Genomic DNA, 56,834 nt, shown 5'->3' with positions numbered 1-56,834 from the left:
CGGACGCCGGCGACCCGGCCGGTGAATCCGCCGGCGACCTCGGTGGAGAGGTATCGGCCGTCGAAGCGCGCGAGCATCACGGTGTGGCCGTTGCGGATCACTGACAAGGCGATGTCATCTGGGCCGTCGTGGGTGGCGGGCAGTGACTCGATCCGTACCGTCGGCGTCGGCCCGAGGCCGGTCGCGGCCTCGCCGATGGGGGATTCGAGCGGACCGATGCGCAGGACCGCGTGCGCCGAGCCGTCGTTCACGCGCACCTCGCACCAGTGGCGGTCATCGAGTCGGAGCAGGACGCCCGCCGCGCCGTCGGCCGTCCGTAGTGCGACGTCGAAGCGCCAGCGCTCGTCGGTCACACGGGTCATGAGGGCACTGACGTTCCCGCTGGCGGAGGCGGCAGGGATCAGCGAAATGCCGGGTTCGGCGGGTGAGACGAATTCGCCGAGGGGAGCGCCGGGGGAGACCCAGCGAGGATGGAGTGAGGGGTCGGCGAATCGATCCAAGAATGAGCGGTCGGGGATCTCGTACACGAAGTGCCCCTCGTCGAACTGCGGCCACCCGTCGATCCAGTCGATGCCGGCGAGGAATGTCTCGCGGCCGTTGACGTGGAACATCGGGGTCATCCCGCGCGGGCGGACGCCGAGATACACGGCCGCCCACCGTCCGTCGGGGGTTTCGACGAGGTCCGCGTGCCCCGTGTTCTGCACGGGATGCGTGGTGCTGCGATGCGAGAAGACGGGATTGCCGGGGGCGGGCTCAAAGGGGCCGTCGGGGTTTCGGGATCGGGCGATGGTGATGGCGTGGCCACGTTCCGTGCCGCCCTCGGCGATCACCAGGTACCACCACCCGTCGCGGCGGTAGAGATGTGGAGCCTCCGGGAAGGCCAGTCCGGTTCCCTGCCATACGGGCCTCGGCTCCTCCAGCGTCACCCCCTTTTCGAGATCGACGCGGGCTTGGGCGATGCCCTCCAGGCCGGGGCGTGTCGAGCAGTACGTGACGTAGCAGGTGCCATCGTCATCCCAGGCCAGGTCGGGATCGATGCCCGCCAGGCCGTCGATCACCACGGCCGGAGCCCACGGGCCGGCCGGGTCCGTCGTCGACGTCAACAGTTGGCCGCCGCTGGTGGAGACGTTCGTCGTGATCAGCCAGAAGCGGCCCGCGTGGTGGCGGAGTGTCGGAGCGTAGATTCCCTTGCTGGCGCCGGCTTTTCCCGCCTGGAACCCATCGGTGCCGGCCAGGGCGTTGCCGATCTGGGTCCAATGGGTGAGGTCGGTGCTGTGCCAGACCGGGACGCCGGGGGAGTATTCGAAGGAGGAGTTGACCAGGTAGTAGTCGGCGTCGGCGCGGCAGACGCTCGGGTCGGGGTAGAAGCCGCCGATGATGGGATGCACGCCGGCGGCCTCGCGGCGCCTGCCTTTTCGCGTTTCGAAGGTCATTTGATTCCGGTCGCCGCGATTCCTTGGATGAAGTAGCGCTGCAGGGCCACGAAGAGCAGCAGCACGGGGGTGATGACCAGCACGGAGCCGGCCAGCAGGACTCCGTAGTTGGTCGCGTTCTGCCCCACCGAGTACAGGGAGAGCGCAACGGGGAGGGTGTACATGTCCTCGGTCTGCGCGACCACGAGCGGCCACAGGAAGTTGTTCCACGATCCGAGGAAGGTGAGGATGGCGAGCGTCGCCAATGCCGGCCCGCAGAGCGGCAGGATGATGCGCGTGAAGATGCGCACCTCGCCCGCGCCGTCGATGCGGGCGGCTTCGATGAGCGCGTCGGGGATCTCACTGATGAACTGGCGCATGAGGAAGACGCCCATCGGCCCTGTGAGGAACGGAATGATCAGCGCAGGGTAGGTGCTGACCATCCCTAGTTTGCTCACCACGACGAACAGCGGGATGAAAGTGACGACGCCCGGAACCATGAGCGTGACCAGAACGAGCAGGAAGAGGGCCCGCTTGCCGGCGAAGTCGAGTTTCGCGAGCGCGTAGCCGACCATGGAGCAGAACAACAGCGTTCCGAGGACCGTGAAGACGGCCACGATGACGCTGTTGAGAAAGAACGTCTGGAAATTCAGACGGCCGAACCACGTGGCGAAGTTCTCGAACGTGAAAGTCTCGGGCCACCATGTGGGCGGTCGCCTCAGCAGTTCCGACTGCGTCTTCGCCGAACCGAGGTACATCCAGACGAACGGGATGAGCGTGGCCACAACGGCGATGACGAGCACGATGTACACCAGGGCCCGGCCCGGGATGATGGGCTTTCTCATGGCGCTTCCTTGGGGCGGAAGGCTCGGAACTGCACGATGCTGAGCAGCGCGATGGCGATGAAGAGCACGTAGCTCGCCGCCGACGCGGTGCCGTAGTTGCCGAATCCGAACTGGTTGTAGGTGAAATAGCTGATTGAGAGCGTGGAGTCCAGCGGGCCTCCCTTCGTCATGACGAACGGTTCCTCGAAGAACTGCAGATACCCGACCGAGAGGAGCACGGCGCCGAGGAGCAGTGTCGGGCGGAGCATCGGAAGCGTCACCCGGACGAATCGCTGCCAGGCGGTGGCGCCGTCGACGGCGGCCGCTTCCAGCACACTCGCGGGGATGTTCTGCAGCCCGGCAAGAAAGATGATCATGAGGGTGCCCATGTTGCGCCAGATGGCCATGAGGATCATGGCAGGCATCGACCAGAGCGGGTCATTGAGCCAGTCCGGGCCCTGGATGCCGACGGTATCGAGCGCGGTGTTCAGCAGGCCGTCCGGTTGGAGGATGAACCGCCACACCACCGCGACCGCCACGATGCTCGTGATCACGGGGGCGTAGAAACCGACGCGAAATGCCGTGCGGAATCGCGTGATCCCGTTGTTGAGCGCCACGGCGAGGGCGAGAGCCGCGACCATCGTGAGCGGGATGCCCACTGCGACGAAGTACACGGTATTCAGCAGCGACCGCACGAACTGCTGGTTCTCGAACAGCCGGAGGTACTGGTCCATCGCGACGAACTTGACGGCCAGCGGGCTCTCGATGTCGCTGTTCCTGAAGTCGGTGAAGGACATCAGGAACGACGAGACGAGCGGGAACACCATGAAGACGGCGAAGCTCAGGATGAACGGCAGAGCGAAGAGGTAGGCCACCACCGTCATCCGGCGACGACGCGCCCTGGTGGTGCTGTCGCCGCCGGAGCGCGACAACGCTCCGGCGCCGGCGACTCGTGTCACGGCCATGCCTATTCGCCGGTTCCCAGCGAATCGGCGGTGGACTGCAGCTGCTTGACCGCGTCCTGCGGGCTCTTGCCGCCACGGGCCATCCGCTCGATCTCCGTGTCGGCGGCCGCCGACACCTGCGTCCACGTGGTGAGGGCAGGAGCCGTCTTGACACTCTTGAGCTGCTCACCGAACACCGACACTTTCGGGTCGCTCGTCAGCGCGGTGTCCTTCCACGCAGACTGCCGCGAGGGAAGGTCGTTGACCGCCTTGAACCAGTCGACCTGGACCTCGGGCTGCGTGAGCCACTGGATCAGCTTCCATGCCGCGTCCGGGTTCTTGGAGTTCTTGAACACGGTGAGGTTGGCGCCGGCCGCGAACGAGGTGGACGTGCCGCCCGGCGGGGCCGGGATCGGCGCCACCGCGAACTTGTCCTCGAAACCGGCGCCGCCCGCGGTCTTCAGCCCCGGGATGTCCCACGGGCCACTGATGAACATCGGGACGGTACCGTCAACGAAGGCCGAGGCTGTGGACGCCGACTCGGAATCGGGATTCTTGTTGGCGATGCCTTCTTTGAAGAAGCTGTTGACGTATTCGAGGGACTCGACCATCTTCGGGGTGTCGAACGTCCACTTCGTCTGGTCGGAGTTCATGACGTCGGCTCCGTTCGACCAGGCGAACGGCAGACTGCTCAAGAAACCGTTCCAGCCGCCGGACGGAAGCACGACGCCGTATTTCGCCCCGGCCTTGTCCTGGTACGACTTGGCGAGCGCCTTGAATCCCGGCCAGTCTTTGGGGAAGCTGTCGAACCCCGCCTTCTTCATCAAGTCGGTACGATAGAAGATCACTCGCGTTTCGACGTACCACGGCACACCCAGCTGCGCTCCGCCGATGTTCGTCGTCTGCCGCGAAACCGGGAAAATGTCACTCGTGTCGATCTCGGTGGGCGTCGGACGGAGCGCCGAGGCGAACGTCGGCATCCAGTCGGTCCCCAGCATGCCGATATCTGGAGTCGTTCCGCCGGCGATCGCCGTTTGATATTTGTTCTGCGCCGAGTCCCACGGAATCGGGGTCACCTTGACCTCGATGCCGGGGTTCTTCTCTTTGAAGGGCTTGAGGAAGTCGGCGAGCGCTTCACCCTCCGTGCCTTGCGCCCAGATAGTGACGGTGCCTGTGGCCGGACCATTCGTCAGGCGACTTGCTGACACGTCGTTCTGTGGGCGGTCGTTCGAACGCCCACAACCGCTGAGCATGAGTGCAAGCGTCGCGGTGACGGCTGTGGCCGTCGCCATATTCCGTCGGATCATCATCGTTCCCCTTCGTGCATGGGGGGTTGCGGGGTGCGCGAACGGTGCTCCACTGCGAGCACAGGTCGTGCCGGATCGACTCCGTTCCGGCATCTAAGCGCATAACATGGGGTGGCGCAACCATGCTCACTGCTGAACTCTTCGCACGGTGATGCGCGCGCCGCACGCCCGACGCGGATCGCCGTTCTTGATCCGTGCGGCGATAAGTCCTGGTCGAAGGGATGGATCTCAAGATCGACGCGGTCTGCTCGTCATCCCGGGCGCGCGGCTTCCGTATGGCGGCCGCGTTTTCCAGGGGCGGCTCTCCTCGTGCGGGACATGATCGTGATGAGGGTCCCGGCTGACTGTGTCCACCGCGCGGTCGCGTGCCAAGGCTGAGCCTTCCGGTCGCCGGGCGACAATCGAAGGGAGCGCCTTGGAGCGCCGGCGAACCGGTACTGTACGAGTGCTCTTGATGGGTTCCTGACGTGAATTGGGGCGGACGTGACGAGTCGACCGACGGTATACGATGTCGCGCAACTTGCCGGAGTGTCGATCGCAACGGTTTCCTTTGCGTTCACCAAGCCAGAGCGGGTGAAGGCGGACACTTTGCAAGCGGTTCTGCGCGCTGCCGACTCCATCGGCTATGTGCCCAGTGCGAATGCCCGTGGGCTTGCCAAAGGAAAGACCGGAGCGCTGGGCCTGTATGCGTTCGACTATCTGCTCGAGCCGGCTGCGGATTTCCCGGATTCCGCTCCGCTTGATTTGACTCGCGTTCCTGACGGACGGCTTTTCCCGTTGTATTCGGACGAGGTCCAGCGGGGCGTCCAGTTGGAGTGCCGGCGGCACGGTTACGCGCTGATGCTCGGTTCCGGCCATAATCCTGGACATTTGCCGAGCGTGATCGATGTCGCGGGGCGCGTGGACGGCCTCATAGCGTTCGCCGGTGCCGCATCGGGCGCTCTTTTGGAACAGATCTCAGCCCGTATACCCGTCGTCGAACTCGGCGGGGAAATCCGGCGAGAGGGGATGCACACCGTCTTCGTCGACAACCGCGCCGCCATGGCCCGTCTTACCGAGCACTTGCTGATCGATCACGGTTATCGCGAATTCGCGTACCTCGGCGAGTTGGGCACCCCGGAGTTCGTGGCGCGCTATGAGGGCTTCTCCGAAGTCCTGCGGCAGGCGCGCATCGCCCCTCCGCCCCCGGTGAGAAGCCATCCCGGCGACGATCAGTCGACTATCGACGCCGTCCGCGGCCTTCTCGATCGACCTTCCTTCCCGCAGGCTCTCGTGTGCGCGACCGATCAGGAGGCCATCGTCGCCATCGACGCGCTTCGGGGACAGGGCATGGACGTGCCGGCCCAAGTGGCGGTGACCGGCTTCGATGGAATACTGGCGGGACGGCTGATCACACCGCACTTGACGACGGTGCGACAGCCAATGGAGGACGTCGGGCGGGTCGCGGTGCGGATCCTCCTCGAAGCCCTCGAGGGCAACGAAGACGCGAGCCGTCATGAAACTCTCGCGTGTGTGGTGTGGCGTGGCGGAACCTGCGGTTGCTCCAACGACTGACAGAAACCTGCTGCCGGCTGTAGTGGCGCAGCGCGGTGGCGGTCTCGGCCCCAACTCGTGGTGCCAGACATTGTCATCGTGGCGGTGAAGACCGGCTTCGAGGTGATGGATCACACTTCGCCGCCGGTCAAGAGATCGGTCGCGGTGAAGTCGCTACGCCGGTCAGTGTGTCAGCCATGTGCCTCCCTCACTTCGATCTCGAACGGCCGGTACTGTGTGCCTGCCGAAACCTCATCCACGCAGTTCAAGCCGCATTAGGGCACGAGTCCGGCTCGGTCCTGGTCGCCCGGAACCCCGAGCAGGGAGGCACGGTCACCAACTCCTCAGGTAACGGACGCGACGCCACCGTCAGCGGCGGGACCGACTCCCACCATCCGGCAATCCTGGCACCGACGGCGTGCTCGTCGACGTAACCCCGTCGAACACCCTGCGCTTCATCGGTGCCGGCGCGAACGTTGGCCTGAACACCACCCTGCCCATCGGGCGCTGGATCGACTGGTGGTCACCGTGGACCGCAGCAGGGCGGCGGCCAGGGGCTGACCGACGCGGTGGACCGCGCGGCGATCTTCGCCAAGAAGCCCGCTTTGCGTCCTTGGTTCGCAGGCGGGGCCTTTGGCCGTGGCATTGACCCACTGCCGGCGAATCGAGGTCTATCCAGACGGTCTGCTGATGCGTTCCCACTCGCGCATCGCGTCCGGCTCCCACCTCGCATGTTGCCGATGGAAGAGCTTCGCGGCGCGAGCGCCGCTCCACCCCGAAGGCAGCAGTTCCGCAGGCAGTGCGGGATCGATCAGCGCAAGCCGGCGCCAGGCGTGCACGAGTTGTGTGTGCCTGACCAACGGATCATTGGAAGGCGGCCGCCTGAACTCGGCGAGGAACACCTCATACTGCCGCGCGACATCGTCAAGGTCCCACGCTTGGCGGACGAGGGTCGACACTTCACCGCCGGCGAGGTATTCGGACAGGAAGACCTGCGCATCCTCGCGAACCCCGGCTTCGTCCAGTATAAACTCCGCCTCGCCGACCCGGTCGGTGTGCGTGCTGACCCACACCCCCGGCGCGGGGTTCCCGAACCCAGCCCACCGCAGTCGCGTGCGCAGCAGGTGGCGTCCGGCCCGGTTCGTTTCCGCGGCTCGTGCCAGCACCACCAGCCACCGGCCGTCCCACTCCGGCTGAGTCGCGGTGAAGCCGAAGATCCGTTCAGTGCCAAGGTTGAGGAATTGGGCGAACGCCGGGCTGAGGTGCCACCACGTGTATCGCCCTTCACGTTCGGGAAGGAGCCAGCCGTCCGCGGAGGCGCGCGCCAGGGCTTGCCTGCAGGCTTCCTCCTTTACGCCGAAGCGGCCCAGCGCATCGACGAAGGCCGAGGTAGGCGCCGGTCGCCCCGCCGGACGCACATAGTCACCGAGAACCGTGATCAACAGTCCCCGAACACCGCCCGTGCCCGCGGCGTAGCGGCGGGACAGGACGAACCGTTCCTCGGAGGCGTTGTTGAACGGGCCGGCCGACGCCGCTTCGTCTCGAGGCTCAGACATGCCGGCGACCGGCTGTGCAGCTGCGGGCGAGGTCAGAGCGCATGTGCGGATTGTATTGCGGTAGCCGGCCACTCGATCACCAAGTGCCCCATCATCACGGCCAGATGGGAAGACGCGTGTGATGCCGTTCGAACTGTTCGCCGTGGATGGCGCGCCACGCCGACGGCCGACACCGGCGTCCAGATGAAGACGGCAGACCGCAGCCGGGCGTGGCCGAGACAGAGGTGCCGCGCCATCCCAACTTGAAGATCGGGTCAGTACGACCGTGGAACTTTCACGACCGCGGCCCTGCGACAAGGCTGCCACCAGCCGAATCTCCCGGAAATTTGACAAAGGCGTTGACCACCGTCGCAGAAATGTCTTACGGTCCCTTGCGGATGGCAGTCGTCGGTGGAGGCAGCGATGGCTTCGATGAAGGGCGGGCTCGCCGTTACCCCGGCGCCGCTACCCGTCGGGCAACAGCGCCCGGTCGACCATGTCGCCGAATGGCCGCGCTCGCGCTGGGCCACGGCTCGGCGCATCCGTACGCCGGATATCCGAAAGGGGACTTCGTCGCCGCCCCGACGTATCTGAATGCTCCAGGACCGTCGCTGTGGACGTCGACCTGTGATCGTAAGCCCACCACGGAAGTACGCAGTTGAGGGAGAAGCGATGCGCCTATCTTGGTTACGTCTCTTCGTCGCAGCCGTCGTTTCGGTAGCAGCGGCCGCCGCTGTCAGCGGGGTTCTGACGACCGCGCATGCCGCGACCGGTTGCCGGGTCACCTACTCGGTGGCCTCCCAGTGGACGGGAGGTTTCACCGCCAATGTAAGCCTGACGAATCTGGGCGATCCAGGCACCGGCTGGATGCTGACCTGGTCGTTTGGCGCCGGCCAGCAGGTGACTCAGGCATGGGGCGCCACGGTCTCCCAGAACGGTCCGCAGGTGACCGCTCGCAATGCCGCGTGGAACGGCAACCTCGCGACCGGCGGCAATACGAGCTTGGGGTTCAGCGGTTCGTGGAACAACAGCAGTAACCCGGTACCGTCCACCTTCGCGCTCAACGGCGTCACGTGCACGGGCGGTACGGGCGAGCCGACGCCGACGGTCACCCCGACCGGACCTCAGCAAGCGAACTCCATGGGCTTCATCGGCTGCTCGATGGCGGAGAACGTCGCCCAGGGGTATGTGGCGGTCGGAGGCGGACGCATGTGGGGTCCGTACGGGACGGGCGGCTTGGTCGTGCAGTCGTGGACCGACCCCAATTCCAGCGCGTGGCAGAAGTTCGACCAGCAGGTGAGCAGGTTCGGCAGGCCGACGACGGTGTGGGTGCAGATCTGCGTGTTCAACGCCAACGCGACCTATGACGAAGTGAAGCGGCTCATCGCCAACGCGCGCTTGCACGCGGCCTCCGGCGCCAAGATTTTCATCACGGGTCAGCCGCTCTACGATCCCGGCCAGACGTGTTTCCTGGCGGGCCCCAACGGTCCGCAACTGACCGACGGTCTTGCCAGGCAGGCGGCTGCCGACACGACGCAGAACGTGACCTACCCTGGGGCGTTCCGTCTCAGGAGCAACGAGGTCGCCGACGGCTGCCATGCCAATACGGCGGGCCAGCAGTCGCTCGGCAGGCAGGCCCTGGCGTTCTGGGGCTAGCCGGCGGTCCTGGCCGACCGACCAGGTCGCAGGTGCAGGCGAAGGGCGACGTCTTCTCCACACGTCCACGACGTGTGGAGAAGACCGCATTCGGCGTTGCATACCCCAGTTGAACCGGCCGCGACGCCTTCGGGGCCGCAGAGTAGCGGTACTACCGCGAATGACGAGTTCCGTGGCGCGGTCGGCGTCGGAGCGGAAGTCGGCGACAGAGGAGTTGTGCACGATCACCCCTTTGGACATCACGAGGACGCGGGAGGCCAGGGTCAGAGCGAGGCGCAGGTTCTGCTCGACCAGGAGCATGGCCGTCCCTCCGGACACCAGGGAGAGCAGCAGGTCCTGGATGCGATCGACGATGACCGAGGCGAGCCCGTCGGACGGCTCGTCGAGAAGCAGCAGCCGGGGATTTCCGAGGAGGGCTCTGCCGATGGCGAGCATCTGCTGCTCGCCGCCGGACAGTTGCGCGGCCAGGTGATCCCGGCGCTCGGCGAGTCGTGGCATCGTCTCGTAGACGCGTTCCCGCGTCCATTGGCCCCGGCTGCGGTGTCGATCGGCAATCAGGAGGTGTTCCTCGACGGTGAGGGACGGGGACGCGGATCTTCCTGGCCGAGTATTGCCTCGGCGGGTCGGCTCGAGTGGATCCCAGGCAGCGGAGCGGTTTCGACGCCGATACGCCAGATGGCGTACACCCGGACGCGCCGAATGGCGGCGCTTGTCCCAAAAGCAGACCTGACGTCGTATGCAGGCCCGGCGCCGCCCACATCAAGGCGCCCGGCTTGAGCTGTCCGACAGCGGCACGACAACGCGGGAATCCTGCCGCTGTTGTGGTCACAGACGGGGCAGAGGGGCGAAGGTGTGGTGCTGCCAGAGCCGACGGGAGGTCTCCTCCGGGTAGGTGGTGACCGCCGGTTCGGTGTTCAGAACCTGCGTGAGTCGGCGCTTGGGGTCGTAGGCGGCCCAGCCGGGGTCGCCGGTCGCGGCGAAGGCGGTCCATGTCGTCCGGATGTGCCGGGATAGAGCTTGGCCCTCGGGAGAGAGCGGATCGCCCATCAGGCCGGCGCCGAGGCCCGCGTCGAAGACGCCGAAGGTGAGGGGGACGTCCAGGCCGTGGCAGGCGCCCAGGTTCCCGCCCATGCCGGGCGCGGGCCAGGTCAGCTCGTACAGGTGTGCGCGACCCCCACCGCCGGTCTGCGCCTGGGCGAGGTGGAGCGAGGGCATGCGGAACAACCAATCAGACTGGACCAGCTCGAACAGCTCCCCGGCGCCCGCGCCGGGGAAGGCCTCGCGGTAGGCGCGCCCGCCGTCCGGCGCGAACACGCTCAGTGCCGCGGCCGCCTGCTCGTCGGTGACCTGGCCCAGCAGCCCGCCGAAGGCGACGAACAGCCGGTACTCATCCCGGTTGTGCCCCACGATCAGCTCGACCGCCCGGCCGGCGCCATCCGCCAGGGCCTGCCACGGGGTGGTGGGCAGCACCTCACCGTCGACCACCGGTGAGAACAGCGTAGGAGTATGCGCGACCACACCCCATCGGTCCTCGAACTGGCGCATCTTGGCGGTCGCCGCGTCACCGGCGGCGGCCAGCCGCCCGGGGGCGACAGCGGAGAAGTCGTCAACGGTCGCGGACAGGCCAAGCTCGTCGGCGATGACAGCGGCGATGTCACCGGCCAGCTCCACGGAGAAGAACGTGCCGGGAACGCTCTGGGCGATGGCGCGCCGGAACAGTCCCGCCGCCCGTGGCATGGCCATCAGCGCGGCGATCGACCCGGCGCCGGCGGACTCGCCGAAGACGGTGACCCGGTCGGGGTCCCCGCCGAACGCCGTGATGTTCTCGCGCACCCATTCCAGCGCGGCCACCTGGTCGAGCAGGCCACGGTTGGCGGGCGCCCCGTCGATCTGGGCGAACCCCTCCATCCCGACCCGATAATTGAGGGTCACCACGACCACACCCGCGTCCGCCAGCCGGGTCCCGTCGTAGCCGGGATCGCTCGACACGCCGAACACGTAGGCGCCACCATAGATCCACACCATGACCGGCAGCCCGGCGCCGGGACCGGGTTCGGGAGTCCAGACGTTGAGCGTCAGCCAGTCGTCGCCCACGACGTCGTTCACTGAAGGGGGCGCCCCGGTCATCGACGCTTGCGGGGGCGGCGGGCCATACGCGAACGCCTCACGCACGCCGTCCCACCCGCGCACCGGCTGTGGAGCCGCGAAGCGCGCCGGTCCGACAGGCGGCTGCGCGAAAGGGATGCCGCGGAAGACCGCCGGCCCCGCTTCGCGACGACCGCGGACCGTCCCGCTCATGATGTGGATCTCGGGTTCGGCAGACATGGTCATCGAAGGCTCCTTCTCCGGGAGGCAGCCTCAGGTGCCCCGGCAGAAGAGCTCTGATGCACTGACCACCTGCCGGCGACAATACAACAGAATGACGGTTGTAAACCGTATTGTAGAACGCCGTGCCAGGGAGGCGTCGACGTTGGTCGGCCGACCAGGGCGGAGCAGATAGCCGCGTCGGTTCGGACAACCCAGGACTTGCTCGTTCGCAGCGGCCCCGTCTCGGATTCCCGCGGTCCTTGACTTTGCCTGTACGGGCGTTTCCGGCGCCCGGGGAGGTGCAGGCTTGCCCATGTCGTGTCACCGAAACGGCAGGGCCGATCGGCGAAGACCGGGCGCGCTGACCAGCGGGAGCCGCGCTAGCGCCGGATTCCATTCCAAAGCTCTCTGACCCCCGACTCGCCGCCCCCGAGAACGGACCTCGTAGCCGTATCGGCCGACGAGGTCGGGAAGAACGTCAGCCGGTCACCGCTGCCGCGGCTGTACTTTTATGGCTATGGACCACCTGGAAGTGCGAGAACTCCTCTACTTCATCGCCCTGGCGGAGAAGATGCACTTCAGCCGCGCCGCCGAGCAACTGGGCATCGCGCAACCGGCGTTGTCGCGGGCGATCAGCAGGCTGGAGCGCCGGATGGGGGTCCAGTTGTTCGAGCGCACCAGCCGACGGGTCAGCCTGACCGAGGCCGGCGAAGTGTTCCTGCGCGAGAGCCGCAAGGTCCTCGCCGCGGCGGACGGCGCGGTACGTCGTGCCCAGCGGGCCGCGCGCCCGCAGCGGTTGGTGATCGCCGCCCCGCCTGGCACCGGCGCGGCCCTGCTGTCCCTGGTGCTGGACGCGTACCGGAGCGGCCCCGATCCGGTGCCGGTGGAGGTGCTGTTCACCGTCGATCTGGCCGCTGCCCTGCGGGACGGCACCGCCGACCTGGCGCTGATGTGCGGCAGCGACGATCTCGACGGCCTGGACACCGTCGATCTCCTCGATGAGTCCCCGGTCGCGCTCCTCCCGGCCGGGCACCCGCTCGCCGCGCGCGGCAGCCTCACCGCCCGCGACGTGCGGGCCGATACCGAGTTCCGCGAGCAACCCCCGCGGGTCGGACTGGACGAGATCATCGACCGGGTCGCGATCGGAGACCTCGTGGTCGTACTGGGGGCGAGCGCGACCAGCCGGCTCGGGCCGTCCGTCGTGGCCGTCCCGGTGACCGGCGCGCCACGCAGCCGACTCGTTCTGGCCTGGCCACGCGCCACCCCGCTGGCCGTCCGCGACCGGCTGACCGGCGCCGCGGCCGCGGTGGCGCGGAGCCGACCGGACGTCGACCCGGTGTCGGCAGGCCGGGACCACGATCGGCTGTCGGTCAGATCTGGTTGATGCCGCCGTCCACGAGCAGTTCGATGCCGGTGATGTAGCTGCTCTGGTCGGAAGCCAGGAACAGGGCCGCGGCGGCCTGTTCGGCCGGCTCGGCGACGCGCCCGAGCGGCACTTGTCCGGCCAGCATCGCGCGGAACTCGTCCAGGCTGGCCCCTTCCGGGGTGGCGGCCGCGAAGGCCGGTGTCTCCGTACCACCCGGTGCGAGGGCGTTGACCCGGATGCCCCGGTCTTTCAGCTCGTTCGCCCAGGTGCGGGTCAACGACCGGACCCCGGCCTTGGACGCCGCGTAGACGCCGACGCCCGCCGACCCCCTCCCGGCCGTGGTGGATGAGGCGAGGATGACCGACGCGTTGTCGTTGAGCAGTGGCAGAGCCTTCTGCACGGTGAACAGCGCGCTGCGCACGTTGAGGCTCATGCTCCGCTCGTAGTCCTCCTCGGTCACGTCCGCCAGCGGGACGAAGGTCGTACCGCCGGCGTTGGCGAAGAGCACGTCGATGCGGCGTCCATCGGCGTCGATGGACGCGAAGAGCCGGTCGAGGTCGGCCAGGTCCGTGACATCGCCGGGCACCCCGGTGGCGCGCGCCGCGCCGATCTCCGACACCGCCGCGTCGAGCTCCTCCTTGCCACGTCCGGTGAGGTAGACGTACGCGCCTTCCTCGGCGAAACGCAGGGCGGAGGCGAACCCGATCCCCTTGCTGGCGCCCGTCACCACCGTGACCTTGCCGTCGAGCTGACCCATATTAGATCTCCCCTGATTCCTTTGTGGACGCGGGCCCGTGGCGGCCCGCCTCTCCAGCACACCCCATGCCACCTGCGCGAACAATGATCGCTTTGGCATGATCCGATGCCGGGCGGTTATCGATGGGAGCTCGGTCCGGTGATCGCGTTCGGTCGATCGGCATCCCCGCCGACACGCCCGAGGAGATCTACGGAGGTGCCTGGGTGACAGCCCCCTCCACGGCGGCGGAGCACGGTGTGCAGCATGTCACCGATGATCATCGGGGGATCGGTCGCCGCGTTCCCCTTGCTGCGGGGTGTAGCGGGCGCGCATGGCGGGGCCGGCGGCCGGGCCGGCGGTGAAGACGTACGCGCGGCTGTCGTCCAGGCGGCGGCCGGTCTTGGCGTCGATCATGACGGGCTCGACCTCCTCCCCGGTGGCCGTGTCGACCAGGATCATGCTGCGCTCCTCGGGCGCCAGGCGGGCATTGCCCCAGGCGGCCATCGCGACGATGACCGGGCGCAGCGAACGGCCCAGCTCCGTCAGCACGTACTCGTGGCGCACCGGGTTCGTCTGGTACGGGCGGCGCTCCAGGAGGCCGTCGGCGACCAGGGTCTTGAGCCGGCTGGTGAGCATGCTGGAGGAGATGCGCAGGTTTTCCTGGAACTGGTCGAAGCGGGTATAGCCGTCGAAGGCGTCATGCAGCAGCAACAGAGTCCACCACTCGCCGATGTGCTCGATCGTGGCGGACAGCGGGCACTCACGGTCTTCTTGCCTGATCCGGGCCGGCATGGGACAACCCTCCAACAGTCACTGCTATTGTCGAAGTAAGTAGGTTTCATTTTAGCAGTAACTAGGTCGCCTGTGCGACGCCCACCATCGACATGCGAGGGACATGCCATGCCCGACAACCAGGCAATCGCCTTTGACGTGCTGCCCGGCACCATCACCGCCTACCTCACCGCCCACCGCGACCGCGCCATCGCAGCCCAGCTCGGTCTGTTCGCCGCCGACGCCACGGTGGTCGACGAAGGCCACACCCACGTCGGGAGCAGCGCTATCGCCGCGTGGATGAACCGTTCCGCCGGCGCCTATACGTACACGATCACCCCGATCGCCGCCGAGCAGTCCGGCGAGGGCGACTACAGCGTCACCCAGCACCTGGCCGGCGACTTCCCCGGGGGCACCGTGGACCTGCGCTTCCGCTTCACCCTTCGCGACGGCCTCATCCAGCGCCTGGTCATCGAGCCATGAACAGGACCTGGTTCATCACCGGAGGCACGCCCGGCGGGTTCGGCATGGCCTTCGCCGACGCGGCCCTGGAGTCCGGCGACCGCGTCGCCCTGACCGCCCGCAGGCCCGGGGAACTGCGCGACTGGGCCGAACCGCACGGCGACAGGGTGCTGGTGCTTCGGCTCGACGTCACCGACACCAGGCAGGTCCACCAGGCCGTCGCCGCCGCCGAGGCGCACTTCGGCGGCATCGACATCCTGGTCAACAACGCCGGACGCGGCTGGTACGGCTCGGTGGAAGGCATGGATGACGCGGCCGTCAGGCAGCTGTTCGAACTGAACTTCTTCGCCGTGCTGACCGTCACCCGCGCCGTCCTGCCCGGCATGCGCGCCCGGCGCAGCGGCTGGATCATCAACCTCTCGTCCGTCGCCGGGCTGAGAGGGGTGCTCGGCTTCGGTTACTACACCGCGGCCAAGCACGCCATCGAGGGCATGACCGATGTCCTGCGCCAGGAGGTGGCTCCACTGGGCGTCAAGGTGCTGGCCGTGCAGCCGGGGGCCTTCCGCACCCGTGCGTACGCCGGGTTCGCCGACGAGCCGGTGCGGGAGAGCATCGAGGACTACCGGCCGATGCTGGACAACGTCCGCGCGGTCATGATCGAGCAGGACGGCAACCAGCCCGGAGACCCACTCCAGGGCGCGAGGGCCGTCGTGGCCGCGATCGACCGGGACGACCCGCCTCACCGTCTCGTGCTCGGGGGCGCCGGATACGACGCGGTGATCGGCGAGCTGGAGCCCATGCTCACCGAGATCCGCGCCCACGAGAACGTCTCCCGCTCCGTGGATTTCCCCCAGGCCGATGACCCGTCGCCCAGGACGTAGATCGAGTCCTTGGCGTGGGTCTACGAGCCCGAACCGCGGACATGCAGGTGGGGGTCGAGCCGGACCAACCACGGGCTCTGCGACCACGGCCCGGCACGCATGGAGTAACTGCGACGAACCGCGGGACTTCAACCTGCTGCCGAGGATCCTTCTGTCGGCTCGGGTTCCCAGCAGTTCCGGTGCCCGCGCGACGGCTGCGGCGTGACCTAGCTTTCACGGGCTGGTCGGAGCACGCTACCAGCGTCCAACGGCTCTGCCAACAGCCGCGTTTCCAGGATGGCGACTACCGGCGTAGCGAGATGCAGGCGAGTAGCCTTTATCACTCCGTCCGCGGGCACGCCCGACCGTAGCGCCCCGCCCATCCCGGGCAGTGACCCGTCCGCCAAACCCAGAGGTGGCCGGGTCACTGGACGTCATCGGCTACGACGCGGCGCGCAGATTAAGAGATAAGCCTTGGGTTCCCTGAGGCCACTGTGGCCTCAGGGAACCCAAGGCTTATCTCTTACCAGGGCGGCCTGGGCGAGCCGTACGAGGATGTCATTCTTGCCGCGCACCCGGGCGAACTCGGTGCTGATCTCGTTTTCGACCTTCTTCTTCTGTGCCCGCATGCTGATCGTGTGCACGAGCTGGATCAGCAGCCACCCAGGCCGCCGATCATCTCGGTCTTGCGTAACCAGCACTGCGCGGCCAGCAGCCTCGCCCGGACCGGCGGCTGGGCGGCGGCGAAGTCGGAGGGGTACATCTTCATCGCCCGGGCCCGCCAGCCTCCACGACCTTCTCCGACGCCCCCTCCGGCAGCCCGATCGCCTTGACCCGCTCCAGCTTGACGATCTCGCCCAGCGGCGTCTCCAACTGCCGCGGCCCGGGATTCTCCTTCGACTCCTGCAGGAAGCTGCGCATTCCGCCGCCCGATGCGCCCTCGGTATCGGGGTCCTCGATCGTGATCAGCTCCTCCAGCCGCGCTACCGCCCGACAGCGGTCGCGGGCGCAAGGGTCTGGTTGTTTATGGGAATGGGATGGTCTGGAAGTCCTGTCGCACCAGGGATTTACCGTTCGGCAAGGGGTACTCGCAGCGGCCCAGGGCTGCGAACCCTGCATCCGACATCGCTGAGGTCAGCGTCTCGGGGTCGATGTCCGATGACACCGAGGCGAGGGTGTCGAACGACGATGAGTAGTCCGTCGAGCTGACGAAGCCTGCCGCGTCGTTGCGCTGGATCACGCACGACAGCACGCCGATGGAGCGGGCGTTCGCGGCCGCGAAGGCGACGAACTCTTCGACGCCCACATACTCGATGATGAGGTTGGCGATGAGGAGGTCGACGCGCTCGATCCTCACGGAGCGGTCGATGCTCGTCTCGATCAGATGGAGGCGATCGCCGAGGGTGTCGCGATATCGGGTCTCGCAGGCGTCGAGGTAGTCGGGGTTGATGTCGTACCCGTACACGGCGTCCGTGGTCTCCGGGTGGATGAGGTCGAGTCCGTTGCCTCCCGCGATTCCCAGCACCCCGATTGCACGGAATGGGTACGCCGCGAGCTGTTCACCGGTGATATCGCGGAGCCGCTGAAGCTGCCCTACCCCTGGGTCGCCCATGTGTCGCTCGTACACGTCGAGGTGAATTCCACGCCAAGGATGCTCGGGCGTGCCCCGGCGGCGATCGGAGGTGGTCATCGCGCCGGACCAGACGGGTGCTGTCGTGGCTGCATCAGCCGGTTCGCTCCTCAACTGCTCCGCCGATGGAACGGAGGTACTGGCGGAACGTCGTGCCATCCTGCTCGCACGGCGAGGCAGCCGGAGAACCTGGCCTGGTCTCGGAGGCTGTCGCCGAGGTTCATGCGAGCAGCCTGGCGCCGTTCGGTGCCTCTGATCCTACTCGCCGGCTCGGCGATGTCCGCGGCACGGTCGAGCGGGAGGAACAGCACGCCGTCGTCGTCGGCGAGCACGAAGTCATCCCGGGTCACGAGGTGGTCCCCAACTCGCGCGGAGGCGAGCGCGTCCGGTTCCTGCGCGTCGAGTCGTTGCGGGCCCGCGGGGAGCGCTCCCTGGCTGAACACGGGCAGCCGGATGGTGCGCAGCTCGGAGGTGTCTCGGTGCAGACCCCAGATCACGATGCCGGAGAGCCCGGAGTGCCGGACCTCGAGGGTAATGAGGTCACTGACGCAGGCCTCGTCGTCTCGTCCGGCGTTGTCGACCACGAGCACGTCCCCCGGGCTCGGCGTGTTCGAGGGTTTTGAGCAAGACATCGACGCTGCCGTAGTGGCGCGCTGGTTGGACCCGGCCGACGATGTGCGTGCCACCCCATACGGGGTGGACGTTCGCCGGTGCCCGTCGGACGGAGATACCGAGGCGCATGATCGCATCGGCGACATGGGGCGTGGTGAGGCCGAGGTAGGTGCGTTGCAGCTCAAGCGGGTTCATAGGGCGGGTGCTAGGTAGTACTGGTCGACGTGGACCATGCGGGCCCGGGTGAGCGCCGCGTAGTCCGGGTTGATGACCGGGGTCATGCCGATGTTGCAAGCCTCGCTCATGAGCATGGCGACGACCGTGGTGGTGAGGTCCTTCACGCGGGCCCGGCCGTCGCCCAGGTGTACGAAGGCGTCCAGGAACCTGGTCCAGGCGTGCACCTCGAACAGCAGGTCCGGCAGGTCGGTCTTCGGGAGCATCTTCTCGACCCGGCAGGCGGGCGCGCGGGTCGGACCAGCGCTGCGAGGAGAGGCGTAGATGTCGCGGCGCTTGAGCCTGTGAAGAGCTGCCAGTACGCACACCACGTAAGCGTCGCGGTCCACCGCCCTCTCCGGGCAGGTCCGCGTTCGCGTAAGTCGGTCTCCTCGATGAGCTCCGGCTCCTCGATGAACACCTTCGCCGTCCTGGCCACGATCCGCGACGACTTCTTCAGCTGCGGCAGGGTCGAGATCCGCTGACGACGTGTCATGGCATGCGACCGCAGAAGGGTGAAGGCCCTCAGGAGCTTTGATTGGATGCGTAAGCGAGAGAGGCTGAGAATCGAGTCGCAAGATTAGCGGCTCGTCAGCGGAAGTTCGCCCAACCGCGGATGGCGCCCTTGAAGGCGCTCACCATGCGTCGCTTGATCTCGTCGTCGCTGAGCCCCAGGTCGCTGAGATCGAGGATCTCCCGCGCGTCGAACATCAGGTTGTGCAGGAAGAAGGCGGGCTCGAAGGTGTCGTCGGCGAGCCTCTCGCTGCGCAGCACGGCCCGGATGGGGCGTTCCCATGCGTCGCGGCTGGCGGTGATGACGGAGTCGTGAGCGCGCAGCCGGGCCAGTAATCCCGTACGGGGGCGGAGCTGGACCATCGTACGCCCGTATACGTGCACGAGCCGGATCCACTCGTCGATGACGCGCGAGTAGAGCTCCAGTCCCGTGGCGGGGCAGTCATGGCTGAAGTCGCGCAGTTGTACCAGCACGCTGTACAGGTAGTGATTGAGCAACTCGCCGAGAGTGGGGTAGTAGCGGTACGCGGTGGCCGTGGACAGCCCGGCGGCTTTGGCGATCTTCGGCATCGTCGCCTCTTCCGGGGATGTCCTGATGATCTCGCCGGCGGCTTCGAGCAGTCGTTGACGGTTGCGCACGGCATCCTTGCGCGCTCCGCCACCGGCCCAGTCGTTTGCGATCACAGGCCCAAGCGTAGGGGCTGACAGGGACGGCGCACATGACCTCGGTACCTAGAACCGAGAATCAAGTCTCAAATATTCTCCAGTAAAATATGCCAGAATAGTTGCTTGACGGGCATATTGGCTGGCCATCATGCTGAGAATTCGAGAATAGAGTCTTAGATTTACACTTCGGGGAGGGGTTAACTTTGGCCACCACCTGGCAGTTGCGGGCGTGGTTCGCGCACCGCCTCTCCGAGCTGTACGGAACCGAGGTCGCGGCGGACTCGACCTTGCTGGAGGTCTCGAACGAGGTAAACGTCGACGTGCTCGAACGCCGCGGAGGCGACGCCGCGCCGCTCGGCTCCATCGCCAGGGTCACCGCCGAGCGGCACGGAGTCATCAGAGTGGGCAGTCCGCGGGAGCTCACGCCGCGCGTCCTCGACATCGATGAGCTCTACCGGCGGATGGTCGCACGCGGCATCGAGATGATCGATCGGCTCCAAGGGCCGCCGAGGTGGCAGGGGCCCGACATCTCGCTGCGCCAGACCTTGTTCCGCGCTCTCGCGGAACCCCGGCGCTTCCGCGAGAGCGACGGGACGGTGAGCGAGGGGGAGCTGCGGTCCGCAGCGCGAGTGGGACACCCGCGCAGGATCGGTCGAGCTGGCCATCCCCAAGCTCCGCTCCGGCTCCTACTTCCCCGACTGGCTGCTGGAACGACGGCGGCGGGCCGAGCAGGCGCTGATCAGCGTGATCGCCACCAGCTATCTGCTCGGCGTCTCGACCCGGCGGGCGGACTGCAGGACGGAGGGGGCGGACTACGAGAGCACGGCCGATCGTCCTGCCTGCCTCCGAGGATGGGCCGATCAAGGGTGAGGACTACTCCAGTCTGCCGTGAACGAGAGGCTACTCGGGAGCGTCTTTAGGGGGCTCAGAAGATCGCCGTTTCCTCCTCGCGGCTTCAACCCACTCAGCGAACTTCGCCCACTGTCGCTCTGTACGGATGTCTGGCTCTGCTTCCACCCATGGCCCCCGGCTGATGATTCCCAACGCGCCGAGTTCCTCAGCTCGTTCGGCGAGTTCTTCGGCGGCTTGCTTTCTCGCGTGAGGGTCGAGTTCCGTCGCTGCTCGTTCCACGAGAGATTGAATTTCGTCGCGAGCCTGCTGTTCGGCCACTTTTAGGCGAATCTCAAGCCCACCGGGAAGCATGATCTGTTCCAGCCGGTCAATGAGCCGGGCAACGGCATCCTTGTGGCGTCGCATCACAAGCCACACCGCGACGGCAAAAGCCGCAGGCCAAGCGACAGCCCCTACCAAGCCTGCGACCGCTTCGATCAACTTCGCCCAGTCCGCCATGGCCTGAGCATCGCGGCGCTAACAGCCGTACGGAAGGCCAGTGCCCAGACCGTGACCAACCAGGTGCCGCCATTGCGGAGCGGATTCCGATGTCGGCTTGACCAAAGGCTGACCTATTGCGCTGTCCTAACTCGGCTCTTCTGGTCGGTATTTAGATAAGTGACGGGATGAGTTGGCCGCCGGATCGGGGCGTTTGATTGTGACCGTAAAGTCCAGCTACTTCGCCGCCTCTTCATGCTGTGCCTTTCACGCCAGATGGGGCGGCCGCCATGTGATCAGCGCGGGGCCTTTGTGCGTAAGGCTGGCGTTTTCCGGTTGAGGTACGTAACCGGATGCCCGAGCTTGGCCGGAGTGGGGCCGGGGACATGCGACCAGCGGATATCGCTTGACATGGGTGGTGGAGGTGGGCGTCGATACCGACCGCCCCGGGCCAGCCGGTGGCCCGCACGTCCCCGCTGCGGCCCCCATAACGGGCCTGTGCGGGCCGACGGGGCCGCCCTCCGGCCCCGGGGCACGGCAACCCCCCGCTCCGGGCCGCCGGACGGCGACCCCGCGGTGATGGGCCGGGTACGCGATGCCGCCGGCGCCGCCGGTGGCGTCCTGCACGGGCCGTACCGTACCGACGGCGCTCGGCGGGGGCGCGGGGGCGGGGGAGCGGGGGCGGGGGAGCGCCGCAGGGACGCGACGCCGAGCAAGCGGTGACGCGAGGTCAGTGAACAAGGGAAGGTACGACAGCGACGATGAACGGAACCACCTTCAAGACGTGTTCCTGCCGGGATGAGGCGATCGGCAAGAAATTGGGCAAGGCCTGCCCGAAGCTGCGCCGCCCGGGCGGTGGGGAGTGGTGGAGCAGCACCCACGGCCGCTGGGCCTACCAACTCGAGTTGCCCGCGCACGCGGACGGGCGGCGGCGCAACCCGCTGCGACGGCGCGGTTTTGCCACGCTGGAGGAGGTCGAGGCCGAACTGGAGCACGCCCGCGCCCTGCTGGCGCTGGATGAAGACCCGCACATCCAGCGGAAGATCACCGAGCTGATGCTGGCCATGCTCAAGGACACCAAGACCCTTCCCGCGGTGGAAGAGGTCCGGCGCAAGGTCCGCACCCGCCAAGACCTCAACCCCACCGTCACCGTCGCCGAATGGATGCAAGAGTTCCTGCGGCGCAAGCGGAAGATCGACGCCACCACCCGGCGCTCGTATGAGGCGCACATCCGCCTGTACTTCACCCCCTACCTGGGTGACATCCGGCTGGATCGGCTGCGGGTGTCCGATGTGGCGGGGATGTTCGACGCGATCGAGGAGTTTAACGACGTCATCACCTCTGCCCGCGCCGGCGGCGTGCGGTATCGGCGGCCGGTCGGCCCGGCCACCATGCACCGCATCCGCGCCATCCTCCGGCACGCGCTGAACATCGCGATCAAGCAGGACCGGCTGATCGACTTCAACCCCGCCGCGGTGGTCGAACTCCCCGACGCCGACCGCCCCAAAGCACTGGTGTGGACCGATGAGCGGGTCGCCGACTGGAACCGCCACCTGCAAGACCGGCTCGGCGTCGAGCAGCGGCGGCGCGGGGCCCGGCTCAGCCGCGCCAGCATGATCAACGTGTACGCGTCCGTGCCGGAGGCCGTCGCCGGTGATGGTCTGGACGCCCTCCCACACCTACACCTTCCTCGCCCAAGCAGCCACCCACCGGCTGTCGGCTCTCTATCGGCTGATCGCCCTGCGCGGGCTGCGCCGGGGCGAGGCGGTCGGGCTGCGCTGGAAGGACGTCGACCCGACCGCCGGGACCGCCGGGGTGCACTGGCAGATCACCCAGCTGGGCTGGGAACCGGTACAGGGCACGCCGAAGACCGAGGCCAGCGACCGCACCATCGCCCTCGACGAAGACACCGTCACCGGGCTGCGCGGGCATCGCAAGCGGCAGGCTGCTGAGCGGCTGGCTGCGGGCGAGGCCTGGACGAACAGCGGGTTCGTGTTCACCGACGAGATCGGCGGGCCGCTGCATCCGCAGCAGGTCAGCGACCAGTTCTACCAGCTGGCCTTTCAGGTGGGGCTGCCACCGGTGCGGCTGCACGATCTCCGCCATGGGGCCGCCTCGCTGATGCTGGCCGCCGGGGTCGATCTGAAGGTCGTGCAGGAGACCCTCGGCCATGTCTCCTCCACCTTCACCCGCGACACCTACACCAGCGTCTACCCGGAGGTGGCCCGCGCCGCCGCCGAATCCACCGCCGCCATGGTCAACACCGCGGCCGCAGGCGCCCAGACCGCCCGGCTAATCACACTGCCGACCCACATCGGCGACACCACCAGCTGAACCACCAAAACCCAACAGGCCCGCCGATCCTCCGGCGGGCCTGCCTTTGTCTTCAGCAGCTGTCGTGTAGGTGATGTAGCCGATCGATCCTGAGCCTCGCGTGAACCGGCCATGCGTAAGCGCTTCGAGAAGCAGCGGATCTTTTATCTGCTGGTCACGAACGGCCTGGCTGGCGAGACGAGCCCACTTGGATAAGGTTTGACCGGTCATGAAGCCACCACTGACCAGCAACGATGTGCAGACGTTCCCGCTTGATCTTCGGATGGTCATCTCTGGGCTCTGAGCTTACGGTGACGTTCTAGATGATCTACCGCGATACACGGTCCGTACACAAGAGCAACCAGCGAGCAACCAACCATGATCAACAGCGAGCTCAGAGGCCGACGGGAACCGAGAAACCCCAGGTCGAACGCGGTATTGGAGAGTAGGGCGGATGGGACTTGAACCCACGACCCACGGATTATGAGTCCGATGCTCTCTATCGCCCTGCCGATGACTCCTTCTGCGGTCGTGCCGGACTATGACGGTGTGTGCTGGGCCGTACCGCAGGCGACCGACGTCACCAGCTAACTACCCCTCGTGGCCGAGCACGCGCCGCACTCCCGCCGCCCCCCAGATCGTGGCCAGCCCGGCATACACGCCCAGCAGCGCCATGCTCGCCGACCCGAGCACCACCGACGTGACGATCGCCAGGACGAGCACGGCCGTCCAGCCGTACAAGAGCGCCCGCCCGCGAGCCGAGCCCGTGTGCACGGCCTCCTGGACCGCGGTGACCAGAGCCATGACGGCCACGCCCGCGGTGCCGAGCGCGTCCTGGCCGAGCGTCACACCCAGGGCGAGCAGCGCCGCGCCCGCGATCACCAGGCCGCAGCACAGGACGGCCACGCGGGACTCCGCGCCCTCGAAGAGCAGCCGGGTGGCCTTGGCGCGCGCCAGCCGGAGCGTGGTCCAGGCCTCGGCGACCCACGCCGCCCAGTGCAGGACCGCGATGAGGATGAAGACCACGATGAGGGGCGGGACCGCGGGCAGCAGGAACACCAGCCGCCACCCCCCGCGGAACCTGCCCCGCAACCGCGAGAGCTGCCGGTAGAGGGGATTGCGCTGCTTCAGCGCGAGCACGAGCAGATCCCGGGCCTGGTCGAAGCCGGGGTCGAGGCGGAGGACCTCGCGGAAGGCGTCCGCCGCCCGCCGGGGGTCGCCGAAGGCCAGTGCCGCGCGGCCGTACGCCAGGTGCGCGGTAGCGCTCTCCGGGTCCAGCTGTACGGCGTGCGCGGCGGCGGCCGTGGCCTGCTCCGCCTCGCCGAGCCCGGTGAGGGCCACCGCCAGCAGGCTGGCCAGGTCGGACTCCTGCGGATCGACGGCCAGTCCGCGGCGGGCCGCATCGGCCGCCTGCGGCCACTGGCCCTTGAACACGTGGACGCGGGCCAGCAGCTCCCAGGTCGGCGCGTACTCGGGCTCGAGGTCCAGGGAGGCGTGGACGGCGGTCAGAGCCTCATCGGGCCGGCCGGCGCGCAGGTGCACCTGTCCGGCCACGTAGTGCGTGAACCACTGGTCGGGCGCCAGCCGTACCGCCTCATGCGCCTCCGCGATCGCCTCGGCCACGTTGCCCTGCTGGACCAGGGCGAGGGCCAGGAAGGAGTGGGCGGTGGTGTGCTGCGGTTCCTGGGCGAGGGCGCCGCGCAGCTCCCGTTCGGCCTCGGCCGGGCGGCGCATCTGCAGCAGTGTCCGCGCCCGCTGCACCGGGTCGGCGACGGTCACCACTTGCCCTTGACCCAGGGCATCAGCTCGTCCCAGGCGCCGGAGTCGTTGGCGTGCATCACGTAGTTGCGCGCGGTGGCCATCCACTCGCGAACCGCGGTCGGCCGTACGCTCTGCGCCGCGGCCAGCAGGTCGGGCGTCGACAGCGGGATGGGCCGGCCCGCGCTGATCGACTGCTGGAGCTTGACCTCCACCGCCCGGTCCACCACACCCTTCAGGTCCGCTCCGACGAAGTGGTCGGTGACCCGTGCGACCGCGTCGAAGTCCATCTCGGCCAGCGGCTTGTCACGGCACAGGATGCGCAGGATGGCCGCGCGGGCCGCGGGGTCGGGCGGCGGTACGAACACCGGCTGGTCGAAGCGGCCGGGACGACGGAACGCCACGTCCACGTACCAGGGGGCGTTCGTGGCCGCCAGCACCAGGACACCCTCGTTGGCGTTCTGGTCCACGCCGTCGAGCTCGGCCAGGAACTGGTTGACCAGCTGCCGCGTGTGCGCCTGACGCATGTCCGAGCGGCGGGCGGCCAGCGCGTCGACCTCGTCGAAGAACAGCACGCACGGCCGGTTGCGGCGGGCCAGATCGAACGTGGCCCGCAGGTTGCGCTCGCTGGAGCCGATGTACATGTCCAGGATGTCGGCCAGCCCGACGTTGACGAACGACGCGCCGAGCTCACCGGCGGCGGCCCTGGCCAGGTGCGTCTTGCCCGCTCCCGGTGGGCCGTACAGCAGCACCCCGCCACCGGCGCGCTTGCCGTACGCGGCGAACAGCTCCGGCTGCTGGATCGGCAGCAGGAGCTTGACCCTTAGCGACTCCTTGACCGCCTCCATGCCCGCCACCTCCGCGAAGGTGAGCTTGGAACGCTCGACCTCCGCAGTAGCCTGGTCCGCCGGAGCGGGCGCGGGCGGTGCCGGGTAGGGCGCCGCGTGCGGGGCGGGCGCGGGGTAGGGCGAGGCGGGCGCCGGCGGTGCGGCGTACGGCGACACGGGTGGGGCCGACAGCCGCGCGGCGAGGTCAGGATCGCCTACGGACGGATCACGGGAGACCGCCTCGTGGTAGCGGTAGGCAGCCCCGGCCGTGTCCCCCTCCCCGAGCAGTGCCCGAGCCGCCAGCACACCCAGCTTGGGCTGGTAGGCGGACGAGGTCAGCAACGGCTCGAGCGCTGCCAGCGCAGCGCCATAGGCGCTCTGCCGGACGAACGCCTCCGCCAGCCCGGCCGTGATGTCCGCGTCCTTGGGCGCGAGGACGAGCGCGGCGCGGTATTCGGCCTCGGCCTCGCCGAGATACCCCTTGGCCAGGAGCTGCCCGGCGAGATGCTGCCGGAGGGGAAGGTTGTCCGGAGAGAGACGCGCCGCATCGCGGAGCGCCTGGAGACCGGCATCGTCGAGCACGTGCCATCCCTTCTGTCGCAGGTTTCGGTCCGTCTTGAACTACGCAAGATACCGAAACCCACCCACACCGGTTAGCCGGCGGCGGAGTCGCGGGTGCGGCCGTGGGCGTCGTGCGGGAGGTCGGCGTAGTGCCACTGGTGGTCGCGGGCCTGCCGGCACGCGGTCTCCAGGTCGCCGTCCTCCATCGCGGCCAGCAACTCGGCGTGGTCGCGCACGATGTCGTGCAGGTCGACCTCGGTGGCGACCATCGTGACCGACGTGCGCGCCTCGATCTGCAGGCCCTCCCAGGAGAGCTTGAGCAGCTCGTTGTGCGCGGCCTCGACGATGCGCCGGTGGAAGGACACGCTGGCGCGCGCCGACGCCTCGCCGTCACCGCTCTCGGCGGCGGCCCGCATCGCCGCCACATCCGCCCGCAGCGCCTCCACCGGCACGGTCCCGGCCAGCAGGGCGAGCCGGGTGGCCGTCTCCTCCAGCGCCGCCCGCACGACGTAGCTCTCGCGCAGCGTCTCCTGGACGAAGGGACGGACGAAGGTGCCGCGGCGCGGCTGGGTCTCCACCAGCCGCATGACCTCCAGCTCGCGCAGCGCCTCGCGCACGGGCGCCTGGCTGGTGCCGTAGGTCGCCGCGAGCCGCGTCTCCACCAGCCGCTCGCCGGGCCTGAACTGGCCGGACACGATCCTGCTGACCAACGAGTCGCGGATCTGCCGCGCCAGCGTGAGCCGCGGCAGCTTGGAGGGCTCTTCGGTCATGAAACCGATCCTAAAGGCTCCTCTTGACGATGTCCGCACGATAATCAATTATCGATAATTAACGAAAGGGGCCGCACATGGTGATCCAGGCCGTGCACGTGCCGGAATCGGCCGAGGCCGCGGTCACCTACTCGGCACGGGGAGCCTGGATCATGGGCGGCGGCACCGTGGTGATGCCGCTGGTGAACAGCGGGGCCGCGCCCGCGACCGAGCTGGTCAGCCTGTGCCGGGCCGGGCTGGACGGCGTCGAAGTCCGCGCAGGGGTGGCCAGGATCGGCGCGGCGGCCACCCTCACCGCCGTCGGCGAGCATCCCGGGCTCGCCTTCCTGCGCCCGGCGCTGCGGACGATCGCCTCCCCGACCATCCGCAACCAGGCCACCGTGGGCGGCAACCTGTTCGTCGCCCAGCCGTACGGCGACCTGGCCGTCTGCCTGCTCGCCCTCGACGCGACCTGCGAGATCGCCGGGCCGGACGGCCGGCGTGACGCGCCCTTGGCCGAGGTGCTGACCTCCGGGGTCGCCTCAGGGGAGATCGTCGTGGCGGTACGGGCCGCGCCTCCCGAGCCGGGTGCCTGGCGCTACCACAAGGCCATGCGCCGCCGCCTGAACTCGGCGGCGATCGTGACCGTCGCCTCCGTGACCCGCACCGCCGACGGCCTGGTCACCTTCTCCAGGATCGCGCTCGGCGGAGTCGCCCCGCGTCCGGTCCGCGCGCTGTCGGCCGAGCGCCTGCTGCTGGGCCGTCCGCTGACCCACGAGGTCCTCACCGAGGCCGGCGTGGCGGCCCAAAGCGACATCGACCCCTTCGACGACGCCTACGCCAGCGCGTGGTACCGGGCTCGGGTCCTGCCGGTGCATCTGCGCCGCGCGTTCGTCCCCTGAATGAGTTGGCCAGATGAGAGGTGGGCCGTGCCGTCACAGATCGTCTCGCTCGTCGTCAACGGCGAGCGACGGGAGTTCATCGCCGCGCCGGGGGCCACGCTGCTCGCGAGCCTGCGTGAGTCGCTCGGGCTCACCGCGGCCAAGCGCGGCTGCGCGCAGGGCGCCTGCGGCACCTGCACCGTCCTGGTCGACGACCGGCCCGAGGCCGCCTGCCTGGTCGCGGTGGAGACCGTCGCGGGCCGCTCGGTCCGTACGCTGGAGGGGGTCGCCGCCGGCGGTGAGCTGGACGAGGTGCAGAGCGCCTTCGTCGACTGCTTCGCCACCCAATGCGGCTTCTGCACGGCCGGCATGATCATGGTCGCCGAGGCGCTGCTCGACCGGAACCCCGATCCGAGCGAGGCCGACGTCGTCGAGGCGATCTCGGGCAACGTCTGCCGGTGCACCGGCTACCGGCCCATCGTGATCGCCATCATGGAGGCGGCCGGACGCCGTCGCGCGGCGGTGTCGCGATGACCTACCGGCTCGCCCCCATCGACACGAGCACCTTCGCCGCCGAACGCTCCGCCGCGGGCACGGGCGTGGACGGTGGCGACTTCACCGTCATCGGCTCGGTCGTCCAGCGCTCGGACGCGCGCGGGCACGTCACCGGGCGTACCGAGTTCTTCGAGGACGTGCTCCCGCCGCGGCTGGCGCACCTGAAGATGCACCGCTCGGCCCGGCACCACGCCAGGATCGTGGACGTGGACCTGACCGAGGCCCTGGCCGTGCCGGGCGTCCTGCGGATCCTCACCCACGCCGACATCCCGAACAACCTCTACACCCCGCTCAAGCTGATCGGCGTCGGACCGGACGACGAGCCCATCCTGGCCGTGGACAAGGTGCGCTACCTCGGCGAGCCCATCTGCGCGGTGGTCGCCGAGACCGAGTCCGCCGCGCTGGAAGGTGCGGCGAGGATCAGGGTCGCGTACGAGGACCTGCCGCCGGTCTTCGACGTCGAGGAGGCACTGAAGGACGGCGCGCCGCTGGTCAACGAGTACCACGGGCAGAACCACTTCATCTACGAAGGCCACCACTGCCGCCGGATCCGCTTCGGCGACGTGGAGGAGGCGTTCGCGCGGGCCGACCACGTCTTCGAGTGGCGTTACCAGTCCGCGCCGATCGAGCAGGCTCCCGCCGAGACCACCGGCTGCGTCGTCGTCCCGCAGGCCGATGGGCGGCTGCGCATCCACTCCGACACCCAGGCGTGCTTCTTCACCCTGGACAACACCGCGCTGATCCTGGGCACGCCGTTCAACAAGCTGCGCATCGTCGGCGGGACGGTCGGCGGCGGCTTCGGCGGCAAGGTGGACGTGGTGGTCGAGCCGGTCGCGTGCGTGGCCGCGATGGCGGCCGACCGCCCGGTCAGGTTCGTCTACGACCGGGCCGAGGAGATGCAGGTCTCCTCGCCGCGCGCGGCCGAGCGCATCTACATCAAGGACGCCGTGATGGACGACGGCCAGATCATCGGCCGCAAGGTCACGCTGTACGTCGACGCCGGCGCGTACGCCCGCCACAGCCCGTACGGCACCACCAAGGCCGCCGCGCACCTGCCCGGCCCGTACGCGATCCCGAACGTGTGGGCCGACTGCCACTGCGTGTTCACCAACCGCACGCCGTCCAGCGCCATGCGCGGGTTCGGCGTGACCATCGCCGACTTCGCGCTGGAGTCGCAGATGGACCGGATCGCCCGCGCTCTGGACCTGGATCCGCTGCGGCTGCGCCTGCTCAACGCCTACCGCGACGGGGACCTCAAGGCCCACCGCAAGGTCGCCGAGGGCACGGCCCTGGTCGAAGTGATCCAGAAGGCGGCGGAGATGGCGGGGCACGAGCTGCCCGAGGCGTACCGCCGCATGTCCTCCACGAGCAGGGAAGGGCGGTAGCCATGGCGAAGCTGCGCGGGCGCGGGTACGCGTCGGTGAACTACCCGACCGGCATGAACCTGGGCGGCGACCCCTCGCAGGCGCTGATCCACGCCACGACCACGGGCACGTTCGTGATCTCGCTGTCCTCGGTGGACCTCGGCCAGGGCATCAAGACGATCGCCGCACAGTGCGCCGCGGAGACGCTCGGCCTGCCGATCGGGAACGTGCTGGTCGACACCGCCGACACCGACACCGGCCCGCACTGCATGGGCACCTTCGCCAGCCGCGGCACCCACCGCGTCGGCAACGCCGTCATCATGGCCGCGGCCGAGGCGCGCGGCGTGATGCTGGAGGTGGCCGCCGAGGAATTGGAGGTCGACGCCGCGGACCTGGAGACCGACGGGACCGGCTACATCAGGCTCAAGGGCGCGCAGGAGAAGGCCATCCACATCACCGACCTGGCGCTGGCCGCGCACTTCAAGCACGGACGGACGATCTCCGGCCGCGGCATCTATCTCAAGGAGCCGAGCGCACCGGTGCCCGAGACCGGGGAGATGGACCCCGACTCCTGCCAGGCGCACGCGTGCACGGCCGCCGTCGTCGAGGTCGACGACGAGACCGGGGTGGTCGAGGTGCTGGAGCTGTACAACGCCTACGAGATCGGCCGGGCGCTCAACCCGGCCATGGCGACGCAGCAGGTGGAGGGCGGGGCCTGGATGGGCGTGTCGCACGCCCTGTTCGAGACCACCGAGCCGTACTACCCCTCGCGCGACCACGGGCCGCACGACTTCGCCGGGTACCTGATGCCCGGTCCCGCCGACATTCCCGTCCAGCACAGCCTGTTCCTGGAGCGCCCGGCCGGCAACGGGCCGTACGGCGCGAAGGGGATAGGGGAGATGACGGCGAACGCCCCGATCCCGGCCATCGCCAACGCCATCTTCGACGCCTGCGGCGTGCGCCTGGAGTCGATGCCGTTCACCCCCGAACGCGTCCTGCGCGGGCTGGACGCCCTGCGCGACACCTGAAACCGGAGGAACCATGCTGAAAGTCGTCTCGCTGCTCAAGCGCGCCGAGGGCCTGTCCCACGAGGAGTTCGCGAAGTGGGTGCTGGAGGACCACGCCGAGTTCGCCAGGAGGCTGCCCGGCCTGCGCAAGTACACCGTCAGCGTCGCCACCGGCGACGGCGGTCCCTACGACTCGGTGAACGAGCTGTACTTCGACGACGAGGACGCCCGCGCCGCCGCGTTCGGCTCCGAGCACGGCAAGGCCGCGGCGGCCGACGCCGCCGCGCACACCTCCCAGCGCGTCCACCTGCTGACCACCGAGCACGCGCAGTTGTGACGCCCGCCGCCTCCTGGCTCTCGCACGAGCGCGAGCTGGCCGCCGCGCTGGCGGGGGAGGGGTACTTCGCCGACGAGGGGCTGTGCACGGCCGTCCACCTGGCGCTGCGGCTGGGCCGGCCGCTCCTGCTGGAGGGCGAGCCGGGCGTCGGCAAGACCGAGGTCGCCGCGGTGCTCTCGCGCGTCACCGGCCTGGAACTGATCCGCCTGCAGTGCTTCGAGGGGCTGGACTCGGGCCAGGCCCTGTACGAGTGGGACTACCCCAAGCAGCTCCTCCACGTCCGGGTGGCCGAGAGCCGGGGCGAGGACATCGGCGATCTGTACCGCGAGGAGTTCCTGCTGCGCCGGCCGCTGCTGCGTGCCGTGCGGGCCGAGCGGGGGGCGGTGCTGCTGATCGACGAGATCGACCGGGCCGACAGTGAGTTCGAGGCGTTCCTGCTGGAGTTCCTGGGCGACTTCCAGATCACGATCCCGGAGCTGGGCACGGTGCGGGCGGGCACGCCGCCGATCGTGGTGCTGACCTCCAACCGCACGCGCGAACTGCACGACGCGCTCAAGCGGCGCTGCCTCTACCACTGGATCGCCTTCCCGGAGCCGGACCGGGAGCGGGCGATCCTGCGCGCGGCGATCCCCGGGCTGGAGGACCGGGCGGCGGACGAGCTCGTCCGGGCGGTAGAGCGGGTACGGCGGCTGCCGCTGCTCAAACGGCCCGGCATCGCCGAGTCGGTGGAGTGGGCACGCGGTGCGCTGGCGCTCGCCGAGGGCGGCAGCCCGTGGCCGGTGGCACTGCGGCGGGCACTCGGCCTGCTGATCAAGGACGAGGAGGACACCCGGCTGCTCCTCGAGCACGCGGAGGAGCTGTTCGGTGGTGTGTGAACCGGTCGCGCGGAAGCTGTTCGGTGGTGCGTGACCCGGTCGCGCTCGCTGCGGACCTCCTGTGGGGGTTCCTGACCGCGCTGCGCGGCGCGGGCGTGCCCGCCGCGCCGGCCAAGCGGGCGGACCTGCTGCGGGTGATCGCCGAGTCCCCGCCGCCCGACCTGACCACGCTGTACTGGTACGCCCGGATCACCCTGCTCCAGGACATCGGCGACCTGCCCGCCTTCGACCGGGTCTTCGATGCCTGGTTCCGGCAGGGCGGCCCCGGGCCCGCCGGGCCGCCGCCCGAAGGCGACGACGGTGGTGCGCCGTCCCCCGGCGGACCCGGCGAGGACGACCCGCCGCCTCATGAGGTGCGGCCGGGCGACGGTGTCGAGGCCAGCACCCTGAGCACGTACGGCACGCGCGACTTCGGCCGGACCGGCGAACGGCGGCGCGTGCTCATGCGCACGCTCGAAGCCGCCTGGCCCGCCGTACTGCCCGCGACGCCGTCACGGCGGCGTCGACCGGCCCGGTCGGGGGACCGGCTGGACGTACGGCACGCGTTGCGGCGCGCCCACCGCCATGACGGAGAGATCATCGAGCTGCGGCGCCTGACCCGCCCACCGCGCCCGCGCCGCCTGCTGATCCTGGTCGACGTCTCCGGCTCGCTGCGGCAGCACACCCCGGACCTGCTCCGCGTGGCGCACACCGCGCTGCGCGCGGCGCCGGCCCGTACCGAGGTGTTCTGCTTCGGCACCCGGCTCACCCGGATCACCGCCGCGCTGTCGCACCCGCACGCCGACCGGGCGCTGCGAGCGGTGTCGGGGCTGGTCACGGACGCCGACGGTGGCACGGCGATCGGCGCCGTGCTGGAGCGCTTCCTGGGCAACCCGCGGTTCGCGGCGCTCGCCCGCGGCGCGCTCGTGATCGTGCTGTCCGACGGGCTCGAACGCGGCGACTGCGCCCCCATGGTGCGCGCCACGGCTCGCCTGTCGCGGCTCGGCCACCGGCTCGTCTGGTGGTCCCCGCTGGCCTGCTCGCCCACCTACCGCCCCGCCACGCGCGCCATGGCCGCGCAGCTTCCGAGCCTGGACCACCTCGGCGGCGTACGCGACCTGGCCACCGCGCTGGCGGAGGTACGCCGCCTGCCCGCCGTCCTGTCCGGCCCCCGCCACACCGCGGCGCGGCGCTGGTCCACGATGGGAGAGACCCGATGACCTCCTCTTTCGCCCCCGATACCGGAATCGTCGACGCGCATCACCACATCTGGCGGGCCGCCGACCTGCCCTGGCTCCAAGGGGAGATGGTGCCGCGCATCTTCGGACCGTACGAGCCGATCCGCCGCGACTACCCCGTGTCCGAATACGCCGCGGAGGCCACCGCCTGCGGTATCACCTCGGCGGTCTACGTCCAGGCCAACTGGCCGCTCGACCGGTCCGTGGACGAGGTGCGGTGGCTGCGCGACGTGCACGCCGAGACGGGCTGGCCCACCGCCGTGGTGGGCTCCGCCGACCTGTTCGACGAGGGGGCGGCCGACGTCCTGCGGCACCAGGCCGCCATCACGCCGCTCGTCCGCGGCACCCGGCTGCAACTGCACTGGCACGAACGGCCGGAGTTCCGCTTCGCCTCCGCCCCCGATCGTATGAAGGACCCCGTCTTCCGGCGCAACCTCGCCGCGCTCGCCGATCTGGGCTGGCTGTTCGAGCTCCAGGTGTTCCCCGCCCAGATGGCCGACGCCGCGGACCTCGTCAACGATTTCCCCGATGTGACGTTCGTGCTGGTCCACGCAGGGATGCCGGTGGGCGCCGAACCGGCGGCCGTCGCGGAGTGGACGCGTGGCCTGGGGCTCCTGGCCGGGTGGCCCAACGTCGTGGTGAAGCTCACCGGCCAGGGCACCTTCGTGCACCGCGTGGACCGGCCGCTGATCGAGAGGGTGGCGGGCACCTGCCTGGACCTGTTCGGCTCCCGCCGCTGCATGTGGGGGAGCAACTTCCCGATCGAGAAGCTCTGGACCGACCTGCCCACCCTGCTCTCCACCTGGCAGGACGTGCTGTCCGGCAGATCCGCGGCGGAGCTCCGGGACGTGTTCACCGCGACGGCCACCCGGGTCTACCGCCTCTGACCGGCTCTACAGGATGATGTGGGCCCCTGTTGCGAATGCGTCCGAACACTTCTCCATTGTGCCGGGAAAGCCGTTGGCTAATTCTGCTGATTATTGCTTTGTCGGGTTAGCCGTCGTCTGATATAGGCATGATCGATGCGAAAGATCTCCAGAGTGCTCGGCATCCGGCGGTCGGGTGGTCAAGGCGATTATCGTTCGCCGTGCGCGTGCTGGTGGGCGCCGTCGCGATCGTCTTAGCCATTCCGGGCATCGCCTACGCCGTCCCGCCGACCGCCCTCGACGGGGCCGCGCCGACGAGTGACCGCACCTACCAGCCGGCGTTCGACTATGACGGAGACGGCTGTTATCCCACGCCCGCCATCGGACGCGACGGAACCATCGCGCCGGGCCTGGCGCTGGGCGGCGCGGTCAACGGGCAATGCCATGACCTGTCCGACCTCGACAACACCAACTCCTATTCACGTTCCAAGTGCAATAACGGGTGGTGTGCCTACATTTACGGGCTCTACTTTGAAAAGGACCAGGCATTGCCCGGATGCTGTGGGCATCGGCACGACTGGGAGCACGTCGTGGTCTGGGTCCAGGGCGGCACCGCGCAGTACGTGGCGGCGTCCGCGCACGGCAGCTACAGCATCCGCCCGCGTGCGCAGCTCCCCTGGGACGACACCGGAACGCACCCGAAGATCATTTACCACAAGGACGGGCTCTCCACCCACGCGTTCCGCTTCGCCAACTTCGACGAGCAGCCGGAGAACCACAAGGGCACGTGGCAGTTCCCGGCACTGGTCGGCTGGGACGACTACCCGCCCGGCTTCCGCGACCTCCTGGTGGCGCACAATTTCGGCTCGGCCGTCTTCGGGCTCAAGGACGCCTCCTTCAACGGGGAACTGGCGAAGGCCAAACCGGCCGGCATCCCGTTCGACCCCAATGCCTGAACCGGCGTCGGCCGGTCAACACGTGAAGGGCCTGAGCGGACGGGTCAGTGCGACGCCGTCCGCCGGGTTGTCGTGCACGTACTTGGTCGCGACGATCTCGGCCGGCGCCGTTCCCCGCTCGACCCAGCGCACGATCGGGGTCAGCGTGTCGAAGACGTTCGGGCCGGGGCCGCCCGCGCAGTGGGTCATGCCGGGGACCATGAACAGCCGGGCGAACTCCTGTGTCCGCCGGACGTCTTGACGCGCGCCGCCGGTGGCGCGGACCACCTGGCGGTAGTAGTCGATGGTGTCGGAGGCGGAGACGACCGGGTCGGCCCAGCCCGTGTACATGATGAGCTTGCCGCCGCCGCGCCGGAACGGCGTCAGGTCCGGGTCGGTGGCGTCGATGATCGAGCCGAGTTTCTTCTCCGCGACGCGCAGGTCGCGGTGGTAGTCGAAGGACCACCAGTTCCAGTCCGGATCGTTGAAGACCCAGTAGCGCCAGAAGTTCGCCCGGGCCGGCGCGGTGGTGCCCCAGTACCCGTTCCATCCCACCCGTACGGTGCCCGACGCGTCCACCACGGGCGCTTCGCTGCCGACCGGCCAGCCGGGGTAGATCTGTTCGCCGGTACGCGGGTCGCGGGCGCCGGCGTACATCTCTCGTACCGCCTGTACCTGACGCTTCGTCAGGCAGGTGGGGGAGTCGTCGGCGGGGCACTGGAGCGAGGCGGGATCGAAGGAGCAGCGGCGCGGGTCGGTGAGGAAGTCGTCGGTCACCAGGCCGCCGTCCCTGCCTCGGCACTGCCGGACGGCCGCGTTCGTCAGCAGGGGCAGCTTGGCCGCCGGGAGGATCGGGTCAGGGGTGCCGGCGGTGTGATTGCGGAGGAACTGCCAGAGGAATCCCGCGTTGAGCGCGACCCGGTTGTTTCCCGGGTCACCCGCCACGATGCCGTCGAAGTCGCCCGGGTAGCGCTGGGCTTCCATCAGCGCTTGGTGACCGCCGGTGGAGCAGCCGATGAAATAGGAGTAGCGCGGCTTGGACCCGGTGTACGCCGCGACGATCGGCTTGGCGTTGACGATCGTCTCGTGGACCGCGCGGTGGCCCCAGTCCACGATGATCTCCGGGTTGGCGGCGCCCTGGCGGAACACGTCAGGGTCGTCACCGGTGTGCCCGGTGTCGGTGGCGACGGTCGCGTACCCGGCCGCCAGCGCGGCACCACCCATGGACGGGAAGTCCATGGCCGAGCTGTATCCGCCGTTGCCGAACATCAGCAGCCGCTGATTCCACCCCTGGCGGGGGATCCACACCTCGAAACCGATGGTGGAGCCGGGCACCGGCTTGGCGATGCCGTGGACCCGGCAGAACGCGGGCACCGACGGCAGGACCCGGCCGTCGGGAGCGGTGTAGCTCCCCGCGGGGACCGCTTCGGCGAGGGTGACGGTCGCGTCGGGCAGCGTCGTGGCGGTCAGGCTCTCGCACGTGCCGCTCTCCGCCGCCGCAGTGGAGGGAACGCTCAAGGGGAACGCCATCGACAGTACGGCGATCGCGGCCAAAAGCGTCCGAAAGCGGATGTCCTTCCCGGTGACCGTCCTGAGGCGGATCATGGCGTGACCGTGCCGAAACGGATTTCGGTCCCGCCGTGTCCCACGCTCAGCCGGACCCGGCCCGCCGGGGCGTCGGAGTCGATCTCGGGATAGTCGTCGCTGGACACGGTCACGCGCAGGCTGTGGCCGGCGCTCAGCCGATAGTGGGTCGGCCAGGTGCGGATCTCCAGGTCATAGGTCTTGCCCGGCCGGACGGGGACCGCGCGTTCGTGGCCGGACCGGTGGCTCGCCTTCAGCCAGCCCTGGGTGACGCGGCCGGCCGTGCCGTCGGGGGCGACGTCCTCGACCACGACCGCGATGTTGCCGTCGGTGGCGCTGAAGGCGGCGCGCACCTTCGCGGTGACGTCACCGGCGAGGACGGTGTCCTGCTGGTAGGGCCGCGTCTGGAAGGTGAGCTTCTCGTCCGGGGCCGAGGGGGTCGTCTCGGTGTTGACGGTGAAGCCGAGGGTGGCCGGCTTGCTCCAGCCGGTCGTCAGCGCACCGTCGGCGCTCAGGCCGAGCCGGGTCCGCCGGGTGCCGGGAGGCGGCCAGGTGGTGAACTGCTGCCAGCCGGTGCCCGGAACCTGGTAGGAGGTCACTTTGGCGGCGGGCAGCGGCGCGTCACCGCGGTTGCCGAGCCACCGGTCCCACCAGGCGAGGTAGGCGCCGTTGCCGAGATCGGCGGGCTGGCCCGACGGCCAGCCGTGCACCCACGGGCCCGCGACCAGCCACACGTTCTTCGGACGGGCCTGGTAGTTCGCCACCATGGCGGCCCGGTACCTGTCGTACCATCCGGCGATCTCCAGGACCGGGACGTCCAGGTTCTGCCAGCGGGCCTTGACGCTGCGCTCTCGCCAGTAGTCGTCGTAGAGCGGGTGCTGGGCGTAGGTCACCAGGGTGTCCGGCGCGACGGCGCGCTGCCAGTCGCGGATCCTGGCCGAGTAGATGCCGCCTCGGTAGATGGTGTTCTCGTACCAGTCGCTGATGCCGTCGACGGGGATGATCGCGGCCAGGTGGGGCGGCTTGTTCACCGCGACCAGCAGGGAGGTGTGGCCGCCGTAGCTGACGCCGGTCTGCCCGATCCGGCCGGTGGACCAGGGCTGGGCGGCCAGCCACTCGATGAGGTCGTAGTTGTCGCGTTGTTCCTGCGCGCTGAACGGGTCGAGGCGTCCGGGCGAGGCGCCCGTGCCACGGACGTTGCACACGGCGGCGTTGTAGCCGCGGGTGACGAAGAAGGCGGCCGCTTGGCCCTGCCCCTGCAGTTGGTCGTAGGCGTTGTAGTCGTAGACGATGCCGGGGAAGCGGCCGTCGGCGGGCCGGCCGTCCGCGCCCGCGGGCCGGTGCAGGTCGCAGGCCAGGTGACCGCCGTCGCGCAACGGCACCGAGACCCGCTCGGTGTGCACGCCGTACGTGGCGGCCCGGTCGTAGGAGAAGAAGGGATCGGCCGGCAGCACGGTGTCGGCGTGTACGGGGGCCGGCGCGATGAGCGGCAGCGTCAAGACGGCGGACAGGGCGGCGGCGATCCTGCCGTACTTCATGGGGGGCTCCAACACGGTCAGAGGGAGATGGCGCCGGTCAGGAGAGCGGCCACGGTCATGACCAGGGTGGTGGCGAACGCCCAGCCGAAGATGAAGCGCTGGTGCCGGCCGAGTTGCACGCCGCTGAGGCCGATGAGGATGAACGTCGCGGCGGTGAGCGGGCTGAGCGGGAAGCCGGTGGTCATCTGGCCGAGAATGGCGGCCCTGGCCACCTCGGCGGACTCGATGCCGAAGCCGCCGGCGGTCTGGGCCAGGACGGGCAGCACGCCGAAGTAGTAGGCGTCAGGGGTGAAGACCAGGCTGAGCGGCATGCTCGTGATCGCGACCAGCACCGGCAGGTGACCGCCGAAGGAGTCGGGGATGACGTTGACGAACGCGGTGGCCATCTCGTTGATCATCTTGGTCCCGGTGAGGATCCCGGTGAAGACCCCCGCCGCGAAGATCATCGTGGTGACCAGGACGACGCTCTTGGCGTGCCTGTCGAGGAGCTCCTGCTGCTTCTCCCAGGAGGGATGGTTGACCAGCGCGGCGATCGCGAACCCGATCACGAACAGCACCGGAAGCGGCATCACCTGAAGGATCAGCCCGGCCAGCAACGCGATGGTCAGCGCCAGGTTGAAGGCGGTCAGCAGCGGGCGGGTGCGCGGCGGTGCGAGGGGCGTTCCGGGCCCGTCTCCGACTACCAGCTCGGGCTCCGGCTCGGGCAGGGACACGGTGCCGAGGCGGCGGCGTTCCCGCAGGCCGATCAGGTACGACGCCACCAGCACCCAGACGATGCCGATGACCATCGCGGGCAGGACCGGGGTGAACACCTGCGAGCTGTCCAGCTTCAGCACGGCCATCGCCCGCGCGGTGGGACCGCCCCAGGGGATCATGTTCATCACGCCCGCGCCCAGGCAGACGACACCGGTGAGCACCAGGGGGCTCATCTTGAGCCGCTTGTAGACGGGCAGCAGGGCGGAGACGGTGATGAGGAAGGTCGAGGCGCCGTCGCCGTCCAGGGCCACGCACATCGTGATGACGGCGGTGCCGACGGCGATCCGCAGCGGGTCGTCCTTGGCCAGGCGCAGGATGCCGCGGATCAGCGGATCGAAGAGCCCCGTGTCGATCATCAGGCTGAAATAGAGCACCGCGAAAGCGATCATGATGCCCGTGGGCGCCACCTTGCCCAGCCCGCTGAGGATCATCGGCCCCATCTCGGCACCGAAGCCGCCGGCCAGCGCGGTCAGCACCGGCACCAGCACCAGCGCGGTGAGGACCGAGACACGCCTGGTCATGGTGAGTGCCAGGAACAGGCCGATGGTGAGAAAGCCGAGGAGCGCGATCATCGAGGACCTTTCGGAGGGTTACGGAGAAGTTTCCGAGCGCTGACCTTTCGCGTCCACCATCAAAAGAGGATTTATCCATGCGGTATATGCATAGGTTGGTCCCATGGACGCCACCCTCCGGCAACTCGCCGCCTATGTCGCCGTGGCCAGAGCGGCGAGCTTCACCGCCGCGGCGGCGAAGCTGCACGTCTCGCAGTCGACGTTGAGCCGCGCGGTCGCCGACCTGGAGCGGGTGCTCGACGTCCGCCTGCTGGAGCGCGACACCCGCAACGTCCAGCTCACCGCGGCGGGCCTGGAGACCCTGCGGGTGGCCGAGCAGATCGTCGGCGCCCACGAGTCGGGGATGAAGGAGCTGCGGCGCTTCCTGCTCGGTGAGTCGGGGGTGGTGGCCGTGGCCACCCTGCCCTCGGTCGCGGCGGTGCTGCTGCCGCGCATGATCTCCGCTTTCCGGCGGCAGCGCCCGCAGGTGGCGGTCCGCATCATGGACGGGCTCGAACGGGCCGTGCTCGGCCGGGTGCTGTCGGGCGACGCCGACTTCGCGATCACCACGGTCGGCGCGTCGCCGGACCGGCTTGAGCATCGTCCGCTGATCCGCGACCAGTTCCACGCCGTGCTGCCCGAGGGGCACCCGCTCGCCGACCGGGACGAGGTCACCTGGGAGGACCTGGCCGCCGAGCCGTTCCTGGCCGTCGGGCCGGAATCCAGTGTCCGCAGGCTCACCGACGCGGCGTTCGCCCAGGCGGGAGCCCGCCCGACGCTCGCGGCGGAGGCCGGCAACGTGGCGACGGTGGGCGGCCTGGTCGCCGCCGGTCTCGGGGTGTCGGCCATGCCCGCCCTGGTGCTGCCCCTCCTGGGTCCGGGGCGCGTCGTGCATCGCCGGTTGACCGGTCCCGTGGTCGAGCGGCGCCTGGACGTCGTTGTCCGCGCGCGCCGCACCCTGCCGCTGGCGGCGAGCGCGTTCCTCGGCCTGCTCGAAGAGTTCCGTACGGAGCTGCCGGCCGGGGTCTCGTGGATTGGTTAATGCGTAAATAGCATGAATTTATCGATCTTTTGTGCTGGACCCGCATTTCTCGCCTTGGGCAGGATGACAGGACCGGACAGTGCGAAGGAGCTCATGCGTGGCGACCGAACAGCAGCACGGCCAGGGGCAGTTGCGTGGTCTGAAAGTGGTGGAGTTCGCCCATGTGGTCGCCGGGCCGCTGGCCGGGTCCATGCTCGCCGACCAGGGCGCCGACGTGATCCACGTCGAACCCCCGGGCGTCGGCGACGCCGCCCGTGCCATGGGCCCCACCCGCGACGGCGTGCCGTTGTGGTTCAAGGTCGCGGGCCGCAACAAGCGCTCCGTCACCCTGGACCTGCACGACCCCGACGGCCGGCAGGTGGCGCACCGGCTCGTGGCCTGGGCCGACGTGGTGATCGTCACGCTCCGCCCCGGCCGGCTGCGGGCCTGGGAGCTCGACTGGGAGGCCGTGCACCGGATCAACCCCAAGGCCGTCCTGCTGCAGATCTCCGGATTCGGCGCGACGTCGTCCCTGGCGGACGCACCGGGCTTCGGCAAGGTCGGCGAGGCCAGGAGCGGCGTGGTGCACCTGACCGGGTTCCCCGACGGTCCTCCTGTGCACACCGGGTTCTCCCACGGCGACGCGGTGACCGGGCTGATGGGCGCCTACGCCGTGCTCGCCGCCCTGCACCGCCGGGCGCACGACCCCGGCTTCGACGGCGAGTGGATCGACCTGGCCCTGTTCGAGCCCCTGTTCCGGCTCGTCGAATGGCAGGTCATCACGCACGACCAGCTCGGCGTCGTACCCGGCAGGTCCGGCAACCAGCTTGCCGTCGCCCCCGCCGCGGTCATCAACACCTACCTGTCGCGCGACGGCGACTGGATCACCGTGACCTCCGCGACCGTCCGCTCGGTGCTGAACGTCGTCCGGCTCCTGGGCCTGCCCGAGGAGGAGTACGCCACGACGCAGCGGCAGCTCGCCGGACGGGAGACGCTGGACCAAGGGCTGCGTGACTGGGTGGCCGCCCGCGGGACCGCCGAGTGCCTGCGCGCGTTCGCCGACGCCGAGGTGGTCGCCTCACGCGTCTTCACGGCCGAGGACATCGCCGCCGATCCCGTGTACGCCGAACGCGGCGACATCATCACGGTCGACGACCCCGACCTCGGGCCGGTCCGCATGCAGGCCGCCCTCCCGCACTTCCATCAGCGGCCCGGGCACGTCTGGCGAACCGGACCCGCGCTCGGCCAGGACAACGCCCTCGTCTACCGCCAGTGGCTCGGGCTCGGCGCGGACGAGCTCGCGGAACTGGAGAAGCGCGGTGTCATCTGAACGCCTCCCGCTGCGCTCCCTGCTCTTCGTCCCGGGCACCAGAACCGAGTGGCTGGCCAAGGCGGCGGCCGCCGGAGCCGACGCGGCCATCCTCGACCTGGAGGACGCCGTCCCGCCGGCCGGCAAGGCCGCCGCGCGGGCCCGGGTGGCCGACGCCATCGCCGGCGCGACGGGCGACATGGCGCTCTTCGTCCGGATCAACCCGCTCGACGGCTGGACGGCCGCAGAGGACCTGCGCGCCATCACGCACGCCCGCCTCGCCGGAGTGGTCCTGCCCAAGGTCGGTGACCCAGAGGACGTACGCCTGGCCGACCGGCTCCTGACCTGGTGCGAGCGCGAACACGGCCTGCCCGAGGGCCACCTCGCGCTGGTGCCGCTGCTGGAGAGCGCCGCCGCGCTGCGTGGGGCGTACGACATCGCCAGGGCCGCTCCCCGCGTCGCCTACCTGGGCGCGGTCACCGGCAAGGGCGGCGACGTCGAGCGGGCGATCGGCTACCGCTGGAGCCCGCAGGGCACCGAAACCCTGACACTGCGTTCCCGGGTCCTGCTGGACGTCCGGGCGGCGGGCGCGCCCTGCCCGATCGCCGGCCTGTGGACCAACCTCGCCGACCTCGAAGGGCTGCGGGCGTTCGCCGAGCAGAACCGCTCCCTCGGTTACGAGGGCATGATGGCCATCCACCCCTCCCACATCCCCGTGATCAACGAGGCGTTCTCACCCACCCCCGAGGAGCTCGCCCGCTACGCGCGGATGATCGCCGCCGTGGAGGAGGCGCAGGCACGCGGCGCTGGAGCGATCACCTTCGAAGGGGACATGGTGGACGAGGCCATGGCGGCGCGAGCACGAGCCGTTCTCCAGAAGGCCGGAATGTCTTCCATCTGACGGGGAGAGCGGTATCCGGGAGACCGAGCGAGATCTATGGTTCAGGCGCACGAAATCGGCAGGTCCGTCCTGGATGTTCCGAAGGAGTCGCGTACATGCCTGAAATTCTGGATTCGAGGATGTTATCCAACCGGAGGCGAGGCCGTCGCGTCCTCGCGCTGGTGAGCGCGGTCGTCGCCCTGCTCGGCGGGTTCCCCGCCGCCCCCGCTCTCGCCGGCGCGTCACGCCCGGTGGTGCGTACCGAAACCGGCCTGCTCAAGGGCGCCGAGGCCGAGCGCGTGGACCGGTTCCTGGCCGTCCCGTACGCGCAGCCGCCGGTCGGCGAACTGCGCTGGAGAGCGCCCCGCCCGGCCGTCCCGTGGACGGGCGTCCGTGACGCGGCCGGGTGGGGCAACCGCTGTCCCGCCACGGTCAGCGGCAACGGGCCGCGCTCGGAGACCGAGGACTGCCTGTACCTCAACGTGTTCCGGCCCGCCGGCACCCGGGCCGGGCAGCGGCTGCCCGTGCTCTTCTGGATCCACGGCGGCGGCCTGGTCAACGGCTCCGGCAACCAGCACGACGGCAGCCTGATCGCCCGGCTCGAGAACGTCGTGGTGGTGAGCATCAACTACCGCCTGGGCGTGCTCGGCTACCTCGCGCACCCGGCGCTCACCCGGGAGTCCGGCCAATCCGGCAACTACGGGCTCCTCGACCAGCAGGCGGCGCTGCGGTGGGTGCAGCGCAACATCGGCGCCTTCGGCGGCGACCCCCGCCAGGTGACCATCGACGGTGAGTCGGCCGGCGGGTTCTCCGTCTGCGCGCACCTGACCGCTCCCGGATCGAAAGGGCTGTTCGAGCGGGCGATCATCCAGAGCGGCTCCTGCGTCAGCCAGCCCGTCAGCCAGGCAGAGCAGTCCGGCACGTCGATCGCCACCCAGCTCGGCTGCGCCGACGACGCGACCGCCGTCGCCTGCCTGCGCGCGCTGACCCCGGCGCGGCTGATCGACGGGCCGCAGTACAGCTCGTTCACGCACGGCGGTCCGGTGCTGCCGGAGGGCCCCGGCGACGCCGTCCGTGCGGGTCGCTTCCAGCGCGTGCCGCTGATCGTGGGTTCCACCCGCGATGAGGGCCGTACGTTCGCGCAGGGCAACCTGGGGTGGACCGAGGAGCAGTACGAGGGCTTCGTCCGGAGCCTGTACGGCGACAAGGCCGACGCCGTCCTGGGACGGTATCCCTGGCCGGCGGCGCCGGACCAGTTCACCTCCGCGTACCTGACGGCGGCGATCCTCACCGACTCCGGGTTCATCGCGGGGCTGGGCGGCTGCCCGACGCTCACGTTCATCAAGGACCTGTCGGCCTACACCCGCGTGTTCGCCTACCGGTTCGACCACCGGACAGGTCCGGGCCTGCGCCCCGAGCCGGTCGGCTACGAATGGGGCGCCGGGCACGCCGCCGAACTGGCCTACCTGTGGCCGAGTTTCGACAACGGCACGCCGATCGCGCCCACTTTCGACGCGGCCGAACGCCGGCTGGCCGCGGACATGGTGCACTACTGGGGATCGTTCGCCCGGCTCGGCCGGCCGCAGGCGCCGTTCGCGTCCTCGTGGGCGGACTACAACCGCGCCTCGCGCGTCATGTCGCTGCGCGCGGGCGGACGGTCGATGATGGTCCCGGTCGCCGAGATGGCCGCCGAGCACAACTGCGATCTGTGGCACGCGCTCTGACCTTGATCGGTCCTTGAAACCCTTCGTCGGCCTCCGCGACGGTGGAGGCGGACGAAAGAGCCCGGCGAGCGCACGATGTTGATCGTCGGTGCCAGGGCGATGTTGTGGCCCTTGCCGGCCTGCTCGACGCGGGAGCGCTGTCCCCGGCCGCCGGTGGCGGCTGGGCGACACCCGTCAGCACAAGGAGGGCGGCGGCTGCCAGGGCGGTCGCGCCATGGAGTCGTCCGGGCATCTGCGAGGTCCTCTCTCAGAGGGTGGCCAGGGCCCGGGGGACCATGACCTGAGGTGGGACTGGTCGATGCGGACGGCGGAATGATCTTCGCCATATGTTGTGCCCGACAACATATGGTCAGGTCGAATGCCCGGCAAGGGCCTCTTCCGCCGTCCGGAAGACGATGGGGGAGAGCGCTATTTATCTTCCGTTCAGCGGTTGGATGCCTTTTTAGGCCGCATATCACCGCATATGGTTCGGGGCGCGTCGCATCAGCTCGACATTCATCGATGGATGTACCCCAAGAACGCTCTCACGGCCCGGCTCGGCTCAGAGCCGTGTCCTGCGGCGCCGTCCCTTCCTGTCCCCGTGTCGGCGGAGCCATGCCCGCCGAACCCGTTCCGGAGAGGTAAGACCATGACATCCCCCCTCGATCGAGCGCGGGGCCGCGCCCGATCCGCCTGGTCGGCGGCGTTACTCGCGCTGACCGTCGCCGTCGCGACCGCGCTGGCCGGCGGCGCCGTCACCGCCCGGGCCGCCGTCACCGTCCGAGCCGCCGACGAGCTGCTGTCCCAGGGCAAGCCGGCGACCGCGTCGTCCGTCGAGAACGCCGGCACGCCGGCTTCGGCGGCCGTGGACGGCAACGTAGCCACCCGGTGGTCGAGCGCCTTCAGCGACCAGCAGTGGCTGCGGGTCGACCTCGGCGCCAGCGCCACCATCAGCCAGGTCGTGCTGAACTGGGAGGCCGCCTACGGCCGGGTGTTCCAGATCCAGACCTCCGCCGACGCTCTCACCTGGACCACCGTCTATCTGACCGTCGCCGGCACCGGTGGGGTGCAGACGCTCCCCGTGACCGGGACCGGGCGGTACGTACGGATGCTCGGCCTCACCCGCGGGACCGCCTATGGCTACTCCCTGCGGGAGTTCCAGGTCTACGGCTCAGGGGGCGGCACCACGCCGCCGCCGGGGAACGGCACCATCCCCGACCCGACGATCGCCTCGCTGGAGGCGACCGCCGGTCCGCTGGCCACCGCGACGTACACGGTCCCGAGCCCCAGCGGGTACAAGGCCGGCACCATCACGTACCCGACGGCCGGCGGCTCCTACCCGGGCATCGTCCTGATGCCGGGCTACCAGGGCACGCAACAGAACCTGAGCTGGCTCGGCCCGCGCCTGGCCTCGTGGGGCTTCGTCGTCGTCAACGTCGACACCAACACGCTGACCGACACTCCCGACCAGCGGGGCACCGAGATCCGGGCGGCCGGCACCCAGCTGCTCAACCTGAGCAACGCCACCGGCAACCCCATCTCGGGCAAGGTGAACGGCACGCTCGGAGTGTCGGGCCACTCCATGGGCGGTGGCGGCACGATGGTGGCGCTGCGTGACGACAGCCGGTTCGCGGCGGGCGCGCCCCTGGCCCCGTACCACACGAGTCCGAACTTCGCCGGCGTCACCAAGCCGACCTTCTTCCTGACCTGCGCGAGCGACGTCGCCGCGCCCGGCGCCACCTACGCCAGGCCCTGGTACAACAGCATGACGCAGGCCGAGAAGCTGTACATCGAGGTTCCCGGCGACCACCTCTGCCCGATGACCGGCTACGGCAACAAGGCCAAGCAGGGCAAGTGGCTCGTGTCGTTCTTCAGCCGCTGGCTGCGCAACGACACCCGCTTCACCCCGTTCCTGTGCGGCACCCAGCGTGACGCCGACCGGACCAACACCTCGCTGGTGACCCAGTGGACGGACACCTGCCCGTTCTGACCACACCGGCCGGAAACAGCCGGGCACGGTGGCCGAGGCCGCCGTGCCCGGCTTTCCATGCCGCGTCACCTGCGCGTTCGCCGCTATTCGCCGCCGGCGTGCTGACCCAGCACATGACAGACGTGTTTCTAGATTGTTATCGACGGCAACCAATTAGCCCGGAAATGGGGCTAGACCCGCTCGCCTCCGCGGATTACGTTGCCGCAAACAACATTCAACGAAATGGTGAGGCCGGGATCCGGTGCATCTGACGACGTGGGCGTTTCGCAGCACGATCGACAGTCGGAGGCAGTGCCCATGACCATGACCACAGCGACGATGTCAAGCCCGTCCGAGCAACCGGACTCCGGCCGATCCGTGGCCAGCCGGGTCCTCAGCGTCTTGGACGCGTTCTCCGGCGAGCGCCGCCGGCTGACCCTGTCCGACATCAGCCGGCGGACCAGGATGCCGCTGACGACCGCCCACCGTCTGGTCGGCGAGCTGGTCTCGTGGGGCGCGCTCGAACGTGACCGTGACGGCCGCTACCAGATCGGCCTGCACCTGTGGGAGGTCGCGGCACTGGCCCCTCGCGGTCTGGGGCTGCGCGAGGTGGCCATGCCCTTCCTCGAAGAGCTCTTCGTGGCGACCCGTCAACACGTCCAGCTCGCCGTCCTCGACGACCTGGACGTCGTGTACATCGAGCGGATCTCCAGCCGGGACGCCGTCGGCGTGCACAGCCGGGTCGGCGGACGGTGGCCCGCGCACACCACCGGCGTCGGCCTCGTGCTGCTCGCGTACGCGTCCCGGCCGGCCCAGGAGCGCTACCTGGCCAGCCCGCTGGCGACCTTCACCAAGAAGACCATCATGACGCCGGACGCCTTGCGCCGGGTGCTGGCCGAGGTACGGCGCACCGGCTACGCCGTCAGCGACCGGCAGGTCACCCTCGACGCGGTCTCGGTGGCCGCACCCGTGCGTGACGCCGGCAACGAGGTGGTGGCCGCGCTCTCCGTCGTCGTCCGCGCCGACGGTGACGGCGGCGCCGTCTCGGGCGTGCCCGCGAAGAGCAGCCGCATCGCCCTGCCGGGGGCGTCCATGCCCGGCTCTCCGCAGGGCACGCACACGCCCGGCGTCGTGCCCGCGGTCCTGGCCGCCGCCCGCGGCATCAGCCTGCAACTCCTCCGGCACCCGGAAAGACCGTAGCGATTACGTACGGGATGGAAACCAAAAGTTTCGGCTAGCGTGCGAGAGCGGCGGTGCTGCTCCGCACGACGAGCTCGGTGCCCAGCTCGATCCGGCTCTGCGCCACCGGCTCGCCCCGCGCGAGCCGCACCAGCATGGTGGTCGCGGCGGAGGCCATCTCGGTGAGCGGCTGGCGGATCGTGGTCAGCGGCGGGATGGCCCACCGCGTCGGGGGGAGGTCGTCGAAGCCGACCACGTTCAGGTCGTCCGGGATGCGCAGGCCCAGCTCGTACGCCGCCCGGTAGACGCCCATGGCCTGCCCGTCGTTGCAGGCGAAGATCGCGGTGGGTGGATCGGGCAGCCGCAGCAGCCGATGGGCCTGGGCCAGGCCGCCTTCGACGAGGAAGTCGCCCCGGCAGATCAGGTCCGGGTCGACGGGCACGCCGGCCATGTCCAGCGCGGCGCGGTAGCCGTCGAGGCGGGCCCGGCTGGACAGCGCGTATTCGGGGCCGGTGATGATGCCGATCCGCCGGTGCCCGAGCTGCACCAGGTAACGGGTCGCCGAGAGCCCGCCGTGCCAGTTGCCGGCGCCCACCGAGGGCACCTGGTGGCCGGGTTCACCGCTGGGGTCCAGCAGGACGAGGGGGATGCCACGGGCGGCGAGCTGGTCGTGCTGGGCGTCGGTCAGCCCGCTGAACACGGCGATGACGCCGGTGGGACGGCGGCCCAGCACGCCCTCGATCCAGCTCCGGCCCGGAACGTGGCGGTGCTGCAACTCCGACAGCACCACGGCCAGGTCGTGCTCCCGCGCCACCTGCTCGACACCCTTGATGATCTCTATCGGGTAGTCGCCCTCCAGCGCGTGGAAGACCAGCTCCACCAGGGCGGCCGGGCTCTCGCGCCGCCGCTGCCGCCGGTAGCCGTGCTCGCGGATGAGCCCCTCGACGAGGGCCCGGGTCTCCGGCGCGACTTCGGAACGGCCGTTCACCACTTTGGAGACCGTCGCCGTGGAGACCCCGGCCAGCTCGGCGAGCTGGGCGAGCGTCAGAGACTGCTTGTGCGTGGTGCCGGGGCCGGGCGGCTCCTGGGTCGCGGTCATGGCCGCAGTCTAGACGCAGAGGTTTCGGAAACAAGGGCGATTGTTTCGTACGTCTTACCGGCAGATTGTTGACGAGTTTCCAGGTAGGTGCCTAGAGTCCCCGGTTAACGATCGGCCAAATATCCGAAAGTTTTCGGCAACTAGTTCCGTACCAGCTCTTCAGCATCGGCCCCCAGTAGAAGAGATCGCTGTGAAGCTCCGCATCGTAACCCCGGTCGCCCTCGCCGCGGCCCTCGCCCTGACCACGGCCGCCTGCGGTGGCGGCGGCGGCACCTCCGCCGTCGCGCCGCCCGAGGGCGGCAAGTCGTTCGACTTCTGGTCGTTCAGCGGGATCAACCAGAAAGCCTCGGTCGAGGACTACCAGAAGAACAACCCCGGCATCCAGGTGAAGCTCACCGAGGTCGGCAGCTCCGTGGAGACGGCGCAGGCGCTGACGACGGCGCTGGCCGGCGGCAAGGTGCCCGACCTCGTGCTGATCCAGGGCGATGACCTGCCCAAGTTCGTCCAGCAGCCGCAGAACTTCTACGACCTGCGGCAACTGGGCGCCGACAAGATCAAGGGCGACTATCTGGACTGGGTGATCAGCCAGAGCGTGGCCAAGGACGGCACGATCATCGGCATCCCGACGGACGTGGGCGGCATGGCCGTCGCCTACCGGACGGACCTGTTCAAGGCCGCCGGACTGCCGACCGATCGCGAGGAGGTGAGCAAGCTCTGGCCCACCTGGGACGCCTTCATCGAGACCGGCAAGAAGTACACCGCGGCGACCAAGAAGGCGTTCATCGACAACGCCGGCACCAGCGTGTTCTACCAGGCGGTCAACCAGGGGCCGCAGAAGTACTACGACCCGTCGGGCAACGTCGTCTACAGCACCAGCCCGCAGGTCAAGGCGGCATTCGACTACGGCATCAAGGCCGTGCAGGCGGGCATCTCCGCCAAGCAGAGCTCCTTCACCGAGGGATGGACCGCCGGCATGGGCAAGGGCCAGTTCGCGGTGATCTCCGCGCCGTCCTGGATGCTCGGCGCCATCCGGAGCAACGCCCCCAGCACCAAGGGCAAGTGGGACATCGCCACTATCCCGGGCGGCGCGGGCAACTGGGGCGGCAGCTACCTGGCCATCCCCAAGGGCGCCAAGAACCCCAAGGCCGCCTGGGACTACATCACCAAGACCCAGTCCCCGCAGGGCCAGCTGACGCACTTCGTCGACTCCGGCGCGCTGCCCACCACCCCGTCGGTCTACAAGGACGCCAAGCTCACGTCCCTGAAGGACCCGTTCTTCTCCGACGCGCCGACCGGGACGATCTACACCAACTCGGTGCTCGGGCTCAAGCCGTTCTACATCGGGCCGGACAGCTCTCCCATCGGCTCGGAGTTCCTGAACGCGATCACCAACGTCGAGCAGGGCAAGGGCGACGCGGCCAAGGCGTGGGACGCGGCCCTGGCCAACATCAAGACCGCCATCGGCAAGTAGGACGAGCGTGACGACGACTCTCAGCACCCGGCGGGCGCAGGCCGTGCCCGCCGGGGCGACCTCGGTGCGGCAGAGCATTGCCGAACGCATCGCGCCGTACGCCTACATCGCGCCGTTCTTCGTGCTCTTCGCGGTGTTCGGGCTGGTGCCGCTGCTGTCCACGTTCTACGTGGCGCTGTTCGACTGGAACCCCATCGGCGAGCACGTCTTCATCGGCGTGGACAACTTCACCCGCTTGTTCGCCGACGCGCGGTTCTGGAACGCGGCGTGGAACACGATCAGCATCTGGCTGCTGTCCACCGTGCCGCAACTGGTGGTGGCGCTGGGCCTGGCGCACCTGCTCAACCACGCCCGGCTCCGGCTGGCGGTGTTCTTCCGGATGTCGATGATGGTGCCGTACATCACGTCGGTGGCGGCCACCGCGATCGTCTTCGCCCAGATGTTCGACCGCGACTTCGGCCTGCTCAACTGGCTGCTCGGGTTCGCCGGTGTGGGGCCGATCGACTTCAAGCAGTCGGTGCTGGGCAGCCACGTGCTGATCGCGGCCATGGTGGCCTGGCGCTGGTTCGGCTACACCACGCTGCTCTACCTGGCCTCCCTGCAGGCCATCCCGCGCGCGATCTACGAGGCGGCGGCCGTGGACGGCGCGGGAGGGTGGAAGCAGTTCCGCCACATCTCGATCCCGTCGCTGCGGCCGGTCATCGTGTTCACGATCGTGACCTCGACGATCGGCGGCCTGCAGATCTTCACTGAGCCGCTGCTCGTCTCCCGCAGCACGACCTGCGGAGCGGTCCGGCAGTGCCAGACACTGACGCTGTTCCTCTATGAGCAGGGCTTCGGCCAGTACCAGTTCGGGTACGGCGCGGCCATCGGCGTGGCGCTGTTCGTGCTGGTGGTCGGGCTTGCGACGGTCAACTACCTTCTGTCCACCCGCATCCGTCCGGAGCGATGATGACCAAGACGATCCGGCGCTCGGGTGAGCGCGTCCGCTGGTGGGCTTACGTCCTGCTGGGGCTGGCCGTGTTCGCCTGCCTGTTCCCGCTGTACTGGATGTTCGTGGTGGCCACGACCGACACCGCGACCGCCGCGCGGCTGCCGCCCGCGATCGCGCCCGGCGGCAACTTCTTCCATCTGGCCGACCTGGTGTTCACGACGGTGCCGTTCGTGAGCTCGATCGTCAACAGCCTCATCGTGGCCGGCACGATCGCGGTCGGGCAAGCCCTGCTGTGCTCGCTGGCCGGGTTCGCCTTCGCCAAGTTGCGCTTTCCCGGCCGCAATGTGCTGTTCCTGATCGTCGTGCTCACCATGACGGTGCCGACGCAGCTCTCCGTCATCCCGCAGTACATGATCATCTCCTCGCTGGGCTGGGTGGACACGCTCCAGGCGCTCATCGTGCCCGGCCTGGCCAGCGCGTTCGGGATCTTCTGGATGCGCCAGCACCTGTCCACCACGATCAGCGACGAGATCCTCCAGGCCGCGCGCATAGACGGCGCCACCACCTGGCAGATCTTCTGGCGCATTGCGTTCCCGCTGGTGCGGCCGGCCGCGTTCGTGCTCGGCCTGCTCGCCTTCGTCACCGCCTGGAACGACTTCCTGTGGCCGTTCATCGTGCTGAAGTCGCCGGAGATGTACACCGCGCAGATCGCCATCAAGGCGCTGCAGAACAGCTTGAACATCGATCTCGGGCTCGCCATGTCGGGCTCGTTCCTGGCCACCGTCCCGCTGCTGGTGCTGTTCGTCTTCGTGGGCCGGCGCATGGTGGCCGGGATCATGGACGGCGCCTTCAAGGGCTGACCTTCTCGCAGAAAGAAACCACGCAACGTGCCGATGTACGACAATCCGGTGATCAGCGGATTCCACCCGGATCCGAGCGTGTGCCGGGTCGGCGAGGACTACTATCTCGTCTGCTCCAGCTTCGAGTACTTCCCCGGCGTCCCGATCTTCCACAGCCGGGACCTGGTGCACTGGCGGCAGGTGGGCAACGTCCTCGACCGGCCGTCGCAACTGGAGCTGCCCCCTGAGACGCTCGCCTCCGGCGGGATCTACGCGCCGACGATCCGGCACCACGACGGCCGGTTCTACCTGATCACCACCAACGTGGGCGGCCGGGGCAACTTCATCGTCACCGCCGACCGTCCCGAAGGACCGTGGTCGGACCCCGTCTGGATCGACCTGCCGGGCATCGACCCCCATCTGTCCTGGGACGAGGACGGCTCCTGCTGGTGCGCCTTCTCCGGTACGCAGGTGGCGCGGATCGACCCGGTGGCCGGCAAGGTGCTGGAGGGGCCGTATCACGCCTGGTCCGGTGTGGGCATGAAATATCCGGAAGGCCCGCACCTCTTCCACGTGGGCGACTGGTGGTACCTGCTGATGTCCGAGGGCGGCACCGAGCGCGGCCACAGCGTCTCGATCGCCCGCGCCCGCTCGCCGCGCGGCCCGTACGAGGCGGGCCCGGTCAACCCGATCCTGTCGCACAGCGGCACCGACCGGCCGATCCAGAGCACCGGTCACGCCGACATGGTGCAGGCGGCCGACGGCACCTGGTGGATGATCCTGCTCGGCACCCGCCCGCGCGGCTACACGCCGGAGTTCCAGGTCCTCGGGCGCGAGACGTTCCTCACCCCGGTGGACTGGGTGGACGGCTGGCCCGTCGTCGGCCCGGTCCTCGAACGCCATCCGGCACCGGCCGCCTGGCACCCCCTCCCTGAGCTCCCGCCCCGGGACGATTTCGACTCCGGCGCTCTGGCACCGCACTGGGTCTCGCCGCGCGGCCGCCCGGACGACTCCTGGTCGCTGGCCGAGCGCCCCGGCTGGCTGACCCTGCACGCCACCGGCTCCACGCTGGACCGCCCGGGATGCACCTTCGTCGGGCGCCGCCAGCAGCACCACGACTGCCGCGTCACCGCCCGCCTGGACCCGGGATCGGCCACGGCCGGACTGTCCGTCCGCATGGACGAGGCGCACCACTACGACCTGGAGGTACACGAAGGGCGCGCCCGCCTGTTCGCGCGGATCGGCCCGCTGCGCCAGTGCGTGGCCGACCATCCGGTCTCTTCGGGCCCGCTCACCCTCGCCATCGACGTCCGTACGCGCGACCTCCTGCCGCCATCGGTGACCGCGCCCATCGCCGAGCCGGTCGGCGTCGGAGCCCGAGGCCCGGACACCATCGCCTTCTCCGCCGACGGGGTCCTGCTGGCCGAGCTCGACGGCCGCTACCTGTCCACCGAGGTGGCGACCGGCTTCACGGGGCGGGTCATCGGCATGTACGTCACGGACGGCAGCGCGGGCTTCGACTGGTACGACTACCAGGGCGGCGTCGGCCGCATCCCCTAGCACGGACCGGCCGAGGTCAGCCGTAGCGGCTCATGTCGTGAAAGAAGTCCGGAACGGTTCGCAGCTCCCGCGAGTCGGCCACCCGGTCGTAGACGTACTTGGCGACCGCGAGGTCCAGGACGCTGAGGCCGAACGGTGAGAAGATCACCGGCTGACCGGCCGGTGGCCGCAGTTCCCCCGCGAGGACGTCGTAGAGCCTGCCCGCCACGAAATCGCGGTGGCCGACGTGCTGCTCGGCCCGATGCGGCGAGGTGCCGGCCTTCATGCAGTGTTCGACGTCGTCGAGCACGTTGTACGACGACAGGATGATCTCCGGTGACAGGTCGCGTAGCGAGACGTGGAGCACCAGGGGGTTGTGCGCGAGACAACGGGGATCGGTGACGTGCGGCTCGCCGGCCACGGTCGCGAAGACGATCAGATCGTACGACCGGATCAGATCGTCGGCGGTGTCGTGGATCGTGATCCGTCCCGGTTCGCTACGTTCCAGGTAGTGCTTGAAGCCTTCCGCGTGCTCGGCCGCCAGGTCATGGATGCCGAGTTCCTGGAACGTGAAACCGTTGCCGGCCAGGTAGGTGTGGATGTAGCGGGCGATCAGCCCGGTTCCCACGAAGCCCACCCGGGTCGGCCGCGCACCGCGCAGGTCGCTCAGTTCGGCCGCGGCCAGGGCGGCTGACGCGGCCGTGCGCGCGGCACTGATCACCGAACTCTCCAGCACGCGAACGGATAGCCCGTCTCGGTGTCGTTGAGGATCAGTACGGCAGAAGCCCGCGGGATGCCGGCCGCGACGTTCTCCGGGAAGCTCGAGATCCACTTTATTCCGTGCACGTCGACATCGCCCTTGACCGAGGCGGGCAGCGCGATGATCCGAGACGACGGACGGTCCGGAAAACGGAGGAAGTACGAGTCCGGATTGATCGTCGCACCCCTGCCGTGCAGCTCGTAGGCGAGCCGGACCACGTCGGTGACCTCGGCCTCTTTGTGCGCGATGGCTCGGCATACCTGAGCGCCGGAGATCACGGCGAAGGAGGGTGACTCGCTCACGTTCGGCTCCTGATTTCCATCATCGACGAGACGCGCTGGGCGTCGCTTAGGGAAGGGCGGGGATTCCGTGCTGCCGGCGGCATAGGCCTAGACCCCCTCAAGTCAGGGGTTTCACTCCACTGACGGTCGAGATCAACGGATGCATCGTTGGTGGCATGACGAGATCGATAGGCAGGTTCTGCTTCGAGCATCGCTGGAAGGTGGTCGTCGCATCGCTGCTGTTGATGGTGGCCGGGTTCGCCTCCGCAGGCTCGGTGGTCGGCGGGATGTCGGCCGTCCAGCAGCGGAACGTACCGGAGTCGCTGCAGGCCAGACAGCTGCTCGGCGAAGGTGGTTCGCAGGTGGTGCTGCTGGTCGAAGGGGTGGATCCGAAGGCGGCGCGGACCCAGGAGGCGCTGCGTGAGACGGCCGCCGCCGCCCGGACCCTGAAGGGGGTCACGGGCGTCGAGCAGCCCCGCACCGCATCCGATGGCAGCGGCGTCATGCTCGCCGTCGGCATCTCGCAGACCGATGAGGAGGAGACCGCGGTACGTGTCGCCGACCGGCTGCGGATGATCCGCGACAGCCTGCCCGGGGCGAAGGTGCGCATCGGCGGGGACGCGTGGCTCCGGTACGAGACCAAGGGCACGGCGCAGAAGGACATGCGCGACGCGGAGTTCAAGGCGCTGCCCCTGACGTTCGTGGCCTTGGTGGTGGTGTTCGGCGGGCTGGTCGCCGCCGGGCTGCCACTGATCACCACGATCATCAGTGTCGGCGCGGCGTTCGTGGTGCTCCTCGCGCTCTCCCAGCTGATACCGCTCGACGGCAACGTCACCACGGTGGTGACACTGCTGGGGCTCGGACTGTGCATCGACTACGGTCTGCTGCTGGTCGGCCGATACCGGGAGGAGCTGGTGCTCCCGTACCGGCGGGCGACGGCCGCCGGGCGGAAGGGGATCAGCCGGGCCGAACGCGCCGCGGCGGTCGAGCGGACGTGGGCCACGGCGGGCCGGACGGTGATGTTCAGCGCCTTGACCGTCGCCGCGGCACTGAGCGGGCTCATGGTGTTCAACGCCACGGGCCTGCGCGCGGTGGCGGCGGGCGGCGTCGCCGCCTCGCTGGTCGCCATGACGACGGCCTTGACGATGGCCGCCGCGTTGATGAGCCTGTTCGGCGGGCGGATTCATCCCTCGCGAAGTGCCCTGCGTGGTGAGGACCGCGTGGGAGGGTTCTTCGCGAAGCTGATCGGCTTGGTCCAGCGGTCGCCGCTGCTGGTGGCGGTCGGAATCGTGGTCGTGCTGCTCTCCTTGGGCGCGCCGATGCTCGGTGCGAAGATCGCGCTGTCGGGCACCCGAATTCTCCCGCCGGACCTGGAGTCGGTCCAGGTGACCAATGTGCTCGCCGCCAAGTACGGGCGAACCGAGCGGCCCGCCGTCCTCGTGGTCGCCCAGGCCGATCCGGCTCGCCTTTCCACGTGGGTGGCCCGGTGGAGCGGTGATCCGGCGGTCGTGCGGGTCGAGTCGGCTCGGCCGGACGGAGCGGGGTTGTCCTCGGTGGTGCTGGCGGTGCGGGGTGACTCGCAGGGGCCGGCCGCCCTTGGGCTGGTCGATCGGGTGCGCGCGGAACGACCGGCCGACTTCCGGATCTGGGTCGCCGGACAGGCGGCCGAACTCGTGGACGTCACCACCCTGCTGCGCGAGGGGATGCCGCTGGCGGTGACCGTCACCGCCACTGCCATGCTGGTGCTGCTCTTCCTGCTCAGCGGGTCGATCACGATACCGCTGACGGCGGTGGCCATGGCGGTGGTCTCCCTGGGAGCCACGTTCGGGGTGCTGGTGCTGGTGTTCCAGGAGGGATGGCTGTCCGGGGTGCTGGACACGCTCGTCGTAGGAGGGCTTGACCCGTTCGCACTCACGGTCATCTTCGCCTTCGCGTTCGGTCTTTCGATCGACTATGAGGTCTTCCTGCTCGGCCGGATCCGTGAGCATGTCAGTGGGGGTCTCGACACCCGCGACGCGATCCGGGTGGGGTTGCGGGACACCGGGCGGATCATCACCTCGGCCGCGTTGCTGATGCTGGTGGTGTTCGGCGCGTTCGGAACGGCGAGGATGGGGGACATCGAGCAGATCGGCATCGGGCTGTTCGCGGCGGTTCTGGTGGACGCCACTCTCGTACGGTGCCTGCTGGTGCCATCGGTGATGACGCTGATGGGAAAGGCGAACTGGTGGGCCCCCACGCCGCTGCGCAGACTCCATGGACGATTCGGCCTGCGGGAGGAGAGCCGCCACGAGCCGAGAGTCGAGGTCCGTCAATGAACGGAAGCCGGCTATCGAGCCGGCTTCCGCTCAGAGTCGATCAGCGGCGCCCGTGGTCACCAACGCCACTCGCGCTGGTTCAACAGGTGCCGGTCACGTCCGAGATGCGGTGTAAAAGAGAACGAGCGTAGGTTGCCGTGCTGAACCGACCAAAGTTCGCACTACGCAAGGACCTACGCTCGTGG

General features: G+C 69.2%; 49 protein-coding genes, 1 tRNA gene and 5 pseudogenes (1 of these 55 running past the window's edge). 30 read left to right on the top strand and 25 right to left on the bottom strand.

Features of this window, described 5'->3' with window-relative positions; translation table 11 throughout:
* The 4 genes in view from ACGFNP_RS43445 to ACGFNP_RS43430 are tightly spaced (at most 8 nt apart) and all read right to left on the bottom strand, a layout consistent with a single transcriptional unit that may run on beyond the window.
* Window positions 1–1,433, bottom strand: the 5' portion of a protein-coding gene (locus tag ACGFNP_RS43445) for a family 43 glycosylhydrolase (protein ID WP_393328781.1). The gene continues 76 nt to the left of window position 1, outside the view; 1,433 of the gene's 1,509 nt are visible here — the first part of the coding sequence; its start codon is at window positions 1,431–1,433; its stop codon lies off the left edge, out of view.
* Entirely contained in the window at window positions 1,430–2,257 is an 828-nt protein-coding gene (locus ACGFNP_RS43440; protein ID WP_393328780.1) for a carbohydrate ABC transporter permease, read from the bottom strand. The genes ACGFNP_RS43445 and ACGFNP_RS43440 overlap by 4 nt, the downstream gene beginning before the upstream one ends.
* A complete protein-coding gene (locus ACGFNP_RS43435; protein WP_358321923.1) occupies window positions 2,254–3,195 on the bottom strand; it encodes a sugar ABC transporter permease in 942 nt (313 codons plus the stop codon). The genes ACGFNP_RS43440 and ACGFNP_RS43435 overlap by 4 nt, the downstream gene beginning before the upstream one ends.
* Before the next feature lie 8 nt (window positions 3,196–3,203).
* Window positions 3,204–4,472 (bottom strand): sugar ABC transporter substrate-binding protein, encoded by a 1,269-nt coding sequence (locus ACGFNP_RS43430; protein ID WP_358321921.1) that lies wholly within the window; start codon window positions 4,470–4,472, stop codon window positions 3,204–3,206.
* Window positions 4,473–4,970: 498 nt separating this feature from the next.
* Here ACGFNP_RS43430 and ACGFNP_RS43425 point away from each other — a divergent pair, with 498 nt between their 5' ends.
* Window positions 4,971–6,041: a LacI family DNA-binding transcriptional regulator gene (locus ACGFNP_RS43425; protein WP_358321918.1), complete on the top strand. Its 1,071-nt coding sequence runs from the start codon at window positions 4,971–4,973 to the stop codon at window positions 6,039–6,041.
* Window positions 6,042–6,691: 650 nt separating this feature from the next.
* On the opposite strand, the gene ACGFNP_RS43420 is transcribed toward ACGFNP_RS43425, so the two are convergent.
* Window positions 6,692–7,648 carry a PaaX family transcriptional regulator C-terminal domain-containing protein gene (locus tag ACGFNP_RS43420; RefSeq protein WP_393328777.1) on the bottom strand — a complete coding sequence of 319 codons (957 nt, stop codon included), beginning with the start codon at window positions 7,646–7,648 and terminating at the stop codon, window positions 6,692–6,694.
* A gap of 579 nt (window positions 7,649–8,227) precedes the next feature.
* Here ACGFNP_RS43420 and ACGFNP_RS43415 point away from each other — a divergent pair.
* On the top strand, window positions 8,228–9,211 hold the full coding sequence (locus ACGFNP_RS43415; RefSeq protein WP_358321910.1) for a cellulose-binding domain-containing protein: 984 nt from the start codon (window positions 8,228–8,230) through the stop codon (window positions 9,209–9,211).
* Between the two features lie 432 nt (window positions 9,212–9,643).
* Here the strand turns inward: ACGFNP_RS43415 and ACGFNP_RS43410 are convergent.
* Both ACGFNP_RS43410 and ACGFNP_RS43405 read right to left on the bottom strand, forming a co-directional pair.
* Window positions 9,644–9,766 (bottom strand): annotated as a pseudogene (locus ACGFNP_RS43410) (ABC transporter ATP-binding protein); the annotation flags it as partial.
* A gap of 270 nt (window positions 9,767–10,036) precedes the next feature.
* The gene (locus ACGFNP_RS43405; RefSeq protein WP_393328775.1) at window positions 10,037–11,542 is read right to left on the bottom strand and encodes a carboxylesterase/lipase family protein; all 1,506 of its coding nucleotides are present in this window, start codon (window positions 11,540–11,542) and stop codon (window positions 10,037–10,039) included.
* A 493-nt stretch (window positions 11,543–12,035) separates the two neighbouring features.
* Between ACGFNP_RS43405 and ACGFNP_RS43400 the strand changes: the two genes are divergently transcribed.
* Complete coding sequence (locus ACGFNP_RS43400) at window positions 12,036–12,902, top strand: LysR family transcriptional regulator (RefSeq protein WP_393328773.1); 867 nt, start codon at window positions 12,036–12,038, stop codon at window positions 12,900–12,902.
* Here ACGFNP_RS43400 and ACGFNP_RS43395 read toward each other — a convergent pair.
* Both ACGFNP_RS43395 and ACGFNP_RS43390 read right to left on the bottom strand, forming a co-directional pair.
* A complete protein-coding gene (locus ACGFNP_RS43395; protein ID WP_393328771.1) occupies window positions 12,889–13,641 on the bottom strand; it encodes an SDR family NAD(P)-dependent oxidoreductase in 753 nt (250 codons plus the stop codon). The two genes, ACGFNP_RS43400 and ACGFNP_RS43395, sit on opposite strands and share 14 nt — an antisense overlap.
* A 246-nt stretch (window positions 13,642–13,887) precedes the next feature.
* On the bottom strand, window positions 13,888–14,412 hold the full coding sequence (locus ACGFNP_RS43390; RefSeq protein ID WP_358321899.1) for a helix-turn-helix domain-containing protein: 525 nt from the start codon (window positions 14,410–14,412) through the stop codon (window positions 13,888–13,890).
* Between the two features lie 108 nt (window positions 14,413–14,520).
* Between ACGFNP_RS43390 and ACGFNP_RS43385 the strand changes: the two genes are divergently transcribed.
* Window positions 14,521–14,874, top strand: coding sequence for a nuclear transport factor 2 family protein (locus tag ACGFNP_RS43385; RefSeq protein ID WP_393328769.1), 354 nt, complete (start codon window positions 14,521–14,523; stop codon window positions 14,872–14,874).
* Entirely contained in the window at window positions 14,871–15,734 is an 864-nt protein-coding gene (locus ACGFNP_RS43380; RefSeq protein ID WP_358321893.1) for an SDR family NAD(P)-dependent oxidoreductase, read from the top strand. The genes ACGFNP_RS43385 and ACGFNP_RS43380 overlap by 4 nt, the downstream gene beginning before the upstream one ends.
* Window positions 15,735–16,213: 479 nt before the next feature.
* Here the strand turns inward: ACGFNP_RS43380 and ACGFNP_RS43375 are convergent, their stop codons facing one another.
* From ACGFNP_RS43375 to ACGFNP_RS43350, 6 genes are all read right to left on the bottom strand, one after another.
* On the bottom strand, window positions 16,214–16,357 hold the full coding sequence (locus ACGFNP_RS43375) for a hypothetical protein (RefSeq protein ID WP_393328767.1): 144 nt from the start codon (window positions 16,355–16,357) through the stop codon (window positions 16,214–16,216).
* Between the two features lie 121 nt (window positions 16,358–16,478).
* Window positions 16,479–16,634, bottom strand: a complete 156-nt coding sequence (locus ACGFNP_RS43370) for a hypothetical protein (protein ID WP_393328765.1) — start codon at window positions 16,632–16,634, stop codon at window positions 16,479–16,481.
* A gap of 103 nt (window positions 16,635–16,737) precedes the next feature.
* Window positions 16,738–17,403: a hypothetical protein gene (locus ACGFNP_RS43365; protein WP_358321888.1), complete on the bottom strand. Its 666-nt coding sequence runs from the start codon at window positions 17,401–17,403 to the stop codon at window positions 16,738–16,740.
* A 50-nt stretch (window positions 17,404–17,453) separates the two neighbouring features.
* The gene (locus ACGFNP_RS43360; protein WP_393328763.1) at window positions 17,454–17,933 is read right to left on the bottom strand and encodes an RraA family protein; all 480 of its coding nucleotides are present in this window, start codon (window positions 17,931–17,933) and stop codon (window positions 17,454–17,456) included.
* 213 nt (window positions 17,934–18,146) lie between these two features.
* Complete coding sequence (locus ACGFNP_RS43355; protein WP_358321882.1) at window positions 18,147–18,518, bottom strand: Tn3 family transposase; 372 nt, start codon at window positions 18,516–18,518, stop codon at window positions 18,147–18,149.
* A 241-nt stretch (window positions 18,519–18,759) separates the two neighbouring features.
* Window positions 18,760–19,365, bottom strand: a complete 606-nt coding sequence (locus tag ACGFNP_RS43350) for a TetR/AcrR family transcriptional regulator (RefSeq protein WP_393328761.1) — start codon at window positions 19,363–19,365, stop codon at window positions 18,760–18,762.
* 185 nt (window positions 19,366–19,550) lie between these two features.
* On the opposite strand from ACGFNP_RS43350, the pseudogene ACGFNP_RS43345 reads away from it, so the two are divergent.
* A pseudogene (locus ACGFNP_RS43345) lies at window positions 19,551–19,952 on the top strand (2-oxoadipate dioxygenase/decarboxylase family protein); the annotation flags it as partial.
* 19 nt (window positions 19,953–19,971) lie between these two features.
* Window positions 19,972–20,139: pseudogene (locus ACGFNP_RS43340) on the top strand (transposase); the annotation flags it as partial.
* A gap of 108 nt (window positions 20,140–20,247) precedes the next feature.
* On the opposite strand, the gene ACGFNP_RS43335 reads toward ACGFNP_RS43340, so the two are convergent.
* On the bottom strand, window positions 20,248–20,697 hold the full coding sequence (locus ACGFNP_RS43335) for a hypothetical protein (RefSeq protein WP_393328759.1): 450 nt from the start codon (window positions 20,695–20,697) through the stop codon (window positions 20,248–20,250).
* 477 nt (window positions 20,698–21,174) lie between these two features.
* Here ACGFNP_RS43335 and ACGFNP_RS43330 point away from each other — a divergent pair, with 477 nt between their 5' ends.
* The 3 genes and pseudogenes from ACGFNP_RS43330 to ACGFNP_RS43320 all read left to right on the top strand — a co-directional run bounded on the left by ACGFNP_RS43330 (window position 21,175) and on the right by ACGFNP_RS43320 (window position 23,010).
* Entirely contained in the window at window positions 21,175–21,399 is a 225-nt protein-coding gene (locus tag ACGFNP_RS43330; protein ID WP_393328757.1) for a hypothetical protein, read from the top strand.
* 38 nt (window positions 21,400–21,437) lie between these two features.
* Window positions 21,438–21,911: pseudogene (locus ACGFNP_RS43325) on the top strand (site-specific integrase); the annotation flags it as partial.
* 421 nt (window positions 21,912–22,332) lie between these two features.
* On the top strand, window positions 22,333–23,010 hold the full coding sequence (locus ACGFNP_RS43320; RefSeq protein ID WP_393328756.1) for a site-specific integrase: 678 nt from the start codon (window positions 22,333–22,335) through the stop codon (window positions 23,008–23,010).
* A gap of 425 nt (window positions 23,011–23,435) precedes the next feature.
* Here the strand turns inward: ACGFNP_RS43320 and ACGFNP_RS43315 are convergent.
* From ACGFNP_RS43315 to ACGFNP_RS43300, 4 genes are all read right to left on the bottom strand, one after another.
* Window positions 23,436–23,498: transfer RNA gene (locus ACGFNP_RS43315), tRNA-Met, on the bottom strand.
* Between the two features lie 82 nt (window positions 23,499–23,580).
* Entirely contained in the window at window positions 23,581–24,768 is a 1,188-nt protein-coding gene (locus ACGFNP_RS43310; RefSeq protein ID WP_393328754.1) for a tetratricopeptide repeat protein, read from the bottom strand.
* Window positions 24,765–26,156: an AAA family ATPase gene (locus tag ACGFNP_RS43305; protein ID WP_358321868.1), complete on the bottom strand. Its 1,392-nt coding sequence runs from the start codon at window positions 26,154–26,156 to the stop codon at window positions 24,765–24,767. Before ACGFNP_RS43305 ends, ACGFNP_RS43310 begins: the two co-directional genes overlap by 4 nt.
* Window positions 26,157–26,227: 71 nt before the next feature.
* Entirely contained in the window at window positions 26,228–26,905 is a 678-nt protein-coding gene (locus tag ACGFNP_RS43300; protein WP_214636703.1) for a GntR family transcriptional regulator, read from the bottom strand.
* A gap of 77 nt (window positions 26,906–26,982) precedes the next feature.
* Between ACGFNP_RS43300 and ACGFNP_RS43295 the strand changes: the two genes are divergently transcribed.
* The 9 genes from ACGFNP_RS43295 to ACGFNP_RS43255 all read left to right on the top strand — a co-directional run bounded on the left by ACGFNP_RS43295 (window position 26,983) and on the right by ACGFNP_RS43255 (window position 34,942).
* On the top strand, window positions 26,983–27,786 hold the full coding sequence (locus ACGFNP_RS43295; RefSeq protein ID WP_393328752.1) for an FAD binding domain-containing protein: 804 nt from the start codon (window positions 26,983–26,985) through the stop codon (window positions 27,784–27,786).
* Window positions 27,787–27,813: 27 nt separating this feature from the next.
* Window positions 27,814–28,299, top strand: coding sequence for a (2Fe-2S)-binding protein (locus ACGFNP_RS43290; RefSeq protein ID WP_393328751.1), 486 nt, complete (start codon window positions 27,814–27,816; stop codon window positions 28,297–28,299).
* Window positions 28,296–29,705 (top strand): xanthine dehydrogenase family protein molybdopterin-binding subunit, encoded by a 1,410-nt coding sequence (locus ACGFNP_RS43285; RefSeq protein WP_393328750.1) that lies wholly within the window; start codon window positions 28,296–28,298, stop codon window positions 29,703–29,705. The genes ACGFNP_RS43290 and ACGFNP_RS43285 overlap by 4 nt, the downstream gene beginning before the upstream one ends.
* Before the next feature lie 2 nt (window positions 29,706–29,707).
* The gene (locus ACGFNP_RS43280; RefSeq protein ID WP_393328749.1) at window positions 29,708–30,712 is read left to right on the top strand and encodes a xanthine dehydrogenase family protein molybdopterin-binding subunit; all 1,005 of its coding nucleotides are present in this window, start codon (window positions 29,708–29,710) and stop codon (window positions 30,710–30,712) included.
* A 13-nt stretch (window positions 30,713–30,725) separates the two neighbouring features.
* On the top strand, window positions 30,726–31,028 hold the full coding sequence (locus tag ACGFNP_RS43275) for an EthD family reductase (protein WP_358321851.1): 303 nt from the start codon (window positions 30,726–30,728) through the stop codon (window positions 31,026–31,028).
* Window positions 31,025–31,903 (top strand): AAA family ATPase, encoded by an 879-nt coding sequence (locus ACGFNP_RS43270; RefSeq protein ID WP_393328747.1) that lies wholly within the window; start codon window positions 31,025–31,027, stop codon window positions 31,901–31,903. The genes ACGFNP_RS43275 and ACGFNP_RS43270 overlap by 4 nt, the downstream gene beginning before the upstream one ends.
* A gap of 26 nt (window positions 31,904–31,929) precedes the next feature.
* The gene (locus tag ACGFNP_RS43265) at window positions 31,930–33,102 is read left to right on the top strand and encodes a VWA domain-containing protein (protein WP_393328745.1); all 1,173 of its coding nucleotides are present in this window, start codon (window positions 31,930–31,932) and stop codon (window positions 33,100–33,102) included.
* The gene (locus ACGFNP_RS43260; protein ID WP_358321842.1) at window positions 33,099–34,007 is read left to right on the top strand and encodes an amidohydrolase family protein; all 909 of its coding nucleotides are present in this window, start codon (window positions 33,099–33,101) and stop codon (window positions 34,005–34,007) included. Before ACGFNP_RS43265 ends, ACGFNP_RS43260 begins: the two co-directional genes overlap by 4 nt.
* Before the next feature lie 200 nt (window positions 34,008–34,207).
* Window positions 34,208–34,942: an NPP1 family protein gene (locus ACGFNP_RS43255; RefSeq protein ID WP_393328743.1), complete on the top strand. Its 735-nt coding sequence runs from the start codon at window positions 34,208–34,210 to the stop codon at window positions 34,940–34,942.
* Between the two features lie 15 nt (window positions 34,943–34,957).
* Here the strand turns inward: ACGFNP_RS43255 and ACGFNP_RS43250 are convergent, their stop codons facing one another.
* From ACGFNP_RS43250 to ACGFNP_RS43240, 3 genes are read right to left on the bottom strand one after another with little or no spacing between them, the layout of a single operon-like run.
* Window positions 34,958–36,526: a tannase/feruloyl esterase family alpha/beta hydrolase gene (locus ACGFNP_RS43250; protein ID WP_393328741.1), complete on the bottom strand. Its 1,569-nt coding sequence runs from the start codon at window positions 36,524–36,526 to the stop codon at window positions 34,958–34,960.
* Window positions 36,523–38,043, bottom strand: coding sequence for a CocE/NonD family hydrolase (locus ACGFNP_RS43245; protein ID WP_393328740.1), 1,521 nt, complete (start codon window positions 38,041–38,043; stop codon window positions 36,523–36,525). Before ACGFNP_RS43245 ends, ACGFNP_RS43250 begins: the two co-directional genes overlap by 4 nt.
* 17 nt (window positions 38,044–38,060) lie before the next feature.
* Window positions 38,061–39,371: a CitMHS family transporter gene (locus tag ACGFNP_RS43240; RefSeq protein ID WP_393328738.1), complete on the bottom strand. Its 1,311-nt coding sequence runs from the start codon at window positions 39,369–39,371 to the stop codon at window positions 38,061–38,063.
* 103 nt (window positions 39,372–39,474) lie between these two features.
* On the opposite strand from ACGFNP_RS43240, the gene ACGFNP_RS43235 reads away from it, so the two are divergent.
* The 6 genes from ACGFNP_RS43235 to ACGFNP_RS43210 all read left to right on the top strand — a co-directional run bounded on the left by ACGFNP_RS43235 (window position 39,475) and on the right by ACGFNP_RS43210 (window position 47,432).
* On the top strand, window positions 39,475–40,392 hold the full coding sequence (locus ACGFNP_RS43235) for a LysR family transcriptional regulator (RefSeq protein ID WP_358321829.1): 918 nt from the start codon (window positions 39,475–39,477) through the stop codon (window positions 40,390–40,392).
* A gap of 97 nt (window positions 40,393–40,489) precedes the next feature.
* The gene (locus ACGFNP_RS43230) at window positions 40,490–41,701 is read left to right on the top strand and encodes a CoA transferase (protein ID WP_358321826.1); all 1,212 of its coding nucleotides are present in this window, start codon (window positions 40,490–40,492) and stop codon (window positions 41,699–41,701) included.
* Window positions 41,691–42,581, top strand: coding sequence for a CoA ester lyase (locus ACGFNP_RS43225; RefSeq protein WP_358321823.1), 891 nt, complete (start codon window positions 41,691–41,693; stop codon window positions 42,579–42,581). The genes ACGFNP_RS43230 and ACGFNP_RS43225 overlap by 11 nt, the downstream gene beginning before the upstream one ends.
* A 161-nt stretch (window positions 42,582–42,742) precedes the next feature.
* Complete coding sequence (locus ACGFNP_RS43220) at window positions 42,743–44,284, top strand: carboxylesterase/lipase family protein (RefSeq protein ID WP_393328736.1); 1,542 nt, start codon at window positions 42,743–42,745, stop codon at window positions 44,282–44,284.
* 628 nt (window positions 44,285–44,912) lie between these two features.
* Window positions 44,913–46,253 (top strand): discoidin domain-containing protein, encoded by a 1,341-nt coding sequence (locus ACGFNP_RS43215; protein ID WP_358321817.1) that lies wholly within the window; start codon window positions 44,913–44,915, stop codon window positions 46,251–46,253.
* Between the two features lie 297 nt (window positions 46,254–46,550).
* The gene (locus tag ACGFNP_RS43210; protein WP_358321814.1) at window positions 46,551–47,432 is read left to right on the top strand and encodes an IclR family transcriptional regulator; all 882 of its coding nucleotides are present in this window, start codon (window positions 46,551–46,553) and stop codon (window positions 47,430–47,432) included.
* Window positions 47,433–47,466: 34 nt separating this feature from the next.
* On the opposite strand, the gene ACGFNP_RS43205 is transcribed toward ACGFNP_RS43210, so the two are convergent.
* On the bottom strand, window positions 47,467–48,510 hold the full coding sequence (locus tag ACGFNP_RS43205) for a LacI family DNA-binding transcriptional regulator (RefSeq protein ID WP_393328733.1): 1,044 nt from the start codon (window positions 48,508–48,510) through the stop codon (window positions 47,467–47,469).
* 190 nt (window positions 48,511–48,700) lie between these two features.
* Between ACGFNP_RS43205 and ACGFNP_RS43200 the strand changes: the two genes are divergently transcribed.
* From ACGFNP_RS43200 to ACGFNP_RS43185, 4 genes are read left to right on the top strand one after another with little or no spacing between them, the layout of a single operon-like run.
* The gene (locus ACGFNP_RS43200) at window positions 48,701–49,981 is read left to right on the top strand and encodes an extracellular solute-binding protein (RefSeq protein WP_358321808.1); all 1,281 of its coding nucleotides are present in this window, start codon (window positions 48,701–48,703) and stop codon (window positions 49,979–49,981) included.
* A gap of 7 nt (window positions 49,982–49,988) precedes the next feature.
* Entirely contained in the window at window positions 49,989–50,933 is a 945-nt protein-coding gene (locus tag ACGFNP_RS43195; protein ID WP_358321805.1) for a sugar ABC transporter permease, read from the top strand.
* On the top strand, window positions 50,933–51,775 hold the full coding sequence (locus ACGFNP_RS43190) for a carbohydrate ABC transporter permease (protein WP_393328731.1): 843 nt from the start codon (window positions 50,933–50,935) through the stop codon (window positions 51,773–51,775). Before ACGFNP_RS43195 ends, ACGFNP_RS43190 begins: the two co-directional genes overlap by 1 nt.
* 33 nt (window positions 51,776–51,808) lie before the next feature.
* A complete protein-coding gene (locus tag ACGFNP_RS43185; protein ID WP_393328729.1) occupies window positions 51,809–53,314 on the top strand; it encodes a glycoside hydrolase family 43 protein in 1,506 nt (501 codons plus the stop codon).
* Window positions 53,315–53,330: 16 nt separating this feature from the next.
* Here ACGFNP_RS43185 and sbnB read toward each other — a convergent pair.
* A pseudogene (sbnB, locus tag ACGFNP_RS43180) lies at window positions 53,331–54,271 on the bottom strand (2,3-diaminopropionate biosynthesis protein SbnB).
* Window positions 54,272–54,510: 239 nt separating this feature from the next.
* Here sbnB and ACGFNP_RS43175 point away from each other — a divergent pair.
* Window positions 54,511–56,649 (top strand): MMPL family transporter, encoded by a 2,139-nt coding sequence (locus ACGFNP_RS43175; RefSeq protein ID WP_393328727.1) that lies wholly within the window; start codon window positions 54,511–54,513, stop codon window positions 56,647–56,649.
* Window positions 56,650–56,834 lie beyond the last annotated feature (185 nt).

The organism is Nonomuraea sp. NPDC049269 (assembly GCF_043197155.1).
GTDB lineage: Bacteria > Actinomycetota > Actinomycetes > Streptosporangiales > Streptosporangiaceae > Nonomuraea.
The sequence above is the reverse complement of the archived record's forward strand: the minus strand, read 5'-3'. Positions and strand labels throughout refer to the sequence as shown.

What these genes read in the sequence shown, in the direction of transcription:
- ACGFNP_RS43390 (WP_358321899.1), bottom strand. Translation starts at nt 14,412, where the DNA reads ATGCCGGCCCGGATCAGGCAAGAAGACCGTGAGTGCCCGCTGTCCGCC.
- ACGFNP_RS43300 (WP_214636703.1), bottom strand. Translation starts at nt 26,905, where the DNA reads ATGACCGAAGAGCCCTCCAAGCTGCCGCGGCTCACGCTGGCGCGGCAG.
- ACGFNP_RS43215 (WP_358321817.1), top strand. Translation starts at nt 44,913, where the DNA reads ATGACATCCCCCCTCGATCGAGCGCGGGGCCGCGCCCGATCCGCCTGG.
- ACGFNP_RS43415 (WP_358321910.1), top strand. Translation starts at nt 8,228, where the DNA reads ATGCGCCTATCTTGGTTACGTCTCTTCGTCGCAGCCGTCGTTTCGGTA.
- ACGFNP_RS43275 (WP_358321851.1), top strand. Translation starts at nt 30,726, where the DNA reads ATGCTGAAAGTCGTCTCGCTGCTCAAGCGCGCCGAGGGCCTGTCCCAC.
- ACGFNP_RS43280 (WP_393328749.1), top strand. Translation starts at nt 29,708, where the DNA reads ATGGCGAAGCTGCGCGGGCGCGGGTACGCGTCGGTGAACTACCCGACC.
- ACGFNP_RS43400 (WP_393328773.1), top strand. Translation starts at nt 12,036, where the DNA reads ATGGACCACCTGGAAGTGCGAGAACTCCTCTACTTCATCGCCCTGGCG.
- ACGFNP_RS43320 (WP_393328756.1), top strand. Translation starts at nt 22,333, where the DNA reads ATGGTCTGGACGCCCTCCCACACCTACACCTTCCTCGCCCAAGCAGCC.
- ACGFNP_RS43285 (WP_393328750.1), top strand. Translation starts at nt 28,296, where the DNA reads ATGACCTACCGGCTCGCCCCCATCGACACGAGCACCTTCGCCGCCGAA.
- ACGFNP_RS43295 (WP_393328752.1), top strand. Translation starts at nt 26,983, where the DNA reads ATGGTGATCCAGGCCGTGCACGTGCCGGAATCGGCCGAGGCCGCGGTC.
- ACGFNP_RS43430 (WP_358321921.1), bottom strand. Translation starts at nt 4,472, where the DNA reads ATGGCGACGGCCACAGCCGTCACCGCGACGCTTGCACTCATGCTCAGC.
- ACGFNP_RS43245 (WP_393328740.1), bottom strand. Translation starts at nt 38,043, where the DNA reads ATGAAGTACGGCAGGATCGCCGCCGCCCTGTCCGCCGTCTTGACGCTG.
- ACGFNP_RS43250 (WP_393328741.1), bottom strand. Translation starts at nt 36,526, where the DNA reads ATGATCCGCCTCAGGACGGTCACCGGGAAGGACATCCGCTTTCGGACG.
- ACGFNP_RS43395 (WP_393328771.1), bottom strand. Translation starts at nt 13,641, where the DNA reads ATGGGTCAGCTCGACGGCAAGGTCACGGTGGTGACGGGCGCCAGCAAG.
- ACGFNP_RS43235 (WP_358321829.1), top strand. Translation starts at nt 39,475, where the DNA reads ATGGACGCCACCCTCCGGCAACTCGCCGCCTATGTCGCCGTGGCCAGA.
- ACGFNP_RS43240 (WP_393328738.1), bottom strand. Translation starts at nt 39,371, where the DNA reads ATGATCGCGCTCCTCGGCTTTCTCACCATCGGCCTGTTCCTGGCACTC.
- ACGFNP_RS43260 (WP_358321842.1), top strand. Translation starts at nt 33,099, where the DNA reads ATGACCTCCTCTTTCGCCCCCGATACCGGAATCGTCGACGCGCATCAC.
- ACGFNP_RS43335 (WP_393328759.1), bottom strand. Translation starts at nt 20,697, where the DNA reads ATGGCGGACTGGGCGAAGTTGATCGAAGCGGTCGCAGGCTTGGTAGGG.
- ACGFNP_RS43440 (WP_393328780.1), bottom strand. Translation starts at nt 2,257, where the DNA reads ATGAGAAAGCCCATCATCCCGGGCCGGGCCCTGGTGTACATCGTGCTC.
- ACGFNP_RS43190 (WP_393328731.1), top strand. Translation starts at nt 50,933, where the DNA reads ATGACCAAGACGATCCGGCGCTCGGGTGAGCGCGTCCGCTGGTGGGCT.
- ACGFNP_RS43185 (WP_393328729.1), top strand. Translation starts at nt 51,809, where the DNA reads ATGTACGACAATCCGGTGATCAGCGGATTCCACCCGGATCCGAGCGTG.
- ACGFNP_RS43370 (WP_393328765.1), bottom strand. Translation starts at nt 16,634, where the DNA reads ATGCGCAGCTTCCTGCAGGAGTCGAAGGAGAATCCCGGGCCGCGGCAG.
- ACGFNP_RS43205 (WP_393328733.1), bottom strand. Translation starts at nt 48,510, where the DNA reads ATGACCGCGACCCAGGAGCCGCCCGGCCCCGGCACCACGCACAAGCAG.
- ACGFNP_RS43380 (WP_358321893.1), top strand. Translation starts at nt 14,871, where the DNA reads ATGAACAGGACCTGGTTCATCACCGGAGGCACGCCCGGCGGGTTCGGC.
- ACGFNP_RS43210 (WP_358321814.1), top strand. Translation starts at nt 46,551, where the DNA reads ATGACCATGACCACAGCGACGATGTCAAGCCCGTCCGAGCAACCGGAC.
- ACGFNP_RS43175 (WP_393328727.1), top strand. Translation starts at nt 54,511, where the DNA reads ATGACGAGATCGATAGGCAGGTTCTGCTTCGAGCATCGCTGGAAGGTG.
- ACGFNP_RS43385 (WP_393328769.1), top strand. Translation starts at nt 14,521, where the DNA reads ATGCCCGACAACCAGGCAATCGCCTTTGACGTGCTGCCCGGCACCATC.
- ACGFNP_RS43365 (WP_358321888.1), bottom strand. Translation starts at nt 17,403, where the DNA reads ATGACCACCTCCGATCGCCGCCGGGGCACGCCCGAGCATCCTTGGCGT.
- ACGFNP_RS43405 (WP_393328775.1), bottom strand. Translation starts at nt 11,542, where the DNA reads ATGACCATGTCTGCCGAACCCGAGATCCACATCATGAGCGGGACGGTC.